The sequence below is a fragment of the Achromobacter spanius genome, from assembly GCF_039673305.1.
Taxonomy (GTDB): Bacteria; Pseudomonadota; Gammaproteobacteria; order Burkholderiales; family Burkholderiaceae_B; genus Achromobacter; species Achromobacter spanius_F.
This window is the reverse complement of record NZ_JBDJLJ010000010.1, coordinates 56781-111765: the sequence shown is the minus strand read 5'-3', so window position 1 is coordinate 111765 and position 54985 is coordinate 56781. Positions and strand designations below refer to the sequence as shown.

Here is a 54985-nt window from a genome sequence, read left to right as displayed (position 1 = left end):
CGCCGGGGCGCAGGCGGGCGTACGGGCCTACGCGAGCATCGCGGCCCACCTGGGCCTGCTGCAGGTGGCTGAAGGCTTCGATGTGCGTGCCGGGGCCGACGCTGACGTCGCGCAGGACGCAATGCGGGCCCACGCGCACGCCGTCGGCCAGGGTCACCTGGCCCTCGAACACGCAGCCCACATCGATGAACACGTCGCGGCCGCAGCTGAGCGAGCCGCGCACATCAAAGCGCGCCGGATCGGCCAGCGTCACGCCGGCCTCGAGCTGGCGGCGGGCCTGTTCGGCCTGCCAGCGACGCTCCAGTTCAGCCTGCTGCACGCGGCTGTTCACGCCCAGCGTTTCCCAGGAAGCGCCCGGCTGGGCCGCGCCCACGGGGACGCCGTCGACCACGGCCAGTCCGACCACGTCGGTCAGGTAGTACTCGCCCTGGGCGTTGTTGTTGTCGATGCGGGACAGCCAGTCCTTCAGCTTGGCGGTCGGCGCGCTGAGGATCCCGGTGTTCACTTCCTTGATCTCGCGCTCGGCGTCCGAGGCGTCCTTGTGTTCGACGATGCGGCACACGTTGCCCTTGCCGTCGCGCACGATGCGGCCATAGCCGGTGGAATCGGCCAGCACTTCGGTCAGCACGGCGGCGCCCTGGCCGCGTGCATCCAGCAGTCGCTGCAGGGTTTCGGGTTGCACCAGCGGCACGTCGCCATACAGCACCAGGGTCACGTCGTCCTTGCCTTCGCCTTCCAGCAGCAGCGGCACGGCCTGCTGCACCGCGTGGCCGGTGCCCTGCTGGGGCTGCTGCAGCACGAAGTGCAGGTCGTCCTGGCCCGCGAAAGCCTGCTTGACGCGGTCCGCGCCATGGCCGACCACCACGATGATGCGCGCCGGCTTCAATTGGCGCGCGCTGTCCAGCACATGGCCCAGCATCGGTTTGCCGGCCAGCGTGTGCAGCACTTTGGGAAGGTCGGACTGCATGCGTTTACCCAGTCCGGCGGCAAGAATCACTACATTAAGCATAAGTTCCAGTAGGTTTGAGGACGGGCGGGCGGCCTTGCGGCCGTTCCGCGTGTCGATTGAAAGATAGGGTCAGGGCTTGCCGTCGGCAGGCCCGGTTTTCTTGGCGGTCTTGGCCGCGCGCTTGGAGGCGGCGGGCTTGCGGGCCGCCGCCGGCTTGGAGGCCTTGGGAGCCGGCTGGGCCGCGGACTTGGGCTCGGCGGAATCGGCCTTCGCGCCCGCGTCCGCCGCACCCTGGGCCGAGGGCATGGATGCAGCGGTGGCCGCGGCGATCTGGTTGAATTGCTGCTGCAGCAGGTCCCACCATGCCTTGGACGCCGACTGCGCCGCCGCGCCCATCTGTTCGCTCATGCCTGCCGCCGATTCATGCCCTGCCGCGGCCGACGCGCCCGCGCCGGGTGCCGCGCCTTCGGTCTTGGCTTCAGCCTTGGCGCCGCCGTCGTCACCGGCGGAGGACGCGGCCTTCTTCGGGGCGGGCTTGAGCCCGAGCACCACCTCGAGCGGCGACGCCGCGCCGCTTTCCTGGACGGCGCCCATATCCATGCGGGACGCGCTATCCACGAAAGCCCGCAAGGTGCTGATGGTGGAGCGCTGCACTTCCATGCCCTGGATGGTGCTGGACAGCATGCTCAGGTTCATGCGCAGCCAATTTTCCACTGAGCGCAGTTCCGCGATGCGGCGGTCCAGGTCCTCGAGGTTCATCGGCGGCGCCATCGGCAGGCTGCTGGCAAGGCCTCCGGGGCCCGTCAGGCCGGCCCAGGCCTGGCGCATCATTTCCATGCTGGCGAGCAGCGGATTGCCCGAGAGGTCGGAGTTCTGGCCCATGCCCGGCAGGACGAACGGGTTGGTGAATTGGTCGCTCATTCCAGGTCTCCCCAAAGTCAGATGATGTCCGCCGGCTGCAAGTGTCAACCCGGCAGCAGCTGGTTGTTCTCGACGCGCACGTGGTCGCCGGAAGCAAAAGAGAAGGGCTGCGCACTGCGGAACTGGCGCGTGCTGCCGTCGCTCATGCGTACCGTAAGCTCATAGTGCGTCACTGTTTGTTGCTGTCTGATATTACGCTCAACTTCACGGCCTGCCAAAGCACCGCCCACTGCGCCCAGCACGGTCAAAGCCGTCTTGCCGCTGCCTCCGCCAAATTGATTACCCACCACGCCGCCCGCCACGCCGCCGGCGATGGTGCCGACCAGATGGTCGCTGTTGTCCTTGACGGGCACCTGCACCTGGCGGATGGTCTCGACGACGCCGCAGCTCGCGCAGGCCTGCTGCGCGGCGAGGGCCGGCGCGGGACGGGGCGCGGATGCCGAGGCGGGACGCGCCTGCTGCGCCTGCTGCGTCGGAGCGACGGGCTTGTCCGGCGCGGGCGCGGTGGCGGGAACGGGCGCCAGGTTCGCGCCTTCGGGGCCGGCCTCGGCCACGGGCTCGTCCGCATGGGGGTTGGCCGAAGGCGTGGGCAGCCAGCCCATCACCGCGGCCACGCCGACCGAGCACATGACGATGACGGCAATTGCCGCAGAGGCGACGAGCGGATGCAGCCCGCGGCGCGGCGAGCCGGTTCGAGTGGATGTATTCATGACGATGCTCCATCGTAACTAACCGGCAGTGGTATAGCACCCGGGCGCGGTTTCGGCATGTTGCGATGGTGACCCTTCTTTGCAGGGCGCGGGGGTGGTGGACAGGTATGCGCTTTCGTGGACAATAGGCGCATGGATTCCATCACCCTGCCCCAGCTCGAACAGGCGATCAACTACTGGCGGAACGTTTCGCCATCGGTCGGCGAGGAATCGCGCCTGTGCCCCGAGGCAGCCGCGCTGGCCACGCCCTATGCGCTGATGATCATCGCCCACCAGCGCGAGATCTCCGCTGCGGAACTCAGCGACAAGGCCCGCGCCGCGCTGGCCGCGTGGGCGGCCGCAAGGCCCTGACCGGACGGCCGCGCCGGCCCACCGTCGGCCCCTTAAAGTCGGGGCCCTTGGATTCAGCCCTGGAATTCAGCCCTTGAGCAGGGCCTGGATGTCCTGCGTCAGGGCGTCGACCCCGATGTTGTTGTTGGCCAGCACCCGCGACTCGCCCTTGCCGTCCAGCAGATAGAACGCCGCGGTGTGGTCCATGGTGTAGTTGCCGTCCTTGGTGGGCGCCTTGGCGTAGTAGGCCTTGAACGACGCGGCGGCCTTCCTGACCTGATCAGGGGTTCCGGTCAGCCCCAGGAAGCGCGGGTCGAACGCCGTGACGTACTGCTTGAGCACCTCGGGCGTGTCGCGCTCGGGATCCACCGTAATCAGCAGCACCTGGACGCGATCGGCGTCCGGGCCCAGCTTCTTCATGACTTCCGTCAGTTCGGCCAACGACGTCGGGCACACGTCTGGACACTGCGTGAAACCGAAGAACACGACGACGACCTTGCCCGCGAAGTCGGACAGCTGGCGTGTCTTGCCGTTGTAGTCGGACAGTTCCACGCCACGGCCCAGTTGCGTGCCGGTGATATCGCTCCCCTTGAAGGTGGGCGCGCTCTCGCCGCAGGCGGCCAGGGCGGCGGCGACGGCAGCGGCGGCGCCCAATCGCAGGGTCAGCCGGCGGCTGGCGGAAAACACGGACATCGACAACCTCCAGGGGATCAGCGCAGCAGGCCGACCCAGTGGTCCACCAGCAGGGCGCCAAAGAGCAGCGCCAGGTAGAGAATGGAAAAACGGAACATGCTGCGCGCCAGCTCGTCGCTGTATTGGCGATAGAGCCGCCACGCATACGACACGAACATGCCGCCCAGCACCAGCGCCGACAGCAGATAGAGTTCGCCGCTCATGCGGATGGCGTAGGGCAACAGCGTCGTCGCCATCAGCGCAACGCTGTACAGCAGGATGTGCAGCCGGGTGAACTGATTGCCGTGGGTCACCGGCAGCATGGGCAGGCCGGCCTTGGCGTAGTCGTGGTTGCGGTAGAGCGCCAGCGCCCAGAAATGCGGCGGCGTCCAGATGAAGATGATGAGCACCAGGATCCAGGCCTCGGCCGGCACGGAATCCGCCACGGCCGCCCAGCCCAGGGCGGGCGGCATGGCGCCCGACAGGCCGCCGATCACGATGTTCTGCGGCGTGCGCGGCTTGAGGATGATCGTGTAGATGATGGCGTAGCCCACAAAAGTGGCGAACGTCAGCCACATGGTCAGGGGGTTGACCATGTTGTAGAGCACGAACATGCCCGCGCCGCCCAGCAGGCCCGACAGGCTCAGCACCTGGAACGCGGAGATGGTGCCGCGCGCCGTGGCCCGACGCGCCGTGCGCAGCATGCGCGCGTCCACTTCCTGTTCGATCAGGCAATTGATGGCGAACGCGGCGGCGGCAAGCAGCCAGATCCCGATCGTGCCGAACAGCACGCGGCGCATGTCCGGAATGCCCGGGGCGGCCAGGAACATGCCGATCACGGCGCAAAACACCGCCAACTGCGTCACGCGAGGCTTGGTGAGGACGAGGTACTGGCGGAGCAATCCGGATTGAGGAGCGGCAAGACTGGTCATAGTGGACCCTATTTTAAACGCGCACCAAATTGGGGCCGTACCGCCCCGCCGGCTCGCGTCCGGCAGAGGCCAGACGCACCATCAACACCACCGAGGCCAGCGTCAGCCCGGCCGCGCCCCCATTGTGCAGCACTGCGATCAGCAGCGGCCATTGGAAGAAGATCGTGGTCAGGCCGGTGAACAATTGCGCGCCCAGCAGCGCCAGCATCAGCGTGGCCGGCCCGCGCAGGCCGGGTTCGGCGGCGCGCAGCCGCCATGCCAGGATGCCCAGGTAGACGAACACCACGAAGGCGAAATTGCGATGCACCCAGTGGATGGCCGTCAGCGCGGGCTGCGAGATCATCTCGCCGGAAGGCAGTTCGCCCAGGCCCCGGATGACCGAATATCCGCCGTGGAAATCCATTTCCGGAATCCATTGCCCGTGGCAGGTGGGGAAATCCATGCAGGCCAGCGCGGCGTAATTGGTGCTGACCCATCCGCCCAAAGTCACCTGGACCAGCAACAGGGCGAATCCGCCCGCCACCCAGGGCCGCCAGCGCGCGGCGGCCGCGCTCACGGCCAGGTGCGGACGTTCGCGCGCGGACAGCCAGGTCATCAGCGCCAGCACGGACAAGCCGAACACCAGGTGCGCGGTGACGACGGCGGGCATGAGCTTGTGGGTCACCGTCCAGGCCCCGAAGGCGCCTTGCACGCACACGGCCACCAGGGTCGTGACGGCAAGCGCCGGCGAGCGGCCCAGTTCCCGGCGATAGCGCCAGGCCATGTAGACGATGCCGATGATCAGCATGCCCAGGATGGCGCCGACATAGCGGTGGATCATTTCGATCCAGGCCTTGGACAGGGTCACCGGGCCGAAGGGCATGGCCTGCGACGCCTCGTGGATATCGCCCATCGCGCCCAGCGGCGTGGCGCTGCCGTAGCAGCCTGGCCAGTCCGGACAGCCCAGGCCCGAGTCCGTCAGGCGCACGAAGGCGCCGAACATGATCAGGTCCAGCGTCAGGAACCAGGTGAAGAAGACAAGCTTGCGATAACGCGCTTTGATGCGGTCCATATCAAAATCAGAAAACAAAATTCAACCAATACGCGAGTTATAGACCAGCTTGCTGATGTCCTTGCGCACCTTCACGCCATCGGCCTCGGCGGGGTATTGCATCATCAGGTTGCCCAGCGGGTCGATCACCCAGATCGGATCCTGCAGGCCGGGCTGGCCGGCGGCGGTGTCGCGCGCCAGCAGGAACCGCGCGAGCTGGTCCGGGTCCACGCGCACCATGACAGTCCCCTTGTAGGCCTCCAGCACCTTCTCCGGCACGGCCGCGTCGTCCGTGATGAACCACACCCGCGCCAGGCGGTCCACGTTCTTGCCCTGGCTGGCGTGGCTGTTGCGGGTGATGAAGAGCTTGCGGGCGCAGCTTTCGGGGCAGGCCGCGCCGTCGGCGGCCACCAGCAACCACTTGCCTTTCAGGCTTTGCAGGTCGAACGGCTTGCCGTCCAGCGTGGTCAGGCGCAGCTCGGCGGCCTGGGGCATCGGCCGCTGCGGATTCACCAGCGTGCCGTAGTTGCTGGAGTCGGCGGGCCACCACTGCGGATTCATGTAGACCACGAACGCCGCAACGATGGGCGCCAGCGAACACAGGAACACCAGCAGCATGGGCATCAGGGAGCGCTTGCCTGAGGGCTTGTTGGATGAGATGTCGCGAGCCACGGTTTGTCCTGGAGTAGCGTTGTTCATCGGCGGGCGCGGATCCTGGCCTGGGCCGCGTGGTCCGTGCGCTGGCGCATGCGCCGGATGGCGCCCCCCAGCACCACCAGCCATGCAATTGCGGCAATCGCGCCGAACGCGAACCACTGCACCGCGTACGACGTGTTCTGTTGGAAATCCACGGAAGGCTGCGGCCAGTCGCGCACCAGGCCGTCGTCGGCCGCGTCTGCACGCTGGCTCAGCACCGTGGGCAGCAGGACCAGGCCGGTCGCCTTGGCATAGGCGTCCAACGGCAGGTTCTGCACTTGCGGCACGGCACCGCCCGCCACCGGCAGCGCCGCGGGCAGGGTGGACGCTTCCGAGCCCCCCAGCGACCACAGCTCGAACATGCGCGGCACGCGCACGGACAGCTCGCCTTCCACGGTCTGCACGCCCTCGGGTGTGGACGGCAGGCGCGGTTCGCCCTGGCCCTGGATCACCCGCGGCAACCAGCCGCGCAGCACCAGCACCGCTTGCCGGCCGGACGCGTCCAACAGCAGCGGCGTGGCCAGCCAGTAGCCCGGCTTGCCGTCATGATTGCGATTGTCGAGCAGTACACTGAATTCAGGCAGCCACGTGCCGCTGGCCTGCGCGGCGCGCCAGGCGGTCATTTCAGCGGGCGGGGTGGCCGGCGTCAGCGCCAGCGGCGCTTGCTTGCGGCCCGCTTCGATCGCGTCCAGAATGGCGCGTCGCTCGTCGCTGCGGCGCAACTGCCATTGCCCCAGCGACACCAGGACCGCCACGGCGATCCCAAGCAGGAGTAATGCGGCTACCGTGTAGCGGGTGGAATGCGGTCGGGCCATCTGTCGTTGCTAAATTGGATTTGTCGGGAGACCACTATGCGCGTTTTCGTCGTTCTGGCCTTCGTCGGGATACTGGCCAGTCTGGCATCCGCCCTGGTCTACCTGATGCGGGACAAAGGTACCACCAACCGCACCGTCAACGCGCTGACCGTACGCATCGGGCTGTCGGTCGCCCTGTTCCTGTTTGTGCTGTTCGCCCATCACATGGGCTGGATCGAGAGCACGGGCTTTAGATAGGCGGCGCGGCGCCCGGTTCCCCGGGATTTCACCCGCGCGGCGGCGCCGCGCCCGTTCCAATAGTTTGAAAGCGCGGCGGATGCCGGCTTGCCGCCCGGCGCTCCCCGCGCTTTCCGTGCCGCAATGGCACCCTGGTATCCGCCGACCCGCGTCAGAACCAGTATACGAAAAGGTACAGGCCCAGCCACACCACGTCCACGAAGTGCCAGTACCAGGCGGCGCCTTCGAAGCCGAAATGGTGGTCCGCCGTGAAGTGGCCGCGAATCAGGCGGATCAGGATCACGGTCAGCATGGTGGCGCCCAGGATCACGTGGAACCCGTGAAAGCCGGTCAGCATGTAGAACAGCGAGCCATACGCGCCCGAATTGAACTTGAGGTTCAGATCGCGGTAGGCATGGACATACTCAAAGGCCTGACAGGCCACGAAGATGAAGCCCAGGATGACGGTGGCCGCCAGCCAGAACATCGTCTTGTTGCGATGGTTTTCGCGCAGCGCATGGTGGGCGATGGTCAGCGTGACGCCGGAACTGAGCAGCAGCGCGGTGTTGATCGTGGGCAGCCAGAAGGGGCCCACGGTCTGGAAGGTCTCGACCACGCCGGCCGGGCCGAAGTTGGGCCACGTCGCCTGGAAGTCGGGCCACAGCATCAGCCGGTGGTCGATGTCGCCCAGCCACGGCGTCGTGATGGTGCGGGTGTACCACAGCGCGCCGAAGAACGCGGCGAAGAACATGACCTCGGAGAAGATGAACCAGCTCATGCTCCAACGGTAGGAATCGTCGATGCGCTTGCTGTTCAGGCCCGTTTCCGATTCATGGATGGCGTCGCCGAACCAGAAATACAGCACGACGATCACGCCGATGAATCCCGCCAGCACAGCCCATTTGCCCCAGCTGACGCCATTGACCCAGGCGGCGGCGCCCAGGCCCATGAACAACAGCGCCACGGCCGTGCGCACGGGATGGCCCGAGTCGGCGGGGACAAAGTAGTACGGTGCCTCTTTACCTTGAACCGAGTGACTTGCACTCATGGCTTTCTCCCTGGTACAGATTTTAGATTTACGTGATTCAAGTCAGGCTGGAAACGGCCCAACGCACAATTAGCACAAGCACTGTCACGAAAATTGCCGCCGCCAGCAGCCCGGCCACGATGACGTGGACGGGGTTCAGCCTGGCGATGTCCTCACGGTAGCCGGCGCCCTTGCGCACGCCGAAGAATCCCCACGCGACCGCCTTCAAGGTCTGAAGGAAACTCAGCTTGCGCTGAGCGGTTTCGCGCAGATCGTCGCTCATGGCCCTAGCCCATCGCCTTGCCGGTCAGCAGCGCCGAGCCGCGGATCACGGTCCAGGCAAATACGGCCAACACGAAAACCAGAAGGACAATTCCCGCGATCTTGTTGCGGCGGCGCTGCTCGGGTGTCATTGCTGTGCTACCTGGAACATGAAAATCGGATTCACTTCACTTCGGGCGGCGTTTCGAAAGTATGGAACGGGGCGGGCGACGGCACCGTCCATTCCAGGCCTTCGGCGCCTTCCCACGGCTTGGCTGCGGCGTGCTCGCCCTTGCCCCTGTAGCAGCGCAGGATCGCCCACAGGAAAATCAGCTGCGACAGGCCGAACCAGAAGGCACCGATGGTGGCGATCTGGTGGAAAGTCGTGAACTGCGCGGCGTAGTCGGCGTAGCGGCGCGGCATGCCCGCCAGGCCCAGGAAGTGCATGGGGAAGAAGGTCACGTTGAAGGAGATCAGCGTGGACCAGAAGTGCAGCTTGCCCAGCTTTTCGCTGTACATGCGGCCCGTCCACTTGGGCACCCAGTAGTACGCGCCCGCGAACAGTGCGAACAGCGACCCGGCCACCAGCACGTAGTGGAAGTGCGCCACCACGTAATAGGTGTCGTGGACCTGGATGTCGATGGGGGCCACCGACAGGATCAGGCCGGTGAAGCCGCCCATCGTGAACACGAAGATGAAGCCGATGGAAAACAGCATCGGGGTTTCGAAGGTCATGGACCCGCGCCACATCGTGGCGACCCAGTTGAACACCTTCACCCCGGTCGGGATGGAGATGAGCATCGTCGCGTACATGAAGTAGAGCTGCCCCGTCACCGGCATGCCCGTCGTGAACATGTGGTGGGCCCACACGATGAACGACAGGACGGCGATGGAGGCGGTCGCGTAGACCATCGAGGCGTAGCCGAACAGCTTCTTGCGGGCGAACGCGGGCACGATCGCCGACACGATGCCGAACGCCGGCAGGATCATGATGTAGACCTCGGGGTGCCCGAAGAACCAGAACACGTGCTGGTACAGGACCGGGTCGCCGCCGGCTGCGGCATTGAAGAAGCCCGTGCCGAAGTGGCGGTCGGTCAGCACCATGGTGATGGCGGCGGCCAGCACCGGCATCACGGCCAGCAGCAGGAACGCGGTGATCAGCCAGGTCCAGCAGAACAGCGGCATCTTCATCAGCGTCAGGCCGGGCGCACGCATGTTCAGGATGGTGACGATGATGTTGATGGCGCCCATGATGGACGAGGCGCCCATGATGTGGACGGCGAAGATGGCCAGGTCCATGCCGGGACCCATCTGCAGCGACAGCGGCGCATACAGGGTCCAGCCGGCGGCGGTTGCGCCGCCCGGCACGAAGAACGACGCCGTCAGCATGATCGCGGCCACCGGCAGCAGCCAGAAGCTGAAGTTGTTCATGCGGGCGAACGCCATGTCCGACGCGCCGATCTGCATCGGGATCATCCAGTTCGCGAAACCCACGAAGGCCGGCATGATGGCGCCGAACACCATGATCAGGCCGTGCATCGTGGTGAACTGGTTGAACAGTTCGGGGCGGAAGAACTGCAGGCCCGGCTCGAAGAGTTCGGTGCGCAGCAGCAAGGCCAGCGTGCCGCCTTCAAGAAGCATGACGAACGAGAAGATGAGATACATCGTCCCGATGTCTTTGTGGTTCGTTGCAAAAAGCCACCGGCGCCAGCCCGTGGGGGCACCGTGGTGGTGGTCATCGTGACCGTGGCCGTGGCCCGGCGACACGTGGTCTACAGTGACGCTGCTCATGATGGACTCCTTCCTGCTGAGTGCCAGCCCCGTTCCACGGGGCGGGCAGGGTATCTCTAACTAAACGGAACCGGTTCTACGGTGAAGGAACTGGGCGCGCGCGCAATCAGCGCGCGGCCGCGACGTCCTTCGGTGGAACCGTCGGGTCCTGCCCCTTGCCGGCATTGCTCCAGGCATGGCGCGTATAGCTGATGACCGCTGCGATCTCGACATCGTTGAGCTGCCCGCCGAAAGCCGCCATGGCGGTGCCGGGCTTGCCCTTCAGCACGGTGTTGATCTGCTCCCCCTTGGGGCCCAGAACAACCTTGTCTCCGTCGAGCGGCGGGAAGGAACCGGGAATGCCCTTGCCGTTGGCCTGGTGACAGGCTACGCAATTCGCCGCGAAAACCTTTTCGCCGCGGGCAACCAGTTCGGCTTCCGTCCACTCTTTATTGGGATCGTCGGCGTTTGCCGCCATCTTCTTCTTTTGGTCTTCAACCCACTTATCGTAGTCGGCTTGCGCCAGGACTTCCACGACGATGGGCATGAAAGCGTGGTCCTTGCCGCAGAGTTCCGCGCACTGGCCGCGATAGATGCCAGGCTTTTCCGCGTTGAACCAGGTGTCGCGCAGGAAGCCCGGGATGGCGTCCTGCTTCACGCCGAAGTCCGGAATCATCCAGGAGTGGATGACGTCAGACGCCGTGAGGACGACGCGGACCTTCTTGTTGGCGGGGACCACCATGTGGTTGTCCACTTCCATCAGATAGAACTGGCCCTTGGGCTCGCGGTTCTCGATCTGGGCGCGGGGGGTCGACAGCGTGGAGAGGAACTTGATGCCGGCCGCCGATCCGTCAAGGTACTCGTAGCCCCACTTCCATTGGTAGCCGGTGACCTTGATGGTCAGGTCCGCGCTGGACGTGTCCTTCATGGCGACGACCGTCTTGGTGGCCGGCAACGCCATGGCGATGACGATGATGAAGGGGATGACGGTCCAGGCGACTTCGACGCCGAGATGTTCGTGGAAGGTCGCCGCCTTGTGGCCGCGGGACTTCCGGTGCGCCCAGATGGAGTAGAACATCACTCCGAAGACGCCGATGAAAATCACGATACAGATGGTGAGCAGCAGCCAATGCAGCCACATGATGTCGCGTGAAATCGCGGTGACGCCTTCATGCAGGTTGAGCTGATTGACCTTCGGACCGCCGGGCATGTTTTGCACCTGAGCGCCGGCCACGCTGCCAATCAGCATCGCACAAGCCCCCAGTATCCCTCTCCACTTCTTCATGCTTACCTCGAAATACGGCGCGAAGGCCCATTTGCTGGTGGCGGAAGTCACCGTGAATCGGGCAACACGCAATTATTAGATGGCAGGGCGTTGCAGGGAGATAGAGCGGCCCTGTCGTTCCCTCTCGAAATCACAAAGAAACTGGCGGATTATAGCGGACGCGCAAACAGATGTAAGTTAGTGCCCTTGAATTCATCGGACCCGCCCCCATCTGGCCGCGCCTCTTGACCGCGCGCCCTGAATCGGGTGGCATAAAATCGTCGGCAACCTCATCACCATGCCGCCACAATGCAAAAGCAGTTGTCCGATCTGTACGCCGCCCTGTGCGCCCGCGCGCAAGAGCCCGCTCCCGAAGGCGCACGCGCTCTATATATAGCGGGCAGCCGCTGCGGCTGGGCCACGCACGCCGCCTGCGATGCGCTGCGCGGCGCGCCGGGCATCGCCGCGGACGACGCGACGCTGCGCATCGGCGACGGCATGGCGCCCGGCAAGGCGCTGGATATGGTCCTGGAACAGACGGCCGAACTGTTGCGCCAAGCCAACTGCCTGCGCGGTTGGCGCGACGAATTGCTGGACGTGATGGACGGCGACCGCGCGCTGGGCGTCATCGAACGCGCGGCCGTGCGGCCGCTTGGTCTCCTGACCAAGGCCGTGCATCTGAATGCCTGGACGCCGGACGGCCGGCTATGGGTGGCGCGGCGTTCGCTCAGCAAATCCACCGATCCCGGTATGTGGGACACCCTGGTGGGCGGACTTGCGGGTAGCGGCGAAGACCTGGAACTGGCGCTGGTGCGCGAATGCGGCGAAGAAGCCGGCCTGGACGAACCCGACCTGGCGCGCCGTTCGCCCCTGCGCACGATCCTGCGCATCCATCGCCGCCTGCCCGAGGGCTATCAGGTGGAAGACGTGCTGACCAGCACCTGCCTGCTGGCCCCGGACGCCCGACCCGCAAACCGCGACGGCGAAGTGATGGAGATCGCGACCATCGACGTCGGCACGGCGGTGCACCGGATCATCGAAGGCGAATTCACGCTGGAAGCCGCGCTGGTCCTCGTCGAGGACATCATGCGCCGGCAAGCTGCCGGCGAAATCTGAACTCAGCGGGGCGAGGCTTCCGGCGTCCCGAGCACCGCGCCTCCCGGCGCGTCGTCGTCCCCGCTCGCCGGGTCTGATCGCAGCTCGCGGGCCGCAAGCGTGTCCACGCCGCCGGAACCGCCATTGGCGCCCGCCGCCTCGGCGGCCTCGGCCGCCTGCGCCGGACTGGGCGCCGAGGGCTGCGCGGGCGCCGGGGCCGGCGCTGCGTTGGACGCCTGCGAAAACTGCTTCCAGACCTCGATTGCCCGCAAGCGCTGCTTGGCCACGACCTGGATGCGATCGCGCAGGTTCTCGTCGCGCGCAAGCAGGGCATGGAAGTCGCGCGACGACAGCATCAGCAGCTTGCTGTAGCCCAGCGACGTCACGTCCGGCGTAAGCTGCTGCTCGCCCAGCAAGCCGAGCTCTCCGAAGAATTCGCCACTGCCCAGTTCGATCATCGTGTTGTCGGGCAGATGCACCGCAACCGCGCCCGATGCCACGAAGCACATTTCCTCTCCGTGGCGGCCCTGGGTCAGGACCCGCTGGTCGGGCAGCGCCAGGCGCGGCTTGAGCAGCTTGCTGATGGCGCGCAGGGAATCGGGCGACAGGCCTTCGAACAGCGGCACGCGCTTGATCAGTTCGGCGGCGCTCATTTCGATGTCCAGCGGCGGATGCCGGTCGATATGCGACCAGCGGCTCTTCAACTGTTCCATCAGGTCCGCGTAGACTTCGCCGCTGATCAGGAACTGCTCAAGCATGTCGCGGTAGCGGATGCGCTCGAGTTCGCGGGCCACCCGGCCCAGATAGCTTTCCTGCAGCCACTGCGCGTACGACGGATATTGCAGGTTCAGGGCCTGCATGGCGTTATCGATCAGGTCGAGGCGGCGCTGGTGCAGGGACACGATGCGCTGCGTGGCTTCTTCGCCCAGCAGCGGCGTGATCTGTTCGCGGGCAAAGGCGATCAGTCGCTGCGCGACCGACCGCTTGCTCATCAGGTTGGCGAACCGCTGGCCGAGCTCGCGCGCCAGCCAGCCCTGGAATCCAAACACATAGTGCAGGCGCAGGGCCAGCCGGAAGCCGGTCGAATAGCGCACGTCGGCCACGATGGCGCGCTCGAAGCCCGGCACGCCCCCGAGGCGGATGGCGTCTTCCAGCCGCTCCGCCCGCGCAAGCAGCGCCTCGGCCATGCGCCAGTCCACGATCTGCGCCTTCAGGATGTCGAAGAACATTTCCTCTTCGCGCTGCGCCACGATGGCCAGGCCGACCGCCACGCGCTGCTCGTCGCTCATCTGCCCCACCTGGCCGTCATGCACGCTGGCCAGGCTGGCATCGAACACGGCGCGGATGCGGTCGCGGACCTCGTTGCCGATGTGCTCGGTCTTGGCCAGGTCATCCGTCTTGCCCTGCAGGTCTTCCAGCGCCACGGCCAGCACCTGGTTGCGGATGGTGCGCTCGACGGGAGACAGCTGATTCAGCCCCAGCACGCGGATCAGCGGCCGCAGGCTGATGCCGTTGACGAACAAGGTCATCAGGACGAAGCCCGTGGTGGCGACGGCGATGAACTGGCGCGCCTCTTCGGGCACCCCGGTCTGTTCGGTGACCGCCAGGGCCAGCGCCAGCGACACGGCCCCGCGCAATCCGCCCCACAGCATCACGAGCTTGTACGGGTTGCTGACCTTGGTGCCCAGCCGCGTCAGGCCCAAGAGGGGCAGCAGACCGAACACCACGATCGCGCGCGCGACCAGCGTCACCACGAATACCACGGCCACCAGCACCAGTTCCTGCCAGTCGGCGGCGGCCATCAGCTTGGGAATCAGCATGGCCGCGAACAGGAAGATCAGCGAGTTCGCCCAGAAGCCGAACTGCCCCCATGCGCTGGCCAGGTATTCGAAGGTGGTGGGCGACATGCGCGTGCGGCCGGTGGAACCCACCACCAGGCCCGCGATCACGGTGGCGACCACGCCCGACACGTTCAGGTAGTGCTCGGAAATGAAGAAGGAAAGATAGGCCAGCGTCAGGGTCAGCGTGATCTCGGCCGTGGGAAAGCCGCGCAGCCAGGCGAACAGGAAGCAGGCCAGCCGCCCCATTGCGAAGCCCGCGATGCCGCCGCCGATGAAGTGGACGATGAAGTCGTTGAAGATCCCGCTGACCGTCAGTTCCCCGTGACCGCTCAGCACGGCCAGCAGCACGGAGTACAGCGCGATGGACGCCGCGTCGTTGAAAAGGCTTTCGCCCTCGACCAGGGTCGTCAGCCGCTTGGGCGCGCCAACCTCCCGGAAAATGCCGACCACGGCCACCGGATCGGTCGTCGCCACGATGGCGCCCAGCAGCAGGCACACCACCAGGCCGTAGGGCGACACCGCGTCCAGCGTCACGCCGACCACCAACGTGCAGACGACCACGGCCACGATGGCCATCATGAGGATGGGGCCGATGTCGTCCATCAGCCGCCGCACGTTCATGGACAACGCGGTCTCGAACAGCAGGACCGGCAGGAACACCATCAGGAAGGTTTCCGAGGAAATCTCGAAGCGTTCCAGGGAATCGAGGAAGTCGCCGATCCAGGCAGGCGCCCAGCCATGCACGTGGATGATGATGCCCAGCAGACAGCCGACGATGGCCAGCAGCACCGAGTAGGGCAGCTTGAGGCGGCCGGCCAGGGGCGGCATGAAGCAGACCAATGTGAGCAGGCCTGCAAGGCCGAATACGAGAAAACCAACATCCATGGATAGTGCCGCGTCCCGAGCGTATAGCGAGTGGAAAGTTCCACAAGAATAGCGGCTTTTTTCCGCCGGCCGCGGCCAACGGGGGAAAGGATTCGGGGAGAATGCACGTTTCGTTACCCCAACAGACGCTTGCGATACGCGCCGCGCCATGTTTTTTGGGTAATGTGGCAACACGCTAACTTTGCAGGAGCGGCACGTGGCACGCATCCATTCTTTGTCCCGGCGTCACGATGCGCCTGCCATGCTCGTCCAATTGACCGACAGCCATTTGTTCGGCGAGCCCGACACATCGATGCTGGGCGTCAATACGGACGCGAGCCTGCGCGCGGTGCTGCGCCAGATCGAAGCCGACGGCAAGCATCCCGACCTGCTGCTGGCCACGGGCGACCTGTCCCAGGACGGCGAAGCGGCCGGCTACCGGCGCTTCGCGGACATCCTGTCAGCGTCGGGCGCGCTGGAGCGCGCGACCATCCGCTGCCTGCCCGGCAACCACGACCAGCCGGCGGTGCTGCGCCAGGAGCTGCCCGAATGGTCGACGCCCGTGAGCGACGTGGGCGCATGGCGCATCGTCACGTTGGACACGACGGTGCCCGGCTCGAACGCCGGCCATCTTCCCAACAGCCAGCTCGACATGCTGGAAGCGGCACTGGCGCAAGCGCCGGGGCGCCATACGCTGGTGGCGATGCACCACAACCCGATGCAGATCGACAGCCACTGGCATGACTCGATGATGATCGACAACCCGCAGGCGTTGTTCAAGCTGCTGACGCGCTGGCCGCAAGTGCGCGTGCTGCTGTGGGGGCATGTGCATCATGAATTCGACCGGCGCCGCCACAACCTGCGCATGCTGGCCACGCCGTCGACGTGCTTTCAGTTCAGCATCCGCGACGGCAAGCATGTGGTGGACAACATGGCGCCCGGCTATCGCTGGATCAAGCTCTATCAGGACGGCTCCATGGCCACCGGCGTGCGCCGCGTGCAGGACGCGCTGTGGCACACCGCGCTGGCGCCGGACAGCGCGCAAGCCGCGTAATCCGCTGCGCGCAGCGTGGGCGCACGCGCCGATCGGGCATAAAAAACGGGGCACCGATATGCATGGTGCCCCGCAAGCATCCGTCTCATAGGGGAGGGGAAAGAGGAGAAGCCGAGACGGATGACAAGACTACAAACCGAAGTTCGCGGCCTACATGAAGTTAGGCGGTGCGATCCCCATTAAGTTTCTGGGAAACCGGAAAATTCTTCGGCGATTTTGTATCAATTTATTGGCGGCTGCTGCTCCAGCAGCCAAAAGAAAAAGGCCGCTGAATCAGCGGCCTTTCACATGCGGATTGCACAGGCGGATCACGACGCCAGGTTGCCGCGCATTTTCTTGAGGGCGGCGGCTTCGATCTGGCGGATGCGCTCGGCCGACACGCCGAACTCCTGGGCCAGTTCGTGCAAGGTGGCGCCGCCGTCGTCCTGCAGCCAGCGGGCTTCGACGATGCGGCGCGAACGGGGGTCGAGCGCATCGAGCGCGCCGGTCAGGCCGGCACTTTGCAGGTGGTCGCGCGCGGCGCGTTCCAGCACGCGCGTCGGTTCCTGGCGGCCTTCGTCCGACAGGTAGGCGATGGGCGCGTAGCCGTCATCATCGTCGTCCTGGTTTTCCAGCGACATGTCGCGGCCGGACATGCGGACTTCCATCTCGCTCACGTCTTCGTGGCGCACGTTCAATTCGCGGGCGATATGGTCGACCTGTTCCGGATCCAGCGTCTGGCCGTCGGGACGCATGCTGCGCAGATTGAAGAACAGCTTGCGCTGGGCCTTGGTGGTGGCCACCTTGACCAGACGCCAGTTGCGGATGATGTATTCGTGGATTTCGGCCTTGATCCAGTGGACCGCGAACGACACCAGGCGCACGCCGCGCTCCGGATCGAAGCGCTTCACGGCCTTCATCAGGCCGACGTTGCCTTCCTGGATGAGGTCTGCGTGGGGCAGGCCGTAGCCCAGGTACTGGCGAGCCACCGACACCACCAGGCGCAGGTGGGAAAGAATCAGCTCGCGGGCGGCGCCCAAATCTTCCTGGTCGCGCAGGCGGCGGCCAAGTTCCGTTTCACGTTCCGCGGACAGGACCGGCAGGCGGTTGACCGAGGAAATATAAGCGTCGATCGTGCCGAGAGCGCCCGGATTGGCAATGGCCAACGCCAGAGCGTTGCCGGAAGCGGTCAACGAGGTACTGGGTTGCTTCATAGCGGGGGTCTCCGGATGGCGAAGAGAAAACATGGATTCGATGTTAGCACTCTAGTTATTGGAGTGCTAATTCGACTGTTGCGACGCGTCAAAGTTTCGTTCCAACTGGCGCGTCCCTTATTATTTTCAGCCTTTTTTGGTCGAGACCTGTCGGCCGGCCCCGGGCGGCTTACCAACCCAGGCGCTTCAACCCTTCGGCGGTGGCTTCCCCGTCCGGGCGGATGAACAGCGCGCCGCGCGGATCCATATAGACCTGGTATCTGGCGCCGTCGAACATCGGCATATAGGCCCCGCTGCCGAATTGGACATCCACGAAGGGGAACCAGTTCGGGAAACTCTTCTTCAGCGAGGCCAGGTCCGGCGCGGGCCAGTCATCCAGCGCATGCACGGACCGGGTGGCCGAAGCCTCCCGCGTGGCGTCGCTGTAGCGGCCGGACAGGCGCTCCAGCCGGTACAGCGGGGGCACGCCCGCCATCAGCGCCGGCAGTCTCCAGCGGACGACGCGCGCGTCGATCTGCCATTGGTCGCCGTACAGCACGTACTGCTTGGAGGTGATGCCCGGCGCGGTGGCATTCACCTGGAACTGGCCTTCGGCCTGCTGGCGGATGTCGATGCGGGCGACGGGTTCATCGGTGGTCAGGCGGACGAATTGCACCAGCGACAGCGCCAGCAGCCCCGAGACGCATCCCAGACACACCATCAGCAAACCGCACAGGCGGCGCACCGGGCGGAACTGGAACAGGCGGCGGCCCCGTTCGTCACGCGGACCGCCACGGCCCAGCAGCATGACGATACCCGGCAGCAGGACGATGGCGGCGCCCAGCAGGATCCAGGCGAAGGGAGCAATTCCGTTGATCAAATCAGGCGTTCCTTTTCAAACCGCCGCGGCTTGCAGCGCGGGGCGCGCAGGACGCCGCCAGCCCGCCCCGGCAGGCACCCCAGTATAGAAGCGGCCCCTCAGGCCGCCGGTTTTCCAAGCCGCTCGACGTGAAACCGGATGTGATCCTCGATGAAGGTCGAGATGAAGTAGTACCCGTGGTCATAACCCGGCTGCCGTCGCAGCTCGAGCGGCTGGTCCGCGGCGGCGCAGGCCGCCTCGAATACCTCGGGATACAACTGCTCGGCCAGGAACTGGTCGGCGTCGCCCTGGTCGATGAGGATGCCAGCGGGGAAGGGCTGCTTCAGGCCGCGCATCAACGCCGATGCGTCCCACGCCGCCCAGTCCGCGGCGTCGTCGCCCAGATAGGCGCCGAACGCCTTCTTGCCCCAGGGGCACTGGCTGGGCGCCGCGATGGGCGCGAAAGCGGAAACCGAGCGGAACTTGCCCGGATTGCGCAGTGCCAGCACCAGGGCGCCATGGCCACCCATGGAGTGGCCGAAGATGCCGGTGCGCGACGCGTCGCCCGGCAGGTCGCCGCCGGTGACGATGCCGTGCAGTTCCTGCGTGACGTAGCTGTACATGCGGTAGTGGTCGCGCCAGACGGGCGTGGCGGCGTCCAGGTAGAAGCCGGCCCCCGTGCCGAGGTCCCAGCTTTCTTCTTCGCCGGGGACGCCGGCGCCGCGCGGGCTCGTGTCGGGCGCCACCAGCATGACCCCGAGTTCCGCGGCCACGCGCTGCGCGCCCGCCTTGATCATGAACGTCTCTTCCGTGCAGGTCAGGCCTGCCAGATAGAACAGGACGGGGACCGGCCCATGTTCCGCCTGGGGGGGCACGTAGACGGAAAACCGCATCGGCAGGCCGATTTCCGCGGACTCGTGGCGGTAGTAGCGCTGCGAGCCGCCGAAGCAGCGATGCTGGGAAATGAGTTCCAGGGCGGCCATGGGCTTTCTCCGGTGAAATGGGTGGAAAAAACGTCCACGAGTTAGGGTATATCCATGGTGCGACGTTCCGTCGCCGAATGTTAACCTGCCCCTCATTGGGCGCTCGCGACAAAAAAAATGCCATTCCGCGCCCATATTGTGATCACGGGACTTGACCAGCGCCCACCGTGGCACTATTTATATACCGTGAGCGAAGACAAACCGTTCTTCCTGATACGCAAGCCCTGACACTATGGCCCGTCTGCCCCGTCTGTATGCCCCTGGGCTGCCCCAACTGGTGCAGGCCAACTTTATTCAGCCACTGGCGGCGGCATCGCAACCCGCGCCCGCCGACATACTGAACCAGCTCGCCACCTGGCTGGGCGAATCCGCCCAACGCCATCGCGTGTCGGTTCATGGGTGGCTGCTTGCCAACGACCGCATCCTGCTGCTGGCCACGCCGGCAGACGAGGAAGGCCTGCCCCGGCTGATGCAGACGCTGGGCCGCAACCTGGCGGCGCGCCTGCGCGGCGGCCGGGTGTTCGCGGGCCGGTACCGATCCGCCTTGCTCGAGCCCGGCGCATGGGTGTTGCCGGCGCTGGTCTGGCTGGAAACGTATCCGGTGCGCAGCGGCGCATCGCAAGACCCCGATTCCTGGCCCTGGTCTTCCGCGGCCAGCCATACCGGCAACACGACTGCGGCCCCCGCCCAATGGCAATCCGATCACGCCGATTACTGGGCGTGCGGCAATACGCCTTTCGACAGGCAGGCCAATTACCGCAAGCGCCTGCAGGACGGGCTTTCGCGCGAGGAAACCCAACGCATCGACCAGGCCGTATCCGGCCAATGGGCGCTGGGCGGCGCAAACTTCATCGCCAGCCTGGCGCACACGGCCAGCCGGCGCGTGGCGCCCGGGCAGCGCGGCCGTCCGCGCAAGAAACCCGCCGCGCCCGCGCCGGCCGATAGCGAACCGGCGCCGTCCACGCCGCCCTCTTCGACGCCGACGACCTCCTGATTCTTCGAACCCGCCGCCATGGCGGGTTCTGCTTTTTGAAATTCCCAACGCGGCGGCCGCCGTCCATCCCCGCCGTGCCTTGTTGCCGTCCCGGCTCGTGCAACCGCGAATCCCGCTTTGTGGCTTGCGCATGGCCCATGCCGGGACCGGCGGCCGGCTGCGTGTGCGCTTTTGCCACAAACCGGATTGATCCAGCACATCAAAATGCCAACTTTAATCGGGGACGTATTAAGGCGATTTTGACCATTCTGAGTGCACGTGCGGCCGCCGACGAAACCCCTCTACGCGGCACGCCAATAACCATGCGGCTCTTGTTGTGTCCCCGTATTTATGCGCAATGATGGAGCATATAAATAATTAGGGTCATACCCTATATGTTCTTATTGCACCCTACTTCTGACGGGGGTATTGTCCGTCTCCTGCACTGCAACATTACGACGCAGGCCCACTGCGGAGCGCGCCATGCCCCAAACCACCCCGATCGAATCCTGTCCCACCCCCAAGGCGACCCCCATCGATGCCAGCCGCATCGGCCTGCCTTCGGCCCAGGGCCTGTACCATCCCAAGAACGAACATGACGCCTGCGGCGTCGGTTTCGTTGCCCATATCAAGGGCAAGAAAAGCCACGCGATCATCCAGCAGGGCCTGAAGATCCTGGAAAACCTGGACCACCGCGGCGCGGTCGGCGCGGACAAGCTGATGGGCGACGGCGCGGGCATCCTGATCCAGATCCCGGACACGCTCTACCGCGACGAACTCAGCCAGCAAGGCATCATCCTGCCCCCGCCCGGCGAATACGGCGTGGCCATGGTGTTCCTGCCCAAGGAAACGGCGTCGCGCCTGGCCTGTGAGCAGGAACTCGAGCGCTCCGTGCGCGCCGAAGGCCAGGTCGTGCTGGGATGGCGCAACGTGCCCGTGGACGTCGACATGCCCATGTCGCCCACCGTGCGCGACTGCGAACCCGTGATCCGCCAGCTGTTCATCGGCCGCGGCGCCGACGTGATGGTGCCCGACGCGCTGGAACGCAAGCTGTACGTGATCCGCAAGACCGCCAGCCACGCCATCCAGAACATGCACCTGGCGCACGGCAAGGAATACTTCGTGCCCTCGGCTTCGGTGCGCACCGTGGTCTACAAGGGCCTGCTGCTGGCCGACCAGGTCGGCCGCTACTACCGCGACCTGGCCGACACCCGCACGGTGTCCGCGCTGGCGCTGGTGCACCAGCGTTTCTCGACCAACACGTTCCCCGCCTGGCCGCTGGCCCACCCCTACCGCATGATCGCCCACAACGGCGAAATCAACACGGTCAAGGGCAACTTCAACTGGCTGCGCGCCCGCGAAGGCATGATGCAGTCGGCCGTGCTGGGCGACGACCTGAAAAAGCTGTACCCCATCGTCTATGAAGGCCAGTCGGACACCGCCACGTTCGACAACTGCCTGGAACTGCTGGTGAATTCGGGCTATTCGCTGGCCCACGCCATGATGATGATGATCCCGGAAGCCTGGGAGCAGCACACGCAGATGGACGAAAGCCGCCGCGCTTTCTACGAGTACCACGCCGCCATGATGGAGCCGTGGGACGGCCCCGCCGCCGTCGCCTTCACCGATGGCCGCCAGATCGGCGCCACGCTGGACCGCAACGGCCTGCGCCCGGCCCGCTATCTGGTCACCGACGACGACATGGTCATCCTGGCCTCGGAAGCCGGCACCCTGTCGATCCCCGAAAACCGCATCGTCAAGAAATGGCGCCTGCAGCCGGGCAAGATGTTCCTGATCGACCTGGAACAAGGCCGCATCATCGACGACGCGGAGATCAAGCTGCAGCTGGCCAACAGCCGCCCGTATCGCCAGTGGATCGAGCGCCTGCAGATCAAGCTGGAATCGCTGCCCGCGCCGCGCCAGGTGGCCGTGGCCACGCAATCGGCCGTATCGCTGCTGGACCGCCAGCAGGCCTTCGGCTGGACCCAGGAAGACTACAAGTTCATCCTGGAGCCCATGGCATCCAGCGGTGAGGAAGTCATCGGCTCGATGGGCAACGACGCCCCGCTGGCCGTGCTGTCCGATCGCGCCAAGCCGTTCTACAACTACTTCCGCCAGCTGTTCGCGCAAGTCACGAACCCGCCCATCGACCCCATCCGCGAACAGCTGGTGATGTCGCTGGTGTCGTTCATCGGCCCCAAGCCGAACCTGCTGGACATCAACAACGTCAACCCGCCGCTGCGCCTGGAAGTGTCCCAGCCGGTGCTGGACTTCGCCGCCATGGCGCAGATCCGCGACATCGAACAGGTCACGGGCAAGAAATTCCGCAGCTTCGAGCTGGACATCACCTACCCCGCCGCCTGGGGCCCCGAAGGCATCGAAGCCCGCGTGGCCGCGCTGTGCGCCCGCGCCGTCGATGCGGTGCGCAGCGGCTACAACATCCTGATCGTGTCGGACCGCCTGGTCGACAGCGAGCGCGTGGCCATCCCCGCGCTGCTGGCCACCTCGGCCGTGCACCAGCACCTGATCCGCGCCGGCCTGCGCACCAACACCGGTCTGGTCGTGGAAACCGGCTCGGCCCGCGAAGTCCACCACTTCGCGCTGCTGGGCGGCTACGGCGCCGAAGCCATTCACCCCTACCTGGCGCTGGAATCGCTGGGCAAGATGAATGACCCCGAAAAGGCGGTCAAGAACTACATCAAGGCGATCGGCAAGGGCCTGAACAAGGTCATGTCCAAGATGGGCATTTCCACGTACATGTCCTACACCGGCGCGCAGATCTTCGAAGCCGTGGGCCTGCAAAGCGCCCTGGTGAACAAGTACTTCACCGGCACCTCGTCCAACATCGAAGGCATCGGCATCTTCCAGGTCGCCGAAGAAGCGCTGCGCCAGCATCGCGCCGCGTTCAGCGCCGACCCGGTGCTGGCCAACGACCTGGACGCCGGCGGCGAATACGCCTACCGCGTCCGCGGCGAAGAGCATATGTGGACGCCGGATTCCATCGCCAAGCTGCAGCATGCTTCGCGCGCCAACAACTACCGCACGTACAAGGAATACGCGCAGATCATCAACGACCAGAGCCGTCGCCACATGACCCTGCGCGGCCTGTTCGAGTTCCGCTTCGATCCGTCGCGCGCCATTCCGCTGGACGACGTCGAGCCCGCCAAGGACATCGTCAAGCGCTTCGCCACCGGCGCCATGTCGCTGGGTTCGATCTCGACCGAAGCGCACTCGGTGCTGGCCGTCGCCATGAACCGCATCGGCGGCAAGTCCAACACCGGCGAAGGCGGCGAGGACGAACTGCGCTACCGCGCCGAAATGCGCGAAGGCAAGAGCACCATCAAGGACGGCGACACGCTGGCCTCGCTGCTGGGCACGGACCGCATCGAAGCCGACGTCGAATTGAAGAAGGGCGACTCGCTGCGCTCGAAGATCAAGCAGGTGGCGTCGGGCCGTTTCGGCGTGACCGCCGAGTACCTGTCGTCCGCCGACCAGATCCAGATCAAGATGGCGCAGGGCGCCAAGCCCGGCGAAGGCGGCCAGTTGCCCGGCCACAAGGTGTCGGAATACATCGCCAAGCTGCGTTACTCGGTGCCGGGCGTGGGCCTGATTTCGCCCCCGCCGCACCACGACATCTACTCGATCGAAGACCTGGCCCAGCTGATCCACGACCTGAAGAACGTGAATTCCAAGGCGTCGGTGTCGGTCAAGCTGGTGTCCGAAGTGGGCGTGGGCACGGTGGCCGCGGGCGTGGCCAAGGCCAAGGCCGACCACGTCGTGATCGCCGGCCATGACGGCGGCACGGGCGCATCGCCGGTGTCGTCCATCAAGCACGTGGGCACGCCCTGGGAACTGGGCCTGGCCGAAACGCAGCAGACGCTGGTGCTGAACCGCCTGCGCAGCCGCATCCGCGTGCAGGCCGACGGCCAGATGAAGACCGGCCGCGACGTCGTCATCGGCGCGCTGCTGGGCGCGGACGAATTCGGCTTCGCGACGGCCCCGCTGGTCGTCGAAGGCTGCATCATGATGCGCAAGTGCCACCTGAACACCTGCCCGGTGGGCGTGGCCACGCAAGACCCCGTCCTGCGCAAGAAATTCCAGGGCAAGCCCGAGCACGTCGTGAACTTCTTCTTCTTCATCGCCGAAGAAGTGCGCGAAATCATGGCCCAGCTGGGCATCCGCAAGTTCGACGACCTGATCGGCCGCGCCGATCTGCTGGACATGCGTTCGGGCGTCGAGCACTGGAAGGCGCAGGGCCTGGACTTCGCCCGCGTGTTCCATCAGACGCAGTCGGACGCCGACGTGCGCCAGACCGAAGAGCAGGACCACGGCCTGGCCGGCGCGCTGGACCACCAACTGATCGACCGCAGCAAGCCCGCGCTGGAGCGTGGCGAGAAAGTGTCGTTCATCGTGCCGGTGCGCAACCGCAACCGCACGATCGGCGCCATGCTGTCGGGTGCGGTAGCCTCGCGCTACGGCCACGAAGGCCTGCCCGACGACACCATCCACATCCAGTGCAACGGCACCGCGGGCCAGAGCTTCGGCGCCTTCCTGGCGCACGGCATCACGATGGACCTGGTCGGCGAAGGCAACGATTACGTGGGCAAGGGCCTGTCCGGCGGCCGCATCATCGTGCGCTCGCCCAACGACTTCCGCGGCTTCGGCCCCGACCACATCATCGCCGGCAACACCGTGCTGTACGGCGCGCTGGCGGGTGAAGCCTTCTTCAACGGCGTGGCCGGCGAACGCTTCGCGGTGCGCAACTCCGGCGCCGCCACGGTGGTGGAAGGCACGGGCGACCACGGCTGCGAATACATGACGGGCGGCACCGTCGTGGTGCTGGGCGCAACCGGCCGCAACTTCGCGGCAGGCATGTCCGGCGGCGTGGCGTATGTCTGGGATCCGGACCGCACGCTCAAGCACCGCGTCAACCTGTCCATGGTGGAACTGGAAACCGTTGTGCCCCATGCCGAGCAGCAGTCGCAGAACAACATCGACATCTGGCACAGCGCGCAACGCGGCGGCGAACGCGAAACGGACGAATCCATCCTGCGCCGCCTGGTGGAAGACCATTTCCGCTACACCGGCAGCTACCGCGCCCGCGAAATCCTGGGCGACTGGGAAGCCTCGCGCGGCAAATTCGTGAAGATCATGCCGACGGACTACCGCCGCGCATTGGGTGAAATGTGGCGTGCAGCCAACCCGCAACAACTGGCTGCGTGAGGGATACCATGGGAAAGATTACCGGCTTTATGGAATTTCAGCGTCTGCAAGAGGCCTCCGAGGCCCCGCAGAAGCGTCTGAAGAACTGGCGCGAATTCGTGCTGCACCTGACCGACGACCAGGCCAAGCAGCAGGCGGCGCGCTGTATGGACTGCGGCATCCCGTTCTGCAACAACGGCTGCCCGGTCAACAACATCATCCCCGACTGGAATGACCTGGTGTACAAGCAGGACTGGCGCCGCGCGCTGGACGTGCTGCACTCCACCAACAACTTCCCGGAGTTCACGGGCCGCATCTGCCCGGCGCCCTGCGAAGCCGCCTGTACCTTGAATATCAACAGCGACGCCGTGGGCATCAAGTCCATCGAGCACGCGATCATCGACAAGGGTTGGGCTGAAGGCTGGGTAGCGCCCCAGGTGCCGGCGCGCAAGACGGGCAAGAAGGTCGCGGTCGTGGGTTCCGGCCCCGCCGGCATGGCGTGCGCGCAGCAGCTGGCGCGCGCGGGCCACTCCGTGACCCTGTTCGAAAAGAGCGACCGCATCGGCGGCCTGCTGCGCTACGGCATCCCCGACTTCAAGCTCGAAAAGCACCAGATCGACCGCCGCATCTCGCAGATGGAAGCCGAGGGCGTGGAATTCGCGCCGTCGACCTACGTCGGCAACCCGAAAGATCCGGTGGCCGACGGCCTGACCGTGCGCACGCCGCAATCGCTGCTGGCCGAATTCGACGCCGTCGTGATGAGCGGCGGCTCCGAGACCCCGCGCGACCTGCCGGTTCCGGGCCGCGAGCTGGAAGGCGTGTACTTCGCCATGGACTTCCTGCGCCAGCAGAACAAGGCCGTGGCGGGTGACCGCCTGATCGACCAGACGCTGGCCAAGGGCAAGCATGTGGTGGTCATCGGCGGCGGCGATACGGGTTCCGACTGCGTCGGCACCAGCAACCGCCATGGCGCGGCCTCGGTCACCCAGTTCGAACTGATGCCCCAGCCGCCCGAATCCGAAAACAAGACCATGACCTGGCCGTACTGGCCGCTGAAGATGCGCACGTCGTCGTCGCACGAAGAAGGCTGCGAGCGCGACTGGTCGGTCACCACCAAGCTCCTCAAGGGCGCCAACGGCAAGGTCGAAAAGCTGATCGGCGCACGCGTCGAATGGTTCAAGGACGACGCCACCGGCCAGATGAAGATGCGCGAGGTCGAAGGCTCGGAATTCGAGATCAAGGCGGACCTGGTGCTGCTGGCCATGGGCTTCGTGTCGCCGGTGCAGACGGTGCTGGACGCCTTCGGCGTTGACCGCGACGCCCGCGGCAACGTGCGCGCCAATACCGACGACTACCGCACCAGCGTGGAAAAGGTCTTTACCGCCGGCGACATGCGCCGCGGCCAGTCCCTGGTGGTCTGGGCCATCCGCGAAGGCCGCCAGTGCGCGCGTTCGGTCGATGCCTACCTCATGGGAAGCAGCGAACTGCCCCGCTGACAGTACTACCCTCTCTCATCATCGCCGCCGAGCGCTTGTGCGCCGGCGGCGTTTTTTATTGCGGGCGCGCACCGAGACCTGTTGCGGCATAACCACTTTTAAAAAGCGGTCTTTTAACCGTTTGACACATATCAATCGAGGGACGTTGCAGGTCTGAGAACCTGTCCGCTCATCCCAACGGAAAGATCGGAGAAGAAAATGTTTTCGCTGAATGGGCGTATCCGCGCCACCGCCATCGCCGGCCTGATTGCAGCCGGCGCGTTTGCCGCTCCCGCCCACGCCCACGAAGCGGGCGACGTGCTGTTCCGCGTCGGCGTGACGCAGGTCCGTCCGTCGCAGAACAACGGCTCCGTGCTCGATGGTTCCGTCAAGCTGGACGTGAGCAACAACGTGCGCCCCAGCTTCACGCTGGCCTACATGGCCACGCGCAACATCGGCATCGAACTGCTGGGCGCCTGGCCCTTCCAGCACGACGTCAGCGGCAGCGGCGGCCTGGGCAAGATCGGCTCCACCAAGCAATTGCCCCCCACGCTGAGCCTGCAATGGCACATCCTGCCCGACAGCATGATCCAGCCGTACATCGGCGTCGGCATTAACTACACGCACTTCTTCGACACCAAGGCCGAAGGCGCGCTCAAGGGTTCCGACCTGAAGCTGGGCGACTCCTGGGGCGTTGCGGCGCAACTGGGCGCGGACATCAAGATCAATGACCGCTGGTTCATGAACGCCGACATCCGCTACATCGACATCAAGTCCAAGGTGAAGCTGGACGGCGAACGCGTCGGCACGGCGCGGATCGACCCGTGGGTGGCCACGGTGGGCGTCGGTTACCGCTTCTGATCGCGCCCCCATGCGGATGCGGCCTCGCGGCACGCATCCGTCAGCCTTGCGGCGCCGCCAGCTTGCTCCGCAGGGCCTGCAACGCCGGCGTGTCGTCGTCGGCGCGCCAGACCAGCTGGGTCAGGGCCCGTCCATGCGGCCCGGACAATGCGCCCACGCGCACCGAATTCTCCGCCCCCAGCACGGCCAGCACCGAGCGCGGCACGATCGCCACGCCCGAACCGGCGGCCACGCACGCCACGATGGCGTGGTACGACGCAAACTCCATCACCTTGCCGGGCGCGATGCCTTCCTGGTTGAGCCACGACTCCAGGATGCGCCGATATGAGCACCCTGCCGCAAAGGCGATGACGGTGCGGTCCCCCAGTTCCTTTGCGCTGCCGACCGGATCCCAGGCCAAGGGCGAGATCAGCGCCAGTTCTTCCCTGAATGCATCCAGGGCCGCCAGGCCCTCGGACGGAAAGGGCTGCGCCACGAAGGCGGCCTCGATCTCGTAATTGCGCACCTTGGCGGCCAGGGCGCCCGACGTGCCCGTGACCAGCTCGATCCGCACCTGGGGCCATGCCGCGTGATAGGACGCCAGAATGGGCGGCAGGCGCGCCGCCGCGGTGCTTTCCATGGTGCCGATGCGCAGCACCCCTTGCAGGGCGCCTTCGCGCACCGCAGACTGGGCTTCGTCGGACAGGCGCAACAGCCGGTCGGCATAGGACAGCAGCACGCGTCCCTGGTCGGACAGCACCAGGCGGCGGTTCTGGCGCCGAAAGAGCGGAGTTCCCAGCGAGGATTCCAGCTGCTTCAGGCGCGTCGACACGTTGGATTGCACCCGGTTCAGGTGCGCGGCCGCGCGCGCCACGCCGCCCTGATCCGCCACGGTCTTGAAGATCTGCAGCGCGTCGAGATCCAAGTTTCTCATTTTGGGAACTCACGTTCTTAATAATTCACTATTCAAGATATTAGTACAGCCGTAGAGTGGGTCCATGTCAACGCCTGCTTACCCTTCCCCTTCCGCTTCAGCCAGCGCGGCAAGCCTGGCCTGGCCCGCCGCACTCGCGCTGGCGGCGGCCATGGGCATCGGCCGCTTCGCGTTCACGCCCGTCTGGCCGCTGATGGCGCAGGAATCCGGACTGTCCCTGGCCCAGGGCGGCTGGATGGCCTCCGCGAACTACGCCGGCTATCTGCTGGGCGCGCTGGCGGCGATCGCCTGGCCCGTGCGCAGGCTGCGCGCGACGCTGGCGGCCAGCCTTGCCGCCGTGGCGGCGCTGACCCTGGCCATGCCGCTGCTGGACGGCGTGGCCGGCTGGTCCGTGCTGCGTCTGGCCGCGGGCGATGCCAGCGCCAGCGCCTTCATCTGCGTGGCGGCAGGGCGGTCGGTGCCCGCCGGCGACCCGCGTGAAGCCTCTGCTTCCGCAATAACCTATGCAGGCGTGGGCGCGGGCATTGCGCTGACGGGCCTGGCCTGCCTGGCGCTGATGGCCTGGGGCGCCAGCGCCAACCAGACATGGATAACGCTGGGCGGCCTGGCGCTGGCGCTGTCGGCGGCGGCCTGGCCCGGCCTCAGCCGGCAGCCGTCCCCGCCCCGCAGGGCCGCGGCCGCAACGCAGCAGGCAGGACTGCCGCGCGGGATGACCGCGCTGTCGCTGCACTACGGCATCTTCGGCGTCGGCTACATCATCCCCGCCACCTTCCTGCCCGCGATGGCCAAGGAGGTCTTTCCCGACCCCGCGATCTTCGGCTGGGCCTGGCCGCTGTTCGGACTGGCGGCGGCGCTGTCCTGCCTGCTGGTTCCCCGCCTGGCCCGCGGCCGCGACGACAGGCAGGTCTGGCGCTGCGCCCAGCTTCTGATGGCCGCCGGCATGCTGGCGGTGGCGCTATGGCATCACATCGCCGCCGTGGTGCTGGCGGCGCTGCTGGTGGGCGGCACCTTCATGGTGATCACGCAGGCGGGCATGCTGACCGCCAGGCGGCTGGCCGGCCCGGCGGCGCCCCGCGCCGCGGCCATCATGACCGCCGCGTTCGCCGCCGGCCAGATCCTGGGCCCGCTGTTGGCGTCGTGGGCCGCGCACTGGGGTGCGGGCCTGCCGCAGGTCCTGGCGGCCGGCGCGGCGCTGCTGGCGGCGTCGGCCTGGGCCTTGGGAAAAGTCACGACAGACGGCGCAGGCGCTGGGCATAATGCGATCGGCCCCCATGGCCGTTCACATAGAAATTAGAAAGCAGGAAGAGGAGTTCCCAGCATGAAAGCATTTCGCCCCCTGATTGCCGTCGTGGCCGCCGCAGCCGCCTTCGGCGGCGCCGCCCAGGCCCAGACCGCCGAGTGGCCCGCCAAGCCCGTCACCATGATCGTGCCTTATGCGCCGGGCGGCTTTGCCGACACGCGCGTGCGCCTGCTGGCGCGCAAACTGGGCGAATCGCTGGGACAGCCTGTCGTCGTCGAGAACAAGGCGGGCGCGGGCGGCGTGGTCGGCACCAACCTGATCGCCAAGGCGGCGCCGGATGGCTACACGATCGGCACGGGCAACCTGGCCCCGATGGCGGTCAACCCGTCGCTCATGAAGGAAATGCCCTACAACCCGCAAAAGGACCTGGCTCCGGTCATCCTGATCGAAAACAGCCCGCTGGTCCTGAGCGTGAACAACGAACTGCCGGTCAAGACGCTGGCGGACCTGATCGCGCTGGCCAAGAAGCAGCCCGGCAAGCTGACCTTCGGGTCGTCGGGCGTCGGAGGCGCGCACCACCTGTCCGGCGAAATGTTCCGCGAACAGGCCAAGATCGACATCATCCACGTGCCCTACAAGGGCGGCAGCCTGGCCGCGACCGACCTGATGGGCGGCCATATCTCGATGATGTTCGAAATGGGCTATTCCGCCTTGCCGGCCATACAGGGCGCCAAGATCCACCCCATCGCCGTCACGTCCGCCAAGCGCCTGGCCGTGCTGCCCGACGTGCCCACCATGGCCGAATCCGGCCTGCCGGGCTTCGAGTCCTACAACTGGCAGGGCATCGTGGCGCCGGCCGGCACGCCCGCGCCGATCATCGCCAGGCTCAACGCCGAGTTCAACCGCATCCTGAAGGAACCGGATGTGCAGAAGGCCATTGCCGACACCGGCAGCCAGGCCGGCGGTGGCACGCCCGAAGAATTCGCGGCCTTCATCAAGAGCGAAAGCGAAAAGTGGGCCCACGTCATCAAGGCTGGAAACATCCAGCTTCAATAACCCCTCAGGAGTTTTCCCATGGCTACCCCTTTGATTGACCTGCTCAAGCTGGACCATCCCGTCATCCAGGCGCCCATGGCCGGCGGTGCGACGACGGTGGACCTGGTGTCCGAGGCGTCGAAGGCGGGCGCCCTGGGATCACTGGGGGCCGCCTACATGAGCCCCGAGCAGATCGAGGCGGCGGCGGACGCGATCCGCGCCCGCACGCCGCGCCCGTTCGCCATCAACCTGTTCGCCACCGTGCCGGACGAACCCATGCAGGGCGACGCCGGGCGGATGCTGGCCCTGATGGCGCGCTACCACCAGCAGCTTGGCCTGCCGGCGCCCGAGGCGCCCGGGCCGCAGGCCGATCCCCTGCCCGCACAGATCGAGGCCATCCTGCGGGTGCGCCCCGCCGTCTTCAGTTTCACCTTCGGCCGCATCCCGGCCGATGCGCTGGCGCGCTGCCGCGAGCTGGGCATCCTGACCGTGGGCACCGCCACCACCGTCCGCGAGGCGGTCGCGCTGGAACAGGACGGGGTGGACGCCATCGTGGCGCAGGGCGCCGAAGCCGGCGGCCATCGCGGCACCTTCCTGGATGCATTCGATGCGTCCCTGATAGGCACGATGGCCCTGGTGCCGCAAGTGGCCGACGCCGTTTCGGTGCCGGTCATCGCGTCGGGCGGCATCATGGACGGGCGCGGCATCGCGGCCGCGCTGGCCCTGGGCGCCGACCTCGCTCAAATGGGGACGGCCTTCCTGACGACCGAAGAGTGCGGCATCAGCGACGCCTACAAGGCGGTCCTGCCCGCCTCGCGCTCCGAACAATCGCGGGTCACCCGGGCATTCTCCGGCCGGCCTGCCCGCGGCATCGCCAACGCCTTCATGCGCGACGCCGACGCCATTGCCGGGGACATCCTTCCCTATCCGCTGCAGAACGCCCTGACGCGCCCGATGCGCACCGCCGGGGGCAAGAGCGGCAATATCAATGTCCTGTCCCTCTGGGCGGGCCAGGGCGCTCCGCTGGCCCGCCGGGAGTCCACCGCGGACCTGATCCGGCGCCTGGCCCGGGAAACGGCCGCGGCGCAGGCACGCCGCTGACCCGCGACGCGCCGAAGGCCGGCGATCCGGCGGCCGGCGATCCGGCGGCCGGCGATCCGGCGGCCGGCGGCCCGGCGACCTGCGACCGGCGCCCCACACGCCCCCCGATTGTCCCTGAGGCCGAAAACACTGTTCCATGCACAGCGCATCGGATTGTGATTGCAAAGCGTCGGGCTACAATGGCGCCTCGCCGCCGGGAGCCTAGGCTCGATCTCGCCCCCGGCATCTGAGTAACAGGGCGCTTCCCGACGCAGCCTGTCATGGCTGCGCCGGCCTGGTTCTCTGTCCAGCGCGTCGACATGACGGCAGGGCAAGCTCCGCCGCCGAAACCCCCTTTCGTTGCCCATGCCCGCTCAAACCAGCAGCACCCCGGAATTCGCCCTGCGCCTGGAAGGTGTGGCGCTTGGCTACGGTGATTTCACCGTCTTGCGCGACATTTCCATGGACGTCCGGGCCGGCCAGGTGGTCGCCGTCATGGGCGGCTCCGGTTCCGGCAAGACCACGCTGTTGCGGGCGGCCACCGGCCAGATCACCGCGCAGCGGGGTCGCGTGCTGGCCTTCGGCCAGGACATCGGCCAGGCCACGCAAGACGAAGTCCAGGCCCTGCGCAAGCGCATGGGCGTGCTGTTCCAGCAGGGCGCGCTGTTCACCGACCTGAATGTCTTCGAAAACGTGGCCTTCCCGCTGCGCGAACACACCCGTCTCGATGAAGCCGAGGTCACCGAACGCGTCCTGGACAAGCTCGACGCCGTCGGCCTGCGCGCCGCCGCGCACCTGAAGGTGTCCGAAATCTCCGGCGGCATGTCCCGCCGGGTGGCGCTGGCCCGCGCCGTGGTGCTCGAACCCGAGCTCATCCTGTATGACGAGCCCTTCGCCGGCCTGGACCCGATCTCGCTGGGCATCACCGCCCGCCTGATCCGCAGTCTTGCCGACCGCCTGGGCTGCGCCTCGGTGCTGATCACGCACGATGTGCACGAATCCTTTGCGATCGCGGACCAGGTCTATCTGGTGGGCCGGAACCAGCTCGCCGCCGCCGGCACGCCGCAGACGCTGTCGGCTTCCGAAGACCCCTACGTGCAGCAATTCCTCAAGGGCGAGCCCGACGGCCCGGTCGCGTTCCAGTACCCCGAAACGCCGGCTTTCCAGAAGTGGCTGTCTGAACAGAAAAGGCGCAAGGCATGAGCGCATCCAACAACGCCGTCTCCGTGCTGGGCCACTGGGTGCGCACCCAGGTCGCCGGCATCGGTTACTTCACCCGGTTCTTCGGCGCCATGCTCGCCCGCAGCGGCATCGCGCTGTCGCGGCCGCGCCTGGTGTCCCAGCAGGTGCATTTCATCGGCAACTATTCGCTGCTGATCATCGCCGTGTCCGGCATGTTCGTGGGCTTCGTGCTGGGCCTGCAGGGCTACTACACGCTGAACCGCTACGGCTCCGAAGAGGCCCTGGGCCTGCTGGTGGCCCTGTCGCTGGTGCGCGAACTCGGCCCCGTCGTCACGGCGCTGCTGTTCGCGGGCCGGGCCGGCACCTCGCTCACCGCCGAAATCGGCCTGATGAAGGCCGGCGAACAGCTTTCGGCCATGGAGGTCATGGCCGTGGACCCGATACGCCGCGTGCTCGTGCCGCGCCTGTGGGGCGGCATCATCGCCATGCCCATCCTGGCGGCGGTGTTCTCCATGGTGGGCATCCTGGGCGGCTGGGTCGTGGGCGTACTGCTCATCGGCGTGGACGCCGGGGCCTTCTGGTCGCAGATGCAAAACGGGGTCGACGTCTGGAAGGACGTGGCCAACGGCGCCATCAAGAGCGTGGTGTTCGGCGTCACGGTGACCCTGGTGGCGCTCTACGAGGGCTGGCAGGCCAAGCCCACCCCTGAAGGCGTTGCCCGCGCCACCACGCGCACCGTGGTCGTGGGCTCCCTGGCGGTACTCGGGCTGGACTTCCTGCTCACCGCCTTGATGTTTGGAAATTGATACGGATCGATCATGTCACGCGAAAAAACCGACTTCTGGGTAGGCCTGTTTGTATTGCTGGGCGCGGTCGCGCTTGCTTTCCTGGCGTTGCGCGCCGGCAACTTGAGCACCTTTTCCTTCGCCCCGACCTATACGCTGACGGCCAACTTCGATAACGTAGGCGGCCTCAAGGTCCGCGCGCCGGTCAAGAGCGCCGGCGTCGTGGTGGGCCGGGTCGCCGGAATCTCCTTCGACGACAAGACCTTCCAGGCGATCGTTTCGGTCAACCTGGAGACGGCCTACCAGTTCCCCAAGGACTCCTCGGCCTCCATCCTGACCTCGGGACTGCTGGGCGAGCAATACCTGGGCCTGACCGCCGGCAGCGAAGAAGAGAACTTTGCCGACGGCGGCAAGATCCGCTACACGCAAAGCGCCGTGGTGCTGGAACAGTTGATCAGCCAGTTCCTGTACGGTTCGGCCGAGAAGCAGGGCTCGACCGCCGCGCCGGAACCGGCCGCCAAGTCGCCGGATTAAAGACAGCCGCGGAAAACGCCGTAACAACGCTGCGTCACAAGACCGCAATAAGATAAGAATTGTTGATAGGGATACCCGGAACATGAACAAGAAAGCGATTTCCCGTATTGCCACCGTCGCCGCGGCGGGCGCGTTGATGGCAGGCTGCGCCGCGCCGAAGAATCCGGATCCGCGCGACCCCTGGGAAGGCTTCAACCGGGGCGTCTACCAGTTCAACGATACGGTCGACCGCGCGGTGTTCAAGCCGGTCGCCCAGGCCTACACCTTTGTCACGCCGCAGCCGGTGCGCAGCTGCATCCACAACATTTTCAGCAACGTCGGCGACCTCTGGTCGGGCACCAACAGCTTTCTGCAGGGCCGCGGCCACGACTTCGTCAACACGCTGGGCCGGTTCCTCTTCAACACCACCATGGGCGTAGGCGGCTGCTTCGACGTCGCCTCCGCCAACGGCGCGCGCAAGATCCCCAACGATTTCGGCACCACGCTGGGCGTGTGGGGCTTCAGCCAGGGCCCGTACCTGGTGCTGCCGTTCTTCGGCGCGTCCAGCGTGCGCGACGGCATCGGCCTGGCGGGCGACTTCTACGGCACCACCTACGGCTACATGGGCGTGGACGCGATCGACAACGTCCGCCTGCGCAACTCGCTGTGGGGCCTGCGCATCGTGGATACGCGCGCCAACCTGCTCGACACCACCGACACGATCGACCGCGTCGCGCTGGACCCCTACAGCTTCGTGCGTGACGCCTTCCTGCAGCGCCGCGCCGCGATGGTGCTGGGCCACCGCGTGGACGACGAGTCGTCGCTGCCCAACTACGAGGACGACGGCGAGGACGATGCCCCCGCCACGCCCGCGCCCGCGCCGGCGCCGCAGCCCGCAACCAAGTAAGCTGCGGGATTGCGCTTTCGGTACTGAAGGAGATTTGATGCGTTTTTCCATTACCTCACTGCTGCAGCGACTGGTCTTCACGGGCCTGCTCGGGATGGCGGCCGCCACGGCGGCGCAAGCCAAGCCGGACCCCAACGGTCCGCCCGACCAGTTCGTGCTGGCCGCCGCCAACGAGACCCTCGACGTCCTGAAGGCCGACGGCGCGGTCAAGGCGGGCAACACCGCCCGCATCAACCAGGTCGTCGACCAGCACATCCTGCCGTACGTCAATTTCCAGAAGACGACGCGCCTGGCCGCGGGCCGCTACTGGCGCCAGGCCACCGACCAGCAGAAGACGGCCCTGGCCGAAGCCTTCCGCGGCACCCTGGTGCGCACCTATAGCGGCGCGCTGACCCGCGTGACGCCCGGCACCAGCATCACGGGGCTGCCCTTCCGCGGCGACGCCAAGGCCGACGATGTCGTCGTGCGCACACTGATCAACCAATCCAACAGCCAGCCGGTCGGCGTGGACTACCGCCTGGAGAAAACGCCCCAGGGCTGGAAGATCTACGACATGAACGTCGAAGGCATCTGGCTGATCGAGAACTACCGCAACCAGTTCGCGCAACAGATCAACCAGAACGGCATCGACGGCCTGATCCAGGCGCTGAACCAGCGCAACAAGTAACACTCCCGTCCAGGCTGCATCGGCCCGGCGCGCCCTTCGGGGACCGCCGGGCCGATTGTTTTGGGGACGCACCACTGCGCCGCCCCCACCGCCGCCGGGGCCATCACCGCTTGCCGTTACATCGCGCTTATATAATGGTCAATTCGCTCTTTTCGGGCCACCTTCCCCCGTCATGTCCGCCGTCAGCCTAGAAAACGTCTCCAAGATCTACTCGCCGCGCCAGCGCGGCTGGCAGAAGCTGCTCGGGCGCACGCCCGGTCCGGGCTTCCAGGCGCTGGACAACGTCAGCCTGAAGATCGAGCACGGAGAATTCTTCGGCCTGCTCGGGCCCAACGGCGCGGGCAAGACCACGCTGATCTCCATCTTGGCCGGCCTGGCGCACGCCACGGCGGGACGCGCCACGGTCTGTGGATACGACGTCGTGGCCGACTACAAGTCGGCACGGCGCGCCCTGGGCGTGGTGCCGCAAGAGTTGGTCTACGATCCCTTCTTCACGGTGCGCGAGACCCTGCGCATCCAGTCCGGCTATTTCGGCCTGCGCAAGAACGACGACTGGATCGACGAAATCCTGTTCAACCTGGGCCTGGCCGACAAGGCCAATTCCAACATGCGGGCGCTGTCCGGCGGCATGAAGCGCCGCGTGCTGGTGGCGCAGGCGCTGGTGCACCGCCCCCCCGTGATCGTCCTGGACGAGCCCACGGCGGGCGTTGACGTCGACCTGCGCCGCACGCTGTGGGAATTCATCTCGCGCCTGAACAAGGCTGGCCACACCATCATGCTCACCACCCACTACCTCGAGGAAGCGGAAGCGCTGTGCGGGCGCATCGCCATGCTCAAGGGCGGACGCATCGTGGCCCTGGACACGACGCAGGCCCTGCTGGCCCGGGTGGGCGGCGTGGACCTCGAAGACGCATTCGTGCGCATCATGCACCAGGACGACGAACCCGCCTCGCCGTCCCTGCAACCCGAAGAGATCTCGTCATGACCCAGCCCACCGCGACCGCCAGCCAGCCGCTGGTGCAGCCCCGCCTGGACGCGGGGTCTGGCTTCCCGACGCTCCTGCGCAAGGAATTGCTGCGCTTCTGGAAGGTCAGCTTCCAGACCATCGCCGCCCCCGTCATCACGGCGCTGCTGTACCTGCTGGTCTTCGCGCATGTCCTGGAAGGGCGCGTCACGGTGTACGGCACCGTTCCGTACACGTCGTTCCTGATCCCCGGGCTCATGATGATGAGCATGCTGCAGAACGCGTTCGCCAACCCGTCGTCGTCGCTCATCCAGAGCCGCATCACCGGCAACCTCGTGTTCATGCTGCTGCCGCCGCTGTCGCACCGGGACATCTTCGGCGCCTACGTGCTGGCGGCGATCGTGCGCGGCCTGGCGGTCGGGGTGTGCGTCTGGGTGGTCGCGCTGTTCTTCGTGCCGCTGGCGCCCGCGCATCCGCTGTGGGTGCTGCTGTTCGCCGTGCTGGCTTGCGGCATCATGGGCGTGCTGGGACTCGTGGCCGGCCTGTGGTCCGAAAAATTCGACCAACTCGCGGCTTTCCAGAACTTCCTGATCATGCCGGCCACCTTCCTGTCCGGCGTGTTCTATTCCATCCATACGCTGCCGCCTTTCTGGCAAAGCGTGTCCCACTGGAACCCCATCTTCTACACCATCGACGGATTCCGCTACGGATTCTTCTCGGTGTCGGACGTCTCCCCCTGGCACAGCCTGGCGGTGGTGACGGGGGTGTTCCTTGCGCTCTCGACTTATGCGCTGCGGCTTCTGGCCAGCGGCTACAAACTCAGGAACTGACGTCCATGCTTCCCACTCCCGCGCAAGTCCGCCAATACATCGCGGAAGGCCTGCCCTGTGAACATCTTGACGTGCAGGGCGACGGTTCGCACTTCGACGCAGTCATCGTCAGCGCCGCCTTCGAAGGCAAGCGCCTGATCCAGCGCCATCAACTGGTCTACGCCGCACTGGGCGACCGCATGAAGGCCGAGATCCACGCGCTGTCGATGCGCACCCTGACCCCTGCCGAATATCAGAAAGCAGGCGAATGATGGACAAGCTACGCATCACCGGCGGCGCGCGGCTGCACGGCGAGATCTCGATTTCCGGCGCCAAGAACTCGGCGCTGCCGATCCTGTGCGCGGGCCTCCTGACCGCCGACGCGCTGAGCCTGTCCAACGTGCCGCGCCTGAACGACACGGGCACCATGCTGCGCCTGCTGGCGCGCATGGGCATGCGCGCCGAACGCGGCGACGACGGCGTGGTCACGCTGCAGGCCGACAAGGTCGACAACCTGGAAGCGCCGTACGACCTGGTCAAGACCATGCGCGCGTCCATCCTGGTGCTGGGGCCGCTGGTCGCGCGCTTCGGCGAGGCCCGCGTCAGCCTGCCGGGCGGCTGCACCATCGGCCAGCGTCCGGTCGACCAGCACATCAAGGGCCTGGCCGCGCTGGGCGCTGAAATCAGCATCGAACACGGCTTCGTCGTGGCGCGCGCCAAGCGCCTGAAGGGCGCCTCCATCCGTACCGACATGGTCACGGTCACCGGCACGGAAAACCTGCTGATGGCCGCCGTCCTGGCCGAAGGCCAGACCGTGCTGGAGAACGCCGCGCGCGAACCTGAAGTCGTGGACCTGGCCGAACTGCTCATCAAGATGGGCGCACGCATCCAGGGCCACGGCACCGACCGCATCGTCATCGACGGCGTGGACCGCCTGCACGGCGCCGAGCACCGCGTCATCTCCGACCGCATCGAGGCCGGCACCTTCCTGTGCGCGGTGGGCGCGGCTGGCGGGGACATCCTGCTCAGGAACGTCGACGCCGGCATCCTGGGCGCCACGCTGGACAAGCTGGTCCAGGCGGGCCTGACCATCGAGACCGGCCCGGACTGGATCCGCGGCGCCATGTCCGCGCGTCCCAAGGCCGTGGGCTTTCGCACGCACGAGTATCCAGGCTTCGCCACCGACATGCAGGCCCAGCTCATGGCGCTGGACGCCGTGGCCGACGGCACGTCGGTCATCGTCGAGACCATCTTCGAAAACCGCTACATGCACGTGCAGGAACTGCGCCGCATGGGCGCCCAGATCGACATCGACGGCCACACCGCCGTCGTGCGCGGCGTGCCGCGCCTGTCGGGCGCCACGGTCATGGCCACCGACCTGCGCGCCTCGGCCAGCCTGGTCATCGCCGGCCTGGCCGCCGACGGCGACACGCTGGTCGACCGCATCTATCACCTGGATCGCGGCTACGATCAGATGGAAGTGAAACTGCGCGCCCTGGGCGCGGATATCCAACGAGTTACCGGCAAGGAACAGGCGCGATGAACAATGCCACCGTCACCCCGCTGACCCTGGCGTTGTCCAAGGGCCGCATCTTCGAAGAAACCATGCCGCTGCTGGCGGAAGCCGGCATCGAGGTCCCGGAGAATCCGGAAAGCTCGCGCAAGCTCATCCTGCCCACCAGCGACCCGGGCCTGCGCCTGATCATCGTGCGCGCCTCCGACGTGCCCACCTACGTGCAGTACGGCGCGGCCGACCTCGGCATCGCGGGCAAGGACGTGCTCATCGAGCATGCCAAGGAACAGCCCGGCGGCCTGTACCAGCCCATCGACCTGAACATCGCCAAGTGCCGCCTGGCCGTGGCCGTGCGCAACGGCTTCGACTACGACGCCGCCGTGCACCAGGGCGCGCGCCTGCGCGTGGCCACCAAGTACGTGCAGTCAGCCCGTGAACACTTCGCGGCCAAGGGTGTATACGTCGACATCATCAAGCTGTATGGTTCGATGGAACTGGCGCCGCTGGTCGGACTGGCCGACTGCATCGTGGACCTGGTGTCCACCGGCGGGACGCTGCGCGCCAACGATCTGGTCGCGGTCGAAGACGTCATGCCGATCTCGTCGCGCCTGATCGTCAACCAGGCCGCCCTGAAGACCCGAGGCGACCGCCTTCAACCGCTGCTGGACGCATTCGAAAGAGCCGCCTCCCGCAACGCCTGATTCCCGCCCGCCGCGCCCGGCGCGGCGGCCGTTACCCGCTTTGCTCCATGACGCCATGGCCCTGATCAATCGTCTCGACTCCCGCGATCCCGGATTCAAATCCGCCCTGTCCAAGCTGCTGGCCTTCGAGGCCACCGAGGACGAGTCCATCGACCGCGCCGCCGCCAACATCCTGGCGGATGTCCGCACGCGCGGCGACGCCGCGCTGGTGGAATACACGCAGCGCTTCGACCGCATGCCCGGCGCATCGGCCCATACGCTGGAAATCCCCAAGGCCGACTGGCACGCGGCCCTGGCCGCGCTGCCCGCCGCCCAGCGCAACGCGCTGGAAGCCGCCGCCGACCGCGTGCGGGCCTACCACGAGCGCCAGCGCGCCGAAACCTGGACCTACACGGAAGCCGACGGCACGCTGCTGGGCCAGCAGGTCACCCCCCTGGACCGCGTGGGCCTGTACGTGCCGGGCGGCAAGGCCGCCTATCCGTCGTCGGTGCTGATGAACGCGATCCCGGCCAAGGTCGCCGGCGTGCAGGAACTGGTCATGGTCACGCCCACCCCTGACGGCGTGCGCAATCCCATCGTGCTGGCCGCCGCCGCCATCGCCGGCGTGGACCGCGTGTTCGCCATCGGCGGCGCGCAAGCCGTGGGCGCGCTGGCCTACGGCACGGACACCGTGCCTGCCGTCGACAAGATCGTCGGCCCGGGCAACGCCTACGTGGCCGCGGCCAAGCGCCGCGTGTTCGGCGTGGTCGGCATCGACATGATCGCCGGGCCCAGCGAAATCCTGGTCATCTGCGACGGCAAGACGCCGGCCGACTGGATCGCCATGGATCTGTTCTCGCAAGCCGAACACGACGAGCTCGCCCAGTCCATCCTGCTGTGTCCCGACGCCGCCTTCATTGAAGAGGTCGAAGCGTCCATCGCCCGCCTCCTGCCCACGATGCCGCGCGCCGACATCCTGCGCGTCAGCCTGGCCAATCGCGGCGCGCTGATCCTGGTGCAAAGCCTGGAAGAAGCCTGCCAGATCGCCAACGACATCGCCCCCGAGCACCTGGAAATCTCCACGGAACAGCCCGAGGTCTGGACCGCCCGGATCCGCCACGCCGGCGCCATCTTCATGGGCCGCTTCAGTTCGGAAGCCCTGGGCGACTACTGCGCGGGTCCCAACCACGTGCTGCCCACCTCGCGCACGGCCCGATTCTCGTCGCCGCTGGGCGTGTACGACTTCCAGAAGCGCTCCAGCCTGATCCAGGTCTCGCATGCGGGCGCCCAGACGCTGGGCCGCATCGCCGCCGAACTGGCGCTGGGCGAAGGCCTGCAGGCGCACGCAGCCAGCGCCCAGTACCGGGTCGACAAGCCATGAGCCTGCCGGGCCGCCCCCAGGGCGAATACCGGGGTGCGCAGCACGAAGGCAGTCCAGCGCGCACGGTCCCCGCGGCCGACGTCGCCGGCCGCGTCAAAGGCACCGTCCGGGCCGACATCCTCGAACTGGCGGCTTACCCGGTCGCCCACGCCGAAGGCTGCATCAAGCTGGACGCGATGGAATGCCCGTACGAACTGCCCGAGGCCGTGCGCGACGATATCGCGCGCGCCGTCCGCGACACCCCGCTGAACCGCTATCCCTCCGCCGACCTGTCCGGGCTGCAGGCCGCCGTCAAGACGGCCTTCGGCATCCCCGACGCGGCGGACGTGCTCTTCGGCAACGGCTCGGACGAGCTCATCCACATCATGGTGCAGGCCTGCTGCAACCCCGGGGATGTGGTCCTGTCGCCCTGGCCGTCCTTCGTGTACTTCGACATGGCGGCGCGCTTCGACCACGCCCGCTTCGTCGGCGTGCCGCTGACGCATGATCTGACCCTGGATTTGCCCGCCATGCTGGCGGCGATCCGCGAACACCAGCCCAAAGTGGTGTTCCTGGCCACGCCCAACAACCCCACCGGCGGGCTGTGGTCGCCCGCGGACGTCGACGCCATCGTGCGCGCGGCGCCGGGTCTGGTGGTGCTGGACGAGGCCTACCAGCCGTTTGCCGGCCATACCTGGATGCCGGGCGTGCTGGACGCCCTCAACGTGGTGGTCATGCGCACCGTGTCCAAGATCGGCCTGGCGGGCCTGCGGTTCGGCTACCTGGCCGGCCATCCCGCCTGGATCGCCGAGCTGAACAAGGTCCGCCCGCCCTACAACCTGAACGTGCTGACCCAGGCAACGCTGCTGGCCGTGCTGCGCCACAAGTCCGTGCTGGACGAACAGGCCGCCCGGCTGCGCGCCGACCGCGAACCCCTGGCCGCGGCCCTCGCCCGACTGCCGGGCGTCAGGGTATTCCCTTCCGCCGCCAACTTCATACTCGCGCGCTTTTCCGGCAAGCTGGACGGCAACGCCGTGCATCTTGCCCTGAAAACGCGCAAAATATTGATTCGCAACTTCTCCAACGCCCACCCGCTGCTGGCCGACTGCCTGCGCATCTCGGTGGGCACCCCGGCCGAGAACGCCGCCTTGCTATCCGCCCTGCAAGAGATCTTGAGTGCTTAACATGCGTACCGCAGAAATCACCCGCAACACCAACGAAACCCGCATCCGCGTGGCCATCAACCTCGACGGCACCGGCAAGCAGACGATCGACACGGGCGTGCCGTTCCTGGACCACATGCTGGACCAGATCGCCCGCCACGGCCTGATCGACCTGGACATCAAGGCCGAGGGCGACCTGCACATCGACGCGCATCACACGGTGGAAGACGTGGGCATCACGCTGGGCATGGCGATCGCCAAGGCCGCCGGCACCAAGGCCGGCCTGCGCCGCTACGGCCACGCCTACGTGCCGCTGGACGAAGCGCTGTCGCGCGTGGTGGTGGACTTCTCCGGTCGTCCCGGCCTGGAATACCACATCCCCTTCACCCGGTCGCACATCGGCAGCTTCGACGTGGACCTCACGCGCGAATTCTTCCAGGGCCTGGTGAACCACGCGCTCATCACGATGCACATCGACAACCTGCGCGGCTTCAATTCGCACCACCAGGCGGAAACGGTCTTCAAGGCCTGTGGCCGCGCGCTGCGCATGGCCCTCGAAGTCGATCCCCGCATGGGCGACGTCGTGCCCTCCACCAAGGGCGTGCTGTAACGCCAATCAACACCGCATCGCACCAGGCAGACCGAAGTGACCACTATCGCCATCGTCGACTATGGAATGGGCAATTTCCATTCCGTCGCACGCGCCCTGAAATACGCCGCGCCTGACGCGGACATCCGCATCTGCAACCAGCCCCAGGAGATCGCCGCGGCCGACCGCGTCGTGTTTCCGGGCCAGGGCGCGATGGCGGACTGCATGCGCACCCTGAACGAATCCGGCCTGCGCGAAGCCGTCGTCCGCGCCGCTCGCGAAAAACCCCTGCTGGGCGTCTGCGTGGGCGAACAGATGCTGTTCGACGCCAGCGAAGAGGGCGCCACGACGTGCCTGGGTCTGTTCCCAGGCGTTGTGCGCCGCTTTTCCGGCCCGCGCTTCGCGGACCTGATCCCCGCCGACGACGCAGCCTGCCTGGCCGACACCGGCGCGGCAGGCCTGGCCGACACCCGCCCCGAGCTCCTCAAAGTGCCGCACATGGGATGGAACAAAGTCCGCCATACGCGCTCTCATCCGATCTGGGACGGCATTCCGGACGACTCGCACTTCTATTTCGTCCATAGCTACTACGCCGATCCGGCTGATCCGGGCCTGACTGTTGGTGAAACCGATTATGGCGTCGCCTTTACCTGCGCGGTGGCGGCAGCTAACATTTTCGCGGTGCAGTTCCACCCCGAAAAGAGCGCCGAGCACGGTTTGCGCCTGTATCGCAATTTTGTAGACTGGCAGCCGTAGGCCTAGAGCCTGCTAGCGCCAGCCCATTCAACCTTTCTATTTTTTTTCTGCCAACCATGCTGCTGATCCCCGCCATCGATCTCAAAGACGGGCGCTGCGTGCGCCTGCGCCAGGGTGACCTGGACGATGCAACGGTGTTCTCCGAAGACCCCGCCGCCATGGCCACCCGCTGGCTCGACCAAGGCGCCCGCCGCCTGCACCTGGTCGACCTGAACGGCGCCGTCGCCGGCAAACCGAAGAACGAAGCGCCCATCAAGGCGATCCTGGACGCCGTCGGCGACGACATCCCCGTCCAGATCGGCGGCGGCATCCGCGATCTCGACACCATCGAACGCTACCTCGACGCCGGCATCTCCTACGTGATCATCGGCACCGCCGCGGTCAAGAACCCGGGCTTCCTGCAGGACGCCTGCGGCGCCTTCCCCGGCCAGATCATCGTCGGCCTGGACGCCCGCGACGGCAAGATCGCCACCGACGGCTGGAGCAAGCTGACCCGCCACGACGTGCTCGACCTGGCCAAGAAGTTCGAAGACTACGGCTGCGAAGCCATCATCTACACCGACATCGGCCGCGACGGCATGTTGTCGGGCGTCAACGTCGAAGCCACGGTCCGCCTGGCCCAGCACGTGCGCATCCCCGTGTACGCATCGGGCGGCATCGCCGGCATCCAGGACATCGAAGCCCTGTGCGCCGTCGAGGAAGAGGGCGTCGAAGGCGCCATCCTGGGCCGCAGCATCTACGAAGGCACGCTCGACTTCCAGGCCGCGCAGGCGCGCGCCGACGAATTGGCAAAATGACCACATCCAGCAGCACCCCCGGGGCCGGCGCGCCCTTGCAGAACGCGCTGACCCGCCGCATCATCCCCTGCCTTGACGTCACGGCCGGCCGTGTCGTCAAGGGCGTGAACTTCGTCAACCTGCTCGACGCGGGCGACCCCGTCGAAATCGCCCGCCGCTACAACGAGCAGGGCGCCGACGAACTCACCTTCCTGGACATCACCGCCACCAGCGACGGCCGCGACCTGATCCTGCCCATCATCGAGCAGGTCGCGTCGCAGGTCTTCATCCCGCTGACGGTGGGCGGCGGCGTGCGCCAGGTGTCCGACATCCAGCGCCTGCTGAACGCCGGCGCCGACAAGATCAGCATCAACAGCGCCGCGGTCGCCAATCCCGATTTGGTCCGCGCTGCTTCGGACTATCACGGCTCGCAGTGCGTGGTGGTGGCCATCGACGCGCGCCGCGTCTCGGCGCCCGGAGAACCCGCACGCTGGGAAGTCTTCACCCATGGCGGCCGCAAGGCCACCGGGCTGGACGCCGTGGCCTGGGCGCGCCGCATGGCCGCCTACGGCGCCGGCGAAATCCTGCTCACCAGCATGGACCGCGACGGCACCAAGTCGGGCTTCGACCTGGAACTGACCCGCACGGTCTCCGACGCCGTGCCGGTGCCCGTCATCGCCTCCGGCGGCGTGGGCAACCTGCAGCACCTGGCCGACGGCGTCACCACGGGCCGCGCCAGCGCGGTGCTGGCCGCCAGCATCTTCCACTTTGGCCAGCATACCGTCGGCGAATGCAAGCGCTTCATGGCCGAACAAGGCATCGCCGTACGATTGGACTGATTATGAGCAACGAACCCGCCTGGCTGGCCGACGTCGTCTTCGACGAAAACGGCCTGATCCCCGCCATCGCCCAAGACGCCGAAAACGGCCAGATCATGATGGTGGCCTGGATGAACCGCGAATCCCTGTCCGAAACCGCCGCCACCGGCCGCGCGGTCTACTGGTCGCGCTCGCGCCAGCGCCTGTGGCGCAAGGGCGAAGAGTCCGGCCACGTCCAGGAAGTGCATGAACTGCGCCTGGACTGCGACGGCGACGTCATCCTGCTGAAGGTCCACCAGGAAGGCGGCATCGCCTGCCACACCGGCCGCGCAAGCTGCTTCTTCCGCCGCCTGGAAGGCCAGACCGACAAGGCCGCCTGGGTCACGGTGGATCCCGTGCTCAAAGACCCCGAGCTCATCTACAAATGACTGATCAAGCCCTGAGCGCGGCCGACGTCCTGGCCCGCATCGCAGACACCCTGGAAACCCGGCGCCCCGAAAACGGCGGCGATCCCAAGGCATCCTATTCGGCCAAGCTGCTGGCCAAGGGCCCCGACGCCTTCCTCAAGAAGATCGGGGAAGAGGCCACGGAACTGGTCATGGCCGCCAAGGACGGCGTGCCGGACCGCATCGTCAGCGAAACCGCCGATCTGTGGTTTCACTGCATGGTCGCGCTGACGCATTTCAACCTGCGGCCCGAAGACGTGCTGGCCGAGCTGGCCCGCCGCGAGGGCCTGTCGGGCCTGGCGGAAAAGGCAAGCCGCCCGCAAGACTGACCACGGAACGTACCAATGAGCGACAACTGCCTGTTTTGCAAGATCGCCACCGGCGACATCCCGTCCAAGAAGGTCTATGAAGACCAGGACTTTGTTGCATTCCACGATATCAATCCGGCCGCACCGGTGCATTTACTGCTGATTCCTCGACGTCATGTCACATCCATGCAGGATATTACGGGCGAGGACGCAGATTGGTTGGGTAGAATGATGTCGTTGGCGCCTCGGCTTGCCGCCGAGAACGGATGCCGTCCGGGCCCTGATGGCGGATTTCGCATCATGATCAATTCTGGCGTCGAAGGCGGCCAGGAAGTCCCGCATCTGCATTTCCACATCATCGGCGGCTCGCGACCCTGGAAAGGGCGCGTGGCCCCCACTGCGTAATTCGGAGAAACATCATGGGTAGTTTCAGCATTTGGCATTGGTTGGTCGTTCTGGTCATCGTCGCGCTCATCTTCGGCACCAAGAAGCTGCGCAACATCGGTGGCGATCTGGGTGGCGCCGTCAAGGGCTTCAAGGAAGGCATGAAAGAAGCCAACAGCGACAAGCCCGCTGAACCGATCGCGCAGCAGCGCGTCGCCGGCGACACCATCGACGTGCAGGCCAAGGAAAAGTCCAACTCCTGAGCGCAAGCCAGCCTCCCTCCGGGCCAGCCCTGAACGGGCCGGCCCTCATTGCTTCAATTCCCGAGCGGCCGTCGAATGTTTGATGTCAGCCTCACTGAACTGATGGTGATCGGCGTCGTCGCCCTGATCGTCATCGGCCCCGAACGCCTCCCCAAGGTGGCCCGCACCGTCGGCCACCTGCTCGGGCGCGCGCAGCGTTACGTCAACGACGTCAAGTCCGATATCCAGCGTGAAATCGAACTCGACGAACTGCGCAAGTTCAAGTCCGAAATGGAAGACGCCGCCCAAGGCGTGCAGCAGTCGCTGAACGAAACGCAGGCCTCGCTTCAAGAGCCCGTGCAGCAGTTCCGCGCGGAACTCGACGAAGTCGCCCGCGAAGCCAGCGGCAAGGCCGCGCCGGCCGCCACGGCGGAAACGCCCGCCGACCCCGCGCGCACCATTGCCCCACCGGGCCAGAACCACAATCTGGACCTGGACCTGCCCGCCGCGGAGCCCGCGCCCGTTCCGGCCGCCGCCCCACAACAACCCGCCCCGGCGCCCAGCGCGCCCAAGGCTGACGACGCCGCGCCCGCCGCCAAGCCCGTCTTGCCCTCCGGAACACCGTCGTGACCCAGGACGCATCCCAAGAAGAAGGCCAGCAGGAGACTTTCATCTCCCATCTGGTCGAGCTGCGCACCCGCCTGCTGCGCGCCGTCGGCGCGGTGGTGGCCGTGTTCGTCGTGCTGTTCATCTATCCCGGCGCCTCCGCCATCTATGACGTGCTGGCCGCCCCCATGCTGGCCTCGCTGCCCGAAGGCACGCGCATGATCGCCACGGGCGTCATCACGCCCTTCATGGTGCCGGTCAAGGTCACGATGATGGCCGCGTTCATCGTGGCGCTGCCCGTGGTGCTGTACCAGGCCTGGGCCTTCGTGGCGCCCGGCCTGTACCGGCATGAAAAGCGCCTGGCGCTGCCGCTGATCGTCTCCAGCACGTTCCTGTTCATCGCGGGCATGGCGTTTTGCTATTTCGTGGTGTTCCGCACGGTGTTCCACTTCATCGCCACCTTCGCGCCGCAGTCCATCACGCCGGCGCCGGACATCGAGGCCTACCTGAGCTTCGTCATGACGATGTTCATGGCGTTCGGCATCACCTTCGAGGTGCCCGTGGCCGTCGTGCTGCTGGTGAAAATGGGCGTGGTCGAACTGTCCAAGCTCAAGGCCGCGCGCGGCTACGTGGTGGTCGGGGCCTTCATCATCGCCGCGGTGGTCACGCCGCCCGATGTGGTCAGCCAGTTCATGCTGGCGGTCCCGCTGTGCCTGCTCTATGAAGTCGGGCTGATCTGCGCCCGCATGGTCACGCCCAAAGAGGGCGCCGCGGACGGCGCGGCCTCGGATTCGTTGACCGAACGCCACTGAGTCCGGTAGCGGGGCCGCCGCAAGGTTGTCCCGCCCGAAACCCCTGGCCCGGGGCAAAGTAAGACCGATTCACGCTTGTTCAAGCCTGGCTGCAATCCTACATTGCAGTCATGTCGCTCTCCCAAAGACTGCAAACCCTGATGCGGTGGCGCGGAATCCGCAGCCAGCACCAGCTCGCGCGCCTCTCAGGCGTGCCGCAGTCCTGCATTCACCGCATTCTTACCCGCGCAGACCGCTATTCGCCATCGCGCGCCACCCTGGTGCGCCTGGCGCGGGCGCTCGATACCAGCGTGCCCTGGCTGACCGACGGGGTGACGCCCGCGTCCGATCCCGCCGCCGGCCGCGCGTCCCGCGTCCTGCCCACCGCTTCCGGGAACGTCGACGGCTACTGTGCCGAAATCTGCGCCCAACTGAGCCACCAGCCCGACAGCATCAAAAGGCAGGTCCTGGCGCTGGTGCGCCTGATTTCAACCCCAAGCAAACCGCCTGGCGGCCAGCCCGAAGCAGGCGCCGGGCGGGCCTAGCGCGGCTTGCCCGGCCGCGTGCCCACCACCACGGCCAGCTCCGCGGGCTTGCCGGCGCGAAGGATGCCCAGCGTCGCGCGCTGCCCCGGGGGCAGCTGCGCGATCTCCGCCAGCAGGCCGGTGGTGTCCGTCACGCGCTTGCCGTTCACCGACTGCACGATGTCGCCCACGCGCAGGCCTCCCCGCCCACCCGGGCCGTCGCGCATGACGCCGGCGATAATCACGCCCGTGGCGTCGCGGTCCAGCTCGAAGGCCCGCGCCAGTTCGGGCGTCATGTCCTGCGGCTCCACGCCCAGCCAGCCGCGCTTGACGCCCCCGGTCTTGACGATCTCGTCCATGACCTTGCGCGCGATCTCGATGGGCGTCGCAAAGCCGATGCCCATCGATCCGCCCGATTCGGAGTAGATGGCGGTATTGATGCCCACCAGGTTGCCGTGGGCATCGATCAGCGCGCCGCCCGAATTGCCCGGATTGATCGCCGCGTCGGTCTGGATGAAGCTCTCGTAAGTGTTCAGGCCCAGGCCGTTGCGGCCCAGCGCGGACACGATGCCCTGCGTGGTGGTCTGGCCCACCCCGAACGGATTGCCGATCGCCAGGACGACGTCGCCCACGCGCAAGCCCCGGTCGGGCGCCAGCGTCGCGGCCGGCAGGGACCGCAGCGTCGCCAGCTTGAGCACCGCCAGGTCGGTATCCGGATCCGCGCCCACCACCTTGGCAGTGTCGCGGCGGCCGTCCTTCAGCGCGACCTCGATCGCATCGGCGGCCTGCACCACGTGATAGTTGGTCAGCACGTAGCCGTCCTGGTTCACGATCACCCCGGAACCCAGGCTGGTCGACGCTTCCCGGCGGCTCACGCCCGGCAACTGGCCGAAGAACTGGCGCAGCACCGGGTCGTCGGGCAGGGGAACCAGGGGTACGTTCACGTGCTTGGTGGTGAACACGTTGACGACCGACGGCGCCGCGCGCGCCACGCCGTCCGCATACGACACCGCCCCCATGTCCCGCCCTGCGGGCGGACGTCCGTTCGCGGCCTGCTGGGCCGTCGCCGGCCCGCCCAGGCGCAGCAGGTCGGGCCGCAAAGTCGTCACCACGAATAGAATAGCCAGGCAGACCGTGACGGCCTGAGCAAAGATCAGCCAATATCGGCGCATGTTTCTGATAGGACTAGCAATGAGTAAAGTGGACTCCCGCGTCCTGGCCAACTGGCTGGACGACACCCTGCAGGCAGCCCGTTTCAAGGACTACTGTCCCAACGGGATGCAGGTGGAAGGCCGATCCGAGGTCGGACACATTATCACCGGTGTCACGGCCAGCGAGGCATTGCTGCGCGCGGCCGTCGAACGCGGGGCGGATGCGGTGCTGGTGCATCACGGCTGGATGTGGCGCAATGAAGACCGCCGGGTCATCGGCACGCGCCGCACGCGCATGGCCCTGGCCCTGAAGAACGACCTGAACCTGTACGCCTACCATCTGCCGCTGGACGCGCATCCCACGCTGGGCAACAACGCCCAGCTGGCACGCGTGCTGGGCCTTGCGCCCGCGCGCCGCGACGACGGTTCCCCGCTGACTTGCGGGCAGGACAGCCTGGTCTGGCTGGGCGAGGCCCCCGGCCTGCAGACGCTGGGCCAGCTAGGCGCCCAGGTGGCCCGGCGCCTGGGCCGCCCGCCGCTCGTCGTGGGCGACCCGGACCTGCCGCTGGCGCGGATCGCGTGGTGCACGGGCGGGGCGCAGGGCATGCTGGCCGACGCGGTCGACGCAGGCGCCACCGCCTACATCACGGGCGAAGTCTCGGAATCCACGGTCCATCTGGCGCGCGAAACCGGCGTGGGCTTCATCGCCGCAGGCCACCATGCCACCGAACGCTATGGCGTCCAGGCGCTTGGCCAGGCCGTGGCCGAGCAATTCGGCATCAAGGTCGAATACGTGGACATCGATAATCCCGCATAGGGACGCCGATAATGCCCGCAACGCGCGGGTCATGCAAAAAAGCGCCCCGCGGGGCGCTTTTTCATTATGGCTTCTTGAGCAAGTCGCGGATTTCGCGCAGCAGCGCCACGTCTTCGGGCGTCTTGGCCGGCGCGGCTTCCTCCGGCTTGTTGCGGGCCTTGTAGATGGCCTTGACCATCCAGAAGATCACGAAAGCCAGCAACACGAAATTAATGATGATCGTGACGAAGTTGCCCCAGGCAAAGACGTTGGCGCCCGCCTTGGTCAGTTCCGCGTAGGTCATCGGGCCGTTGTAGCCCGCCGGCATCGACAGCACGAGGAATTTATTCGAAAAATCGACCGATCCGCCCAGCACGAAATTGACCAGCGGCATGACGATGTCCCTGACCAGGGAGTCGACGATCCTGCCAAACGCGGCGCCGATAATGACACCGACGGCCAGGTCGACCGCGTTGCCCTTGACGGCGAAATCTCGAAATTCTTTGACGAAACCAGTCGCTTTGCTCATAAAAACCACTCCATTCGTGATACGCCCGTGGGTGGGCTGGCCTATAATACGCGGTTGCTATGTTGTTACATATTCCCGCGAACCCGATGCCGCAGAAGTGATGCTACTCGTAGAGCGGGCGCATCAACAAGGATAGGAAGATGAGTCAGGATACGCTGGTGCATGACGATGACGGTGCGGTTGATCCCAACCTGCCACCTGATCCTTCGCGACGTTTCTGGGTTACCACCGCCTGTGCTGTGGGTGGCGTAGCAGGTGTCGCAACGGCAGTGCCGCTTGTGAGCACATTTTCTCCCTCCGAAAAAGCCCGCGCGGCGGGAGCCCCCGTTGAAGTGGACATCGCCGACATCCCCGTCGGCGCCATGAAAACGGTTGAATGGCGCGGCAAGCCGGTGTGGATCATCCACCGCTCTCCCGAGCAGCTGGCCGGCCTGAAAACGCTGGATTCCCAGCTGGCCGACCCGCAATCCAAGCGGCCTGGCTTCACTCCTCCCTATGCCGAAAACGAAGGCCGCTCGCGCAAGCCCGAGATCTTCGTCTGTGTCGGCATCTGTACCCACCTGGGCTGCTCGCCCACTTCGCACTTCGAAACGGGTGGCGGCGGCGGTCTGGGCGCGGACTGGCAAGGCGGATTCCTCTGCCCCTGCCACGGCTCCACGTTCGACCTGGCGGGCCGGGTGTTCAAGAACAAGCCCGCTCCCGACAATCTCGAAGTTCCGCCGTACCAGTATCTCAGCGACAGCCGCATCATCGTGGGCGTCGATGAAGACAACAAGGCCTGACGCTCGCGTCGCGCTTTCCCGAATTACGTAAGTAAAACAATACGCCACGTATTAGAGAAGGAGCCGTTACATGGCTGGCGAGAAAACCGTCGAGACGACAGGCCTGTTGGGCTGGCTGGACCGGCGCTTTCCGGTGACCTCCACCTGGAAAGCCCATCTGTCCGAGTATTACGCGCCCAAGAACTTCAACTTCTGGTACTTCTTTGGCTCGCTGGCCCTGTTGGTGCTGGTGCTGCAGATCGTGACCGGCATTTTCCTGGTCATGCACTACAAACCGGATGCCGAACGCGCGTTCCAATCCGTCGAATACATCATGCGCGAAGTCCCGTGGGGCTGGCTGGTGCGCTACATGCACTCCACCGGCGCGTCGATGTTCTTCGTCGTCGTATACCTGCACATGCTTCGCGGCCTGCTTTACGGTTCCTACCGCAAGCCGCGCGAACTGGTGTGGATCTTCGGCGTCGCGATCTTCCTCTGTCTGATGGCCGAAGCCTTCTTCGGCTACCTGCTGCCGTGGGGCCAGATGTCGTACTGGGGCGCCCAGGTGATCGTGAACCTGTTCGCCGCCATTCCGTTCATCGGCCCCGAACTGTCCATCTGGATCCGCGGCGACTACGTCGTGTCGGACGCCACGCTGAACCGCTTCTTCGCCTTCCACGTCATCGCCATTCCGCTGGTGCTGATCGGCCTGGTGGCGGCCCACCTGGTGGCGCTGCACGAAGTCGGCTCGAACAACCCGGACGGCGTCGAGATCAAGCAGGGCCCGAAGGACAAGTACGGCCGTCCCAAGGACGGCATCCCGTTCCATCCCTTCTACTCGGTGCATGACCTGGTGGGCGTGGCGGGCTTCCTGCTCGTGTTCGCGGCGATCGTGTTCTTCGCCCCGGAAATGGGCGGGTACTTCCTCGAGTTCAACAACTTCATCCCCGCCGACTCGCTGAAGACGCCTCCGCACATCGCGCCGGTCTGGTACTTCACGCCGTTCTACTCGATGCTGCGCGCCACCACCGACGAGTTCACGTGGGTGCTGGCGGGCGCGTCGGTGCTGGGCGCCATCGCGCTGCTCGTCAAGAGCAACCTGAAGGGCTTCATGCGCATCGCCATCCCCGGCATCCTGATCGTCGTCGCCGTGCTGCTGCGCGTCATCGACGCCAAGTTCTGGGGCGTGGTCGCCATGGGCGGCACGGTCGTCATCCTGTTCTTCCTGCCCTGGCTGGACCATTCGCCGGTCAAGTCGATCCGCTACCGCCCCACGTGGCACAAGTGGATCTACGGCATCTTCATGGTCAACTTCCTGGTGCTCGGCTACATCGGTACGCAGCCGCCCAGTCCGCCGTTGAACATCACGTCGCAGATCGGCACGCTGCTGTATCTGGCATTCTTCTTCCTGATGCCGGTATGGAGCCGCCTGGGCACCTTCAAGCAAGTGCCCGACCGCGTCACGTTCCACGCCCACTGAGCCAACGAGAATAACGGACTAACCATGATCAAGAAGCTGATTGGTGCCGTGGCCTTGATGCTCACGTGTACCGCTACTTTCGCCGCCGGAGGCGGCTTCCCGCTGGACAAGGCGCCTTACCGCGTCAACGACATGGCGTCGCTGCAGAATGGCGCCAAGCTGTTCGTCAACTATTGCCTGAACTGTCATAGCGCGTCCTCGATGCGCTACAACAAGCTCAAGGACATCGGCCTGACCGACCAGCAAATCAAGGAAAGCCTGCTGTTCACGGGCGACAAGGTGGGCGACATGATGCACGTCGCCATGACCGCCAAGGACGCCAAGCAGTGGTTCGGCACGACGCCCCCGGACTTGTCCGTGATCGCGCGCGCCAAATCCGTGAACGCGGGCCCCTCGGGCTCGGACTACCTCTACACCTACCTGCGCACGTTCTACCGCGACACGTCGCGCGCCACCGGCTGGAACAACCTCGTTTTCCCGGCCGTCGGCATGCCTCACGCCCTCTGGCAGGAACAGGGTCCGCGCGAGCTGACCACCGTCGCCATGCACGAGGTCGAAGGCAAGGACGGCGCCCCCAAAACCTGGGAACGGGTCACAACGGTGTACGATGCACAGGGTTTTTCCACGGTCAAGGCCGAACCGGTAGCCAATTACCACGGTCATGCCACCTTCGATGCCAAATTTAAGGCCGCCAACCCGGCCCAAACCGCAACATACGACAACGACGTCGCCGACCTGACCGCGTTCATGTCCTGGATGGCTGAACCGGTCCAGACACTCCGTGTCCGCATCGGCGTCGGTGTCATGTTGTTCCTGCTGCTGTTTTTCTTTGTTACGTGGCGCCTGAATGCCGCGTACTGGAAACACGTGCGCTAACCGCAACGCCCCGCCAGGTTCCCAACCGCCCTTTTTTCAATACAGGGACGGAAGAGGCGGATAGGGCTGTACGCCTATCCCGTCTGGCAATTGGGGCCAGCGCCTGCTAGATTTAGGCGCTGGCCTTTCGTTTTTCAATAAAGGACTTACCGCCATGATGGTGCTCTATTCCGGAACCACGTGTCCGTTTTCGCAACGCTGCCGCTTCGTGTTGTTTGAAAAGGGTATGGATTTCGAGATCCGCGACATCGACCTGTACAACAAGCCCGAAGACATCTCCGTGATGAACCCGTACGGTCAAGTGCCCATTCTGGTCGAACGCGACCTGGTCCTGTACGAGTCGAACATCATCAACGAGTACATCGACGA

59 protein-coding genes (2 of these 59 only partly in view) are annotated in these 54985 nt (G+C 66.2%); 39 read left to right on the top strand and 20 right to left on the bottom strand.

The features are described 5' to 3' along the window. The 3 genes from glmU to ABE485_RS11600 form a co-directional block, all read right to left on the bottom strand. A protein-coding gene (gene glmU, locus ABE485_RS11610; RefSeq protein WP_346515446.1) for a bifunctional UDP-N-acetylglucosamine diphosphorylase/glucosamine-1-phosphate N-acetyltransferase GlmU crosses the window boundary here: on the bottom strand, positions 1-1009 show its 5' portion. It extends 365 nt beyond the left edge of the window; 1009 of the gene's 1374 nt are visible here — the first part of the coding sequence; it begins with the start codon at positions 1007-1009; its stop codon lies beyond the left edge, outside the window. 69 nt (positions 1010-1078) lie between these two features. Then, positions 1079-1870, bottom strand: a complete 792-nt coding sequence (locus ABE485_RS11605; protein WP_346515445.1) for a PhaM family polyhydroxyalkanoate granule multifunctional regulatory protein — start codon at positions 1868-1870, stop codon at positions 1079-1081. Positions 1871-1914: 44 nt separating this feature from the next. Beyond that, positions 1915-2580, bottom strand: a complete 666-nt coding sequence (locus ABE485_RS11600) for a glycine zipper 2TM domain-containing protein (RefSeq protein ID WP_346515444.1) — start codon at positions 2578-2580, stop codon at positions 1915-1917. Positions 2581-2712: 132 nt separating this feature from the next. On the opposite strand from ABE485_RS11600, the gene ABE485_RS11595 reads away from it, so the two are divergent. Continuing rightward, positions 2713-2931, top strand: coding sequence for a DUF3717 domain-containing protein (locus ABE485_RS11595; RefSeq protein ID WP_346515443.1), 219 nt, complete (start codon positions 2713-2715; stop codon positions 2929-2931). 66 nt (positions 2932-2997) lie between these two features. Here the strand turns inward: ABE485_RS11595 and ABE485_RS11590 are convergent, their stop codons facing one another. The 5 genes from ABE485_RS11590 to ABE485_RS11570 form a co-directional block, all read right to left on the bottom strand. After that, positions 2998-3603 carry an SCO family protein gene (locus ABE485_RS11590; RefSeq protein ID WP_346515442.1) on the bottom strand — a complete coding sequence of 202 codons (606 nt, stop codon included), beginning with the start codon at positions 3601-3603 and terminating at the stop codon, positions 2998-3000. Positions 3604-3620: 17 nt separating this feature from the next. Continuing rightward, the gene (gene cyoE, locus ABE485_RS11585; protein ID WP_346515441.1) at positions 3621-4514 is read right to left on the bottom strand and encodes a heme o synthase; all 894 of its coding nucleotides are present in this window, start codon (positions 4512-4514) and stop codon (positions 3621-3623) included. A 13-nt stretch (positions 4515-4527) separates the two neighbouring features. Next, on the bottom strand, positions 4528-5565 hold the full coding sequence (locus tag ABE485_RS11580; RefSeq protein WP_346515440.1) for a COX15/CtaA family protein: 1038 nt from the start codon (positions 5563-5565) through the stop codon (positions 4528-4530). A gap of 21 nt (positions 5566-5586) precedes the next feature. Continuing rightward, positions 5587-6168, bottom strand: coding sequence for an SCO family protein (locus ABE485_RS11575; protein ID WP_430795416.1), 582 nt, complete (start codon positions 6166-6168; stop codon positions 5587-5589). Positions 6169-6239: 71 nt separating this feature from the next. After that, complete coding sequence (locus tag ABE485_RS11570; protein ID WP_346515438.1) at positions 6240-7055, bottom strand: SURF1 family protein; 816 nt, start codon at positions 7053-7055, stop codon at positions 6240-6242. Positions 7056-7091: 36 nt separating this feature from the next. On the opposite strand from ABE485_RS11570, the gene ABE485_RS11565 reads away from it, so the two are divergent. Then, positions 7092-7292, top strand: coding sequence for a twin transmembrane helix small protein (locus ABE485_RS11565; RefSeq protein ID WP_008166451.1), 201 nt, complete (start codon positions 7092-7094; stop codon positions 7290-7292). Between the two features lie 151 nt (positions 7293-7443). Here ABE485_RS11565 and ABE485_RS11560 read toward each other — a convergent pair whose 3' ends face one another. The 5 genes from ABE485_RS11560 to coxB all read right to left on the bottom strand — a co-directional run bounded on the left by ABE485_RS11560 (position 7444) and on the right by coxB (position 11614). Then, positions 7444-8319 carry a cytochrome c oxidase subunit 3 gene (locus ABE485_RS11560; protein ID WP_346515437.1) on the bottom strand — a complete coding sequence of 292 codons (876 nt, stop codon included), beginning with the start codon at positions 8317-8319 and terminating at the stop codon, positions 7444-7446. Between the two features lie 37 nt (positions 8320-8356). Then, positions 8357-8581: a DUF2970 domain-containing protein gene (locus ABE485_RS11555; protein ID WP_346515436.1), complete on the bottom strand. Its 225-nt coding sequence runs from the start codon at positions 8579-8581 to the stop codon at positions 8357-8359. A gap of 4 nt (positions 8582-8585) precedes the next feature. Continuing rightward, entirely contained in the window at positions 8586-8711 is a 126-nt protein-coding gene (locus tag ABE485_RS11550) for a cytochrome oxidase small assembly protein (protein WP_346515435.1), read from the bottom strand. Positions 8712-8742: 31 nt separating this feature from the next. Further along, positions 8743-10350 carry a cytochrome c oxidase subunit I gene (gene ctaD / locus ABE485_RS11545; protein WP_346515434.1) on the bottom strand — a complete coding sequence of 536 codons (1608 nt, stop codon included), beginning with the start codon at positions 10348-10350 and terminating at the stop codon, positions 8743-8745. A 106-nt stretch (positions 10351-10456) separates the two neighbouring features. Continuing rightward, positions 10457-11614 carry a cytochrome c oxidase subunit II gene (gene coxB / locus ABE485_RS11540; RefSeq protein ID WP_346515433.1) on the bottom strand — a complete coding sequence of 386 codons (1158 nt, stop codon included), beginning with the start codon at positions 11612-11614 and terminating at the stop codon, positions 10457-10459. A 288-nt stretch (positions 11615-11902) separates the two neighbouring features. On the opposite strand from coxB, the gene ABE485_RS11535 reads away from it, so the two are divergent. After that, a complete protein-coding gene (locus tag ABE485_RS11535) occupies positions 11903-12709 on the top strand; it encodes an NUDIX hydrolase (RefSeq protein WP_346515432.1) in 807 nt (268 codons plus the stop codon). Between the two features lie 2 nt (positions 12710-12711). On the opposite strand, the gene ABE485_RS11530 is transcribed toward ABE485_RS11535, so the two are convergent. Continuing rightward, positions 12712-15414 carry a cation:proton antiporter gene (locus ABE485_RS11530; RefSeq protein ID WP_346515431.1) on the bottom strand — a complete coding sequence of 901 codons (2703 nt, stop codon included), beginning with the start codon at positions 15412-15414 and terminating at the stop codon, positions 12712-12714. Between the two features lie 196 nt (positions 15415-15610). On the opposite strand from ABE485_RS11530, the gene cpdA reads away from it, so the two are divergent. Then, positions 15611-16447: a 3',5'-cyclic-AMP phosphodiesterase gene (cpdA, locus tag ABE485_RS11525; RefSeq protein ID WP_346515430.1), complete on the top strand. Its 837-nt coding sequence runs from the start codon at positions 15611-15613 to the stop codon at positions 16445-16447. A 308-nt stretch (positions 16448-16755) separates the two neighbouring features. Here cpdA and rpoH read toward each other — a convergent pair whose 3' ends face one another. The 3 genes from rpoH to fghA all read right to left on the bottom strand — a co-directional run bounded on the left by rpoH (position 16756) and on the right by fghA (position 19461). Next, entirely contained in the window at positions 16756-17640 is an 885-nt protein-coding gene (rpoH, locus tag ABE485_RS11520) for an RNA polymerase sigma factor RpoH (RefSeq protein WP_346515429.1), read from the bottom strand. 169 nt (positions 17641-17809) lie between these two features. After that, a complete protein-coding gene (locus ABE485_RS11515; protein ID WP_346515428.1) occupies positions 17810-18499 on the bottom strand; it encodes a hypothetical protein in 690 nt (229 codons plus the stop codon). Positions 18500-18597: 98 nt separating this feature from the next. Then, positions 18598-19461, bottom strand: a complete 864-nt coding sequence (gene fghA / locus ABE485_RS11510) for an S-formylglutathione hydrolase (protein WP_346515427.1) — start codon at positions 19459-19461, stop codon at positions 18598-18600. Between the two features lie 232 nt (positions 19462-19693). On the opposite strand from fghA, the gene ABE485_RS11505 reads away from it, so the two are divergent. The 4 genes from ABE485_RS11505 (at position 19694) to ABE485_RS11490 (ending at position 27972) form a co-directional block, all read left to right on the top strand. Beyond that, the gene (locus tag ABE485_RS11505; RefSeq protein WP_346515426.1) at positions 19694-20455 is read left to right on the top strand and encodes a hypothetical protein; all 762 of its coding nucleotides are present in this window, start codon (positions 19694-19696) and stop codon (positions 20453-20455) included. A gap of 462 nt (positions 20456-20917) precedes the next feature. Further along, on the top strand, positions 20918-25657 hold the full coding sequence (locus tag ABE485_RS11500; RefSeq protein ID WP_346515425.1) for a glutamate synthase-related protein: 4740 nt from the start codon (positions 20918-20920) through the stop codon (positions 25655-25657). A gap of 8 nt (positions 25658-25665) precedes the next feature. Beyond that, the gene (locus ABE485_RS11495; protein ID WP_346515424.1) at positions 25666-27132 is read left to right on the top strand and encodes a glutamate synthase subunit beta; all 1467 of its coding nucleotides are present in this window, start codon (positions 25666-25668) and stop codon (positions 27130-27132) included. A 198-nt stretch (positions 27133-27330) separates the two neighbouring features. Beyond that, positions 27331-27972, top strand: coding sequence for an OmpW/AlkL family protein (locus ABE485_RS11490; protein ID WP_346515423.1), 642 nt, complete (start codon positions 27331-27333; stop codon positions 27970-27972). Between the two features lie 40 nt (positions 27973-28012). On the opposite strand, the gene ABE485_RS11485 is transcribed toward ABE485_RS11490, so the two are convergent. Further along, a complete protein-coding gene (locus ABE485_RS11485; RefSeq protein ID WP_346515422.1) occupies positions 28013-28885 on the bottom strand; it encodes a LysR family transcriptional regulator in 873 nt (290 codons plus the stop codon). 64 nt (positions 28886-28949) lie between these two features. Between ABE485_RS11485 and ABE485_RS11480 the strand changes: the two genes are divergently transcribed. The 26 genes from ABE485_RS11480 to ABE485_RS11355 all read left to right on the top strand — a co-directional run bounded on the left by ABE485_RS11480 (position 28950) and on the right by ABE485_RS11355 (position 49044). Beyond that, positions 28950-30179 carry a YbfB/YjiJ family MFS transporter gene (locus ABE485_RS11480; protein WP_346515421.1) on the top strand — a complete coding sequence of 410 codons (1230 nt, stop codon included), beginning with the start codon at positions 28950-28952 and terminating at the stop codon, positions 30177-30179. Between the two features lie 24 nt (positions 30180-30203). Then, on the top strand, positions 30204-31181 hold the full coding sequence (locus ABE485_RS11475; RefSeq protein WP_346515420.1) for a tripartite tricarboxylate transporter substrate binding protein: 978 nt from the start codon (positions 30204-30206) through the stop codon (positions 31179-31181). A gap of 18 nt (positions 31182-31199) precedes the next feature. Next, positions 31200-32261: an NAD(P)H-dependent flavin oxidoreductase gene (locus ABE485_RS11470; RefSeq protein WP_346515419.1), complete on the top strand. Its 1062-nt coding sequence runs from the start codon at positions 31200-31202 to the stop codon at positions 32259-32261. A gap of 345 nt (positions 32262-32606) precedes the next feature. After that, positions 32607-33443 carry an ABC transporter ATP-binding protein gene (locus ABE485_RS11465; protein ID WP_346515418.1) on the top strand — a complete coding sequence of 279 codons (837 nt, stop codon included), beginning with the start codon at positions 32607-32609 and terminating at the stop codon, positions 33441-33443. Continuing rightward, on the top strand, positions 33440-34228 hold the full coding sequence (mlaE, locus tag ABE485_RS11460; RefSeq protein WP_346515417.1) for a lipid asymmetry maintenance ABC transporter permease subunit MlaE: 789 nt from the start codon (positions 33440-33442) through the stop codon (positions 34226-34228). Before ABE485_RS11465 ends, mlaE begins: the two co-directional genes overlap by 4 nt. Before the next feature lie 12 nt (positions 34229-34240). After that, a complete protein-coding gene (mlaD, locus tag ABE485_RS11455) occupies positions 34241-34741 on the top strand; it encodes an outer membrane lipid asymmetry maintenance protein MlaD (RefSeq protein WP_346515416.1) in 501 nt (166 codons plus the stop codon). A gap of 82 nt (positions 34742-34823) precedes the next feature. Continuing rightward, positions 34824-35627, top strand: a complete 804-nt coding sequence (locus ABE485_RS11450) for an MlaA family lipoprotein (protein WP_346515415.1) — start codon at positions 34824-34826, stop codon at positions 35625-35627. A gap of 37 nt (positions 35628-35664) precedes the next feature. Beyond that, on the top strand, positions 35665-36294 hold the full coding sequence (locus tag ABE485_RS11445) for an MlaC/ttg2D family ABC transporter substrate-binding protein (protein WP_346515414.1): 630 nt from the start codon (positions 35665-35667) through the stop codon (positions 36292-36294). A 172-nt stretch (positions 36295-36466) separates the two neighbouring features. Continuing rightward, a complete protein-coding gene (locus ABE485_RS11440; RefSeq protein ID WP_346515413.1) occupies positions 36467-37279 on the top strand; it encodes an ABC transporter ATP-binding protein in 813 nt (270 codons plus the stop codon). Further along, positions 37276-38088, top strand: a complete 813-nt coding sequence (locus tag ABE485_RS11435) for an ABC transporter permease (protein ID WP_346515412.1) — start codon at positions 37276-37278, stop codon at positions 38086-38088. Before ABE485_RS11440 ends, ABE485_RS11435 begins: the two co-directional genes overlap by 4 nt. Positions 38089-38093: 5 nt before the next feature. Continuing rightward, positions 38094-38339 (top strand): BolA family protein, encoded by a 246-nt coding sequence (locus ABE485_RS11430; RefSeq protein ID WP_008160436.1) that lies wholly within the window; start codon positions 38094-38096, stop codon positions 38337-38339. Further along, entirely contained in the window at positions 38339-39610 is a 1272-nt protein-coding gene (murA, locus tag ABE485_RS11425) for a UDP-N-acetylglucosamine 1-carboxyvinyltransferase (RefSeq protein WP_346515490.1), read from the top strand. The genes ABE485_RS11430 and murA overlap by 1 nt, the downstream gene beginning before the upstream one ends. Next, positions 39607-40281: an ATP phosphoribosyltransferase gene (gene hisG / locus ABE485_RS11420; protein ID WP_346515411.1), complete on the top strand. Its 675-nt coding sequence runs from the start codon at positions 39607-39609 to the stop codon at positions 40279-40281. The genes murA and hisG overlap by 4 nt, the downstream gene beginning before the upstream one ends. Positions 40282-40336: 55 nt before the next feature. Then, entirely contained in the window at positions 40337-41641 is a 1305-nt protein-coding gene (hisD, locus tag ABE485_RS11415; protein WP_346515410.1) for a histidinol dehydrogenase, read from the top strand. Continuing rightward, a complete protein-coding gene (gene hisC, locus ABE485_RS11410; protein WP_346515409.1) occupies positions 41638-42804 on the top strand; it encodes a histidinol-phosphate transaminase in 1167 nt (388 codons plus the stop codon). Before hisD ends, hisC begins: the two co-directional genes overlap by 4 nt. 1 nt (position 42805) lies before the next feature. Continuing rightward, positions 42806-43393, top strand: a complete 588-nt coding sequence (gene hisB / locus ABE485_RS11405) for an imidazoleglycerol-phosphate dehydratase HisB (RefSeq protein ID WP_008160445.1) — start codon at positions 42806-42808, stop codon at positions 43391-43393. 36 nt (positions 43394-43429) lie between these two features. After that, on the top strand, positions 43430-44128 hold the full coding sequence (locus ABE485_RS11400) for an imidazole glycerol phosphate synthase subunit HisH (protein WP_346515408.1): 699 nt from the start codon (positions 43430-43432) through the stop codon (positions 44126-44128). A gap of 56 nt (positions 44129-44184) precedes the next feature. After that, on the top strand, positions 44185-44925 hold the full coding sequence (hisA, locus tag ABE485_RS11395) for a 1-(5-phosphoribosyl)-5-[(5-phosphoribosylamino)methylideneamino]imidazole-4-carboxamide isomerase (protein ID WP_006224535.1): 741 nt from the start codon (positions 44185-44187) through the stop codon (positions 44923-44925). Further along, entirely contained in the window at positions 44922-45743 is an 822-nt protein-coding gene (hisF, locus tag ABE485_RS11390; RefSeq protein WP_346515407.1) for an imidazole glycerol phosphate synthase subunit HisF, read from the top strand. The genes hisA and hisF overlap by 4 nt, the downstream gene beginning before the upstream one ends. Before the next feature lie 2 nt (positions 45744-45745). Next, on the top strand, positions 45746-46150 hold the full coding sequence (gene hisI, locus ABE485_RS11385; protein WP_346515406.1) for a phosphoribosyl-AMP cyclohydrolase: 405 nt from the start codon (positions 45746-45748) through the stop codon (positions 46148-46150). Next, entirely contained in the window at positions 46147-46497 is a 351-nt protein-coding gene (locus tag ABE485_RS11380; RefSeq protein WP_346515405.1) for a phosphoribosyl-ATP diphosphatase, read from the top strand. The genes hisI and ABE485_RS11380 overlap by 4 nt, the downstream gene beginning before the upstream one ends. 15 nt (positions 46498-46512) lie before the next feature. Then, positions 46513-46881, top strand: a complete 369-nt coding sequence (locus ABE485_RS11375; RefSeq protein ID WP_346515404.1) for a histidine triad nucleotide-binding protein — start codon at positions 46513-46515, stop codon at positions 46879-46881. Between the two features lie 14 nt (positions 46882-46895). Beyond that, positions 46896-47123: a Sec-independent protein translocase subunit TatA gene (gene tatA / locus ABE485_RS11370; RefSeq protein ID WP_346515403.1), complete on the top strand. Its 228-nt coding sequence runs from the start codon at positions 46896-46898 to the stop codon at positions 47121-47123. Between the two features lie 75 nt (positions 47124-47198). Then, entirely contained in the window at positions 47199-47732 is a 534-nt protein-coding gene (tatB, locus tag ABE485_RS11365) for a Sec-independent protein translocase protein TatB (protein WP_346515402.1), read from the top strand. Beyond that, a complete protein-coding gene (gene tatC / locus ABE485_RS11360) occupies positions 47729-48520 on the top strand; it encodes a twin-arginine translocase subunit TatC (RefSeq protein WP_346515401.1) in 792 nt (263 codons plus the stop codon). The genes tatB and tatC overlap by 4 nt, the downstream gene beginning before the upstream one ends. A gap of 110 nt (positions 48521-48630) precedes the next feature. Continuing rightward, on the top strand, positions 48631-49044 hold the full coding sequence (locus ABE485_RS11355; RefSeq protein WP_346515400.1) for a helix-turn-helix domain-containing protein: 414 nt from the start codon (positions 48631-48633) through the stop codon (positions 49042-49044). Here ABE485_RS11355 and ABE485_RS11350 read toward each other — a convergent pair. Continuing rightward, the gene (locus ABE485_RS11350) at positions 49041-50195 is read right to left on the bottom strand and encodes a trypsin-like peptidase domain-containing protein (RefSeq protein ID WP_346515399.1); all 1155 of its coding nucleotides are present in this window, start codon (positions 50193-50195) and stop codon (positions 49041-49043) included. The genes ABE485_RS11355 and ABE485_RS11350 overlap by 4 nt on opposite strands. A gap of 19 nt (positions 50196-50214) precedes the next feature. On the opposite strand from ABE485_RS11350, the gene ABE485_RS11345 reads away from it, so the two are divergent. Beyond that, a complete protein-coding gene (locus ABE485_RS11345; protein ID WP_346515398.1) occupies positions 50215-50991 on the top strand; it encodes a Nif3-like dinuclear metal center hexameric protein in 777 nt (258 codons plus the stop codon). A gap of 64 nt (positions 50992-51055) precedes the next feature. On the opposite strand, the gene mscL is transcribed toward ABE485_RS11345, so the two are convergent. Then, the gene (gene mscL, locus ABE485_RS11340) at positions 51056-51499 is read right to left on the bottom strand and encodes a large conductance mechanosensitive channel protein MscL (protein ID WP_346515397.1); all 444 of its coding nucleotides are present in this window, start codon (positions 51497-51499) and stop codon (positions 51056-51058) included. Between the two features lie 140 nt (positions 51500-51639). Here mscL and petA point away from each other — a divergent pair, with 140 nt between their 5' ends. The 4 genes from petA to ABE485_RS11320 all read left to right on the top strand — a co-directional run. Further along, positions 51640-52281 carry a ubiquinol-cytochrome c reductase iron-sulfur subunit gene (gene petA, locus ABE485_RS11335; RefSeq protein ID WP_346515396.1) on the top strand — a complete coding sequence of 214 codons (642 nt, stop codon included), beginning with the start codon at positions 51640-51642 and terminating at the stop codon, positions 52279-52281. A gap of 70 nt (positions 52282-52351) precedes the next feature. Continuing rightward, complete coding sequence (locus ABE485_RS11330) at positions 52352-53740, top strand: cytochrome b (RefSeq protein WP_346515395.1); 1389 nt, start codon at positions 52352-52354, stop codon at positions 53738-53740. A 24-nt stretch (positions 53741-53764) separates the two neighbouring features. Next, positions 53765-54616, top strand: coding sequence for a cytochrome c1 (locus ABE485_RS11325; RefSeq protein ID WP_346515394.1), 852 nt, complete (start codon positions 53765-53767; stop codon positions 54614-54616). A 154-nt stretch (positions 54617-54770) separates the two neighbouring features. Further along, positions 54771-54985, top strand: the start of a protein-coding gene (locus ABE485_RS11320; RefSeq protein ID WP_006388039.1) for a glutathione S-transferase N-terminal domain-containing protein. Its footprint extends 397 nt past the window's final position; the window shows 215 of its 612 coding nt (coding positions 1-215); it begins with the start codon at positions 54771-54773; the stop codon falls past the right edge of the window.

Excerpts from the sequence above, each read along its gene's own strand:
- ABE485_RS11485 (WP_346515422.1), bottom strand. The coding sequence starts at position 28,885 with ATGAGAAACTTGGATCTCGACGCGCTGCAGATCTTCAAGACCGTGGCG.
- tatA (WP_346515403.1), top strand. The coding sequence starts at position 46,896 with ATGGGTAGTTTCAGCATTTGGCATTGGTTGGTCGTTCTGGTCATCGTC.
- mlaD (WP_346515416.1), top strand. The coding sequence starts at position 34,241 with ATGTCACGCGAAAAAACCGACTTCTGGGTAGGCCTGTTTGTATTGCTG.
- ABE485_RS11530 (WP_346515431.1), bottom strand. The coding sequence starts at position 15,414 with ATGGATGTTGGTTTTCTCGTATTCGGCCTTGCAGGCCTGCTCACATTG.
- fghA (WP_346515427.1), bottom strand. The coding sequence starts at position 19,461 with ATGGCCGCCCTGGAACTCATTTCCCAGCATCGCTGCTTCGGCGGCTCG.
- ABE485_RS11480 (WP_346515421.1), top strand. The coding sequence starts at position 28,950 with ATGTCAACGCCTGCTTACCCTTCCCCTTCCGCTTCAGCCAGCGCGGCA.
- murA (WP_346515490.1), top strand. The coding sequence starts at position 38,339 with ATGGACAAGCTACGCATCACCGGCGGCGCGCGGCTGCACGGCGAGATC.
- ABE485_RS11580 (WP_346515440.1), bottom strand. The coding sequence starts at position 5,565 with ATGGACCGCATCAAAGCGCGTTATCGCAAGCTTGTCTTCTTCACCTGG.
- ABE485_RS11445 (WP_346515414.1), top strand. The coding sequence starts at position 35,665 with ATGCGTTTTTCCATTACCTCACTGCTGCAGCGACTGGTCTTCACGGGC.
- cyoE (WP_346515441.1), bottom strand. The coding sequence starts at position 4,514 with ATGACCAGTCTTGCCGCTCCTCAATCCGGATTGCTCCGCCAGTACCTC.
- ABE485_RS11560 (WP_346515437.1), bottom strand. The coding sequence starts at position 8,319 with ATGAGTGCAAGTCACTCGGTTCAAGGTAAAGAGGCACCGTACTACTTT.
- tatB (WP_346515402.1), top strand. The coding sequence starts at position 47,199 with ATGTTTGATGTCAGCCTCACTGAACTGATGGTGATCGGCGTCGTCGCC.
- hisC (WP_346515409.1), top strand. The coding sequence starts at position 41,638 with ATGAGCCTGCCGGGCCGCCCCCAGGGCGAATACCGGGGTGCGCAGCAC.
- ABE485_RS11550 (WP_346515435.1), bottom strand. The coding sequence starts at position 8,711 with ATGACACCCGAGCAGCGCCGCCGCAACAAGATCGCGGGAATTGTCCTT.
- ABE485_RS11475 (WP_346515420.1), top strand. The coding sequence starts at position 30,204 with ATGAAAGCATTTCGCCCCCTGATTGCCGTCGTGGCCGCCGCAGCCGCC.
- ABE485_RS11430 (WP_008160436.1), top strand. The coding sequence starts at position 38,094 with ATGCTTCCCACTCCCGCGCAAGTCCGCCAATACATCGCGGAAGGCCTG.
- ABE485_RS11470 (WP_346515419.1), top strand. The coding sequence starts at position 31,200 with ATGGCTACCCCTTTGATTGACCTGCTCAAGCTGGACCATCCCGTCATC.
- ABE485_RS11435 (WP_346515412.1), top strand. The coding sequence starts at position 37,276 with ATGACCCAGCCCACCGCGACCGCCAGCCAGCCGCTGGTGCAGCCCCGC.
- ctaD (WP_346515434.1), bottom strand. The coding sequence starts at position 10,350 with ATGAGCAGCGTCACTGTAGACCACGTGTCGCCGGGCCACGGCCACGGT.
- petA (WP_346515396.1), top strand. The coding sequence starts at position 51,640 with ATGAGTCAGGATACGCTGGTGCATGACGATGACGGTGCGGTTGATCCC.
- ABE485_RS11595 (WP_346515443.1), top strand. The coding sequence starts at position 2,713 with ATGGATTCCATCACCCTGCCCCAGCTCGAACAGGCGATCAACTACTGG.
- ABE485_RS11380 (WP_346515405.1), top strand. The coding sequence starts at position 46,147 with ATGACTGATCAAGCCCTGAGCGCGGCCGACGTCCTGGCCCGCATCGCA.
- ABE485_RS11355 (WP_346515400.1), top strand. The coding sequence starts at position 48,631 with ATGTCGCTCTCCCAAAGACTGCAAACCCTGATGCGGTGGCGCGGAATC.
- hisF (WP_346515407.1), top strand. The coding sequence starts at position 44,922 with ATGACCACATCCAGCAGCACCCCCGGGGCCGGCGCGCCCTTGCAGAAC.
- ABE485_RS11490 (WP_346515423.1), top strand. The coding sequence starts at position 27,331 with ATGTTTTCGCTGAATGGGCGTATCCGCGCCACCGCCATCGCCGGCCTG.
- ABE485_RS11345 (WP_346515398.1), top strand. The coding sequence starts at position 50,215 with ATGAGTAAAGTGGACTCCCGCGTCCTGGCCAACTGGCTGGACGACACC.
- ABE485_RS11535 (WP_346515432.1), top strand. The coding sequence starts at position 11,903 with ATGCAAAAGCAGTTGTCCGATCTGTACGCCGCCCTGTGCGCCCGCGCG.
- hisB (WP_008160445.1), top strand. The coding sequence starts at position 42,806 with ATGCGTACCGCAGAAATCACCCGCAACACCAACGAAACCCGCATCCGC.
- mscL (WP_346515397.1), bottom strand. The coding sequence starts at position 51,499 with ATGAGCAAAGCGACTGGTTTCGTCAAAGAATTTCGAGATTTCGCCGTC.
- ABE485_RS11605 (WP_346515445.1), bottom strand. The coding sequence starts at position 1,870 with ATGAGCGACCAATTCACCAACCCGTTCGTCCTGCCGGGCATGGGCCAG.
- ABE485_RS11570 (WP_346515438.1), bottom strand. The coding sequence starts at position 7,055 with ATGGCCCGACCGCATTCCACCCGCTACACGGTAGCCGCATTACTCCTG.
- ABE485_RS11575 (WP_430795416.1), bottom strand. The coding sequence starts at position 6,168 with ATGCCCATGCTGCTGGTGTTCCTGTGTTCGCTGGCGCCCATCGTTGCG.
- rpoH (WP_346515429.1), bottom strand. The coding sequence starts at position 17,640 with ATGAAGCAACCCAGTACCTCGTTGACCGCTTCCGGCAACGCTCTGGCG.
- hisA (WP_006224535.1), top strand. The coding sequence starts at position 44,185 with ATGCTGCTGATCCCCGCCATCGATCTCAAAGACGGGCGCTGCGTGCGC.
- ABE485_RS11500 (WP_346515425.1), top strand. The coding sequence starts at position 20,918 with ATGCCCCAAACCACCCCGATCGAATCCTGTCCCACCCCCAAGGCGACC.
- hisD (WP_346515410.1), top strand. The coding sequence starts at position 40,337 with ATGGCCCTGATCAATCGTCTCGACTCCCGCGATCCCGGATTCAAATCC.
- ABE485_RS11465 (WP_346515418.1), top strand. The coding sequence starts at position 32,607 with ATGCCCGCTCAAACCAGCAGCACCCCGGAATTCGCCCTGCGCCTGGAA.
- ABE485_RS11555 (WP_346515436.1), bottom strand. The coding sequence starts at position 8,581 with ATGAGCGACGATCTGCGCGAAACCGCTCAGCGCAAGCTGAGTTTCCTT.
- hisG (WP_346515411.1), top strand. The coding sequence starts at position 39,607 with ATGAACAATGCCACCGTCACCCCGCTGACCCTGGCGTTGTCCAAGGGC.
- ABE485_RS11495 (WP_346515424.1), top strand. The coding sequence starts at position 25,666 with ATGGGAAAGATTACCGGCTTTATGGAATTTCAGCGTCTGCAAGAGGCC.
- mlaE (WP_346515417.1), top strand. The coding sequence starts at position 33,440 with ATGAGCGCATCCAACAACGCCGTCTCCGTGCTGGGCCACTGGGTGCGC.
- coxB (WP_346515433.1), bottom strand. The coding sequence starts at position 11,614 with ATGAAGAAGTGGAGAGGGATACTGGGGGCTTGTGCGATGCTGATTGGC.
- ABE485_RS11600 (WP_346515444.1), bottom strand. The coding sequence starts at position 2,580 with ATGAATACATCCACTCGAACCGGCTCGCCGCGCCGCGGGCTGCATCCG.
- ABE485_RS11450 (WP_346515415.1), top strand. The coding sequence starts at position 34,824 with ATGAACAAGAAAGCGATTTCCCGTATTGCCACCGTCGCCGCGGCGGGC.
- ABE485_RS11565 (WP_008166451.1), top strand. The coding sequence starts at position 7,092 with ATGCGCGTTTTCGTCGTTCTGGCCTTCGTCGGGATACTGGCCAGTCTG.
- ABE485_RS11350 (WP_346515399.1), bottom strand. The coding sequence starts at position 50,195 with ATGCGCCGATATTGGCTGATCTTTGCTCAGGCCGTCACGGTCTGCCTG.
- ABE485_RS11330 (WP_346515395.1), top strand. The coding sequence starts at position 52,352 with ATGGCTGGCGAGAAAACCGTCGAGACGACAGGCCTGTTGGGCTGGCTG.
- ABE485_RS11440 (WP_346515413.1), top strand. The coding sequence starts at position 36,467 with ATGTCCGCCGTCAGCCTAGAAAACGTCTCCAAGATCTACTCGCCGCGC.
- ABE485_RS11375 (WP_346515404.1), top strand. The coding sequence starts at position 46,513 with ATGAGCGACAACTGCCTGTTTTGCAAGATCGCCACCGGCGACATCCCG.
- ABE485_RS11590 (WP_346515442.1), bottom strand. The coding sequence starts at position 3,603 with ATGTCCGTGTTTTCCGCCAGCCGCCGGCTGACCCTGCGATTGGGCGCC.
- ABE485_RS11325 (WP_346515394.1), top strand. The coding sequence starts at position 53,765 with ATGATCAAGAAGCTGATTGGTGCCGTGGCCTTGATGCTCACGTGTACC.
- ABE485_RS11505 (WP_346515426.1), top strand. The coding sequence starts at position 19,694 with ATGGCCCGTCTGCCCCGTCTGTATGCCCCTGGGCTGCCCCAACTGGTG.
- hisI (WP_346515406.1), top strand. The coding sequence starts at position 45,746 with ATGAGCAACGAACCCGCCTGGCTGGCCGACGTCGTCTTCGACGAAAAC.